Genomic DNA, 55,712 nt, shown 5'->3' with positions numbered 1-55,712 from the left:
GCCCGCCGCCGGGTCCGCCGCGGCCGCATGGCGCGCGCGTCCACCGGGACCACGGAGGACTCCGCGAGATCGCACGCCCACCACGCCTGGGACGAGCTGATCGACACCATGCTCGACTACCGGCTGCCCGTCCACGGCACCGAGACGCCGCGGGCGACCGTCGAGCGGCTCGTCGTCGAGGGGCGCCTGCACGATCGGGCCCGCGCCGGCGTCCGGCTGCTCAACGAGGTCGAGGAGCACGCCCGGTACGCCCGCCGGCCACTTGCCGCCCGGGAGCTGCGCAGTGCGCTGGGGGCGATCCGCAAGGACCTCGCCGGGCACGCGTCCACCGCCACCCGGATCAGGGCGGTCCTGCTGCCCCGGTCGGTGCTGCGCCGGTGGTGGGCCGGCCTGAACGGCGGACGGCCGCCGCGGGTTGCTCGGGCCCACGGCGGCCGTCATGGCGGACGCCCGCCGCAGGTTGCTCAGGCCCACGGCGGCCGTCCCGATCACCGGGCGGTCAGCTGAGGTACTTGGCCGCGTACTCCTGGGCGTCCTGGACGATCAGGGCGACCCGGTCGGGCGCCGCGGTGAGGGTGTCGTCGACGACGGTGAGCGTCGGGATGACACCCTCGCGGACCGGCAGCCGCCAGTGCGCGTTGTAGCCGGCCTCGTGCACGCCGGTCGAGCCGTGCGCGGGGTCGCCGAGGCAGACGTGGCCGAACGACCGGTTGGTGCCGGCGAACAGGGCCTGGTCCGGCTGGTCGTGATGGGTCGGCACGGTGTCGCGGTGGCCAGCCTGCACGAGCGGGATGATGCCGCCGATCCCGTCGAACCAGGCCTCACCGGCGATGAGCAGGTCGGGGTTGCCCTCGCGGAGCAGGTCGACGAGGGCCTGCAGGCCGGCCGTGGTGCTGCCGCGCGGGTCGTTGTTGTACATCGCGGAGATGTCCAGGAACGCCGCGTCGAAGCCGTACTCGTGGTGCAGCCGCACGATCTGCTCCGCGAGGTGCCGGCGCCACGGCTCGTACGACGGGTTGATCAGGGCGCCCCAGCTATGGTCGAAGTGGCGCGACGCGTCCCAGTCGACCGAGCCGATCGGGGTGTGCCCGCTGGGGTTGAGCAGCTGCCCGGGCGCCGCCCAGGTCTCGAAGCCGGGCAGGTCCCGGGCGGCCACGTTGGCGCCGAACATCGGCATGATGCGGGCGCCGAGCCGGTGCGCGCCGTCGATCAGCCGGCGGAAGCCCTCGGCGCCGGCGGGACGAGCGGCGGCAGGCCCGCGAGCAGGCGCTCCGGTGGGACCAGCCGGCCGCCGACCCGCTCGGCGCAGCCGTGGCAGCCCTGCAGGTGCCGGCCGATCCGCTTGCTCCACAACGGATCCGGCTGCCCGTCCCAGCTCGCCACCAGGGCCGGCAGCTCGTCGCAGACCGGTCGGCTGCGCAGCACACCGACCACCCGCCGAGCCGTGTCCAGCTGTTCGCGCATGCGCTGCACGCGGACCGCCACGTGCGGCACCGGCAGCGCGACCGCGGCGGCCACGTCGAACCGGCTCAGGTGCCCGCCGACCTCCAGCCACCACAGCGACAACAGGTCCCGGTACGACGGATCCAGCCACCGGGTCGCCTCCGCCACCTCCCGCTGCTCGCGGGTCAGCGCCTGCCGCAGCAGGACGAGCCCGGCGAAGGCGGCGGCCGGATCGGTGAGCCGGTCACCCGGGGTCAGCCGCTGCCGGCGGGCGTCGGCGAGGTGCCGCATGGCGATCGTGACCACCCAGGCGCGCAACCGCGTCGGCTCGCGCAGCGTCGACAGCCCGGCCACCAGTCCGGCCATGGTCTCCCGGACGATGCCGTCGACGTCCAGTCCAGGCTCCGCGGCCCGGCCCACCACCGTGTACACCAGCGGCAGATACCGCGTGGCCAGCACGCGCATCGCGCCCCGCTCGCCGGCGCGGACCGCCGCCACGAGCTCGTCATCCCGTCGTTCCGGTGCACTCACTGCCCGCTCCCGCGCTCGCACCTCGTCCCGGCCGCCCACCGGGCGGCCCCTACGGGTACTCCAGACCGGGAACCCACCAGCCGGATAACACTTTTCAGGGCGCTGCCGGGAGCACCGCCACGAGCAGGAACCGGCGGTGGTCGGCCGGGTCGTAATAGGCGGCGTACCGCTCACCCGGCCGGGGAGTCATGAGCCGCGACACGATCCGGGTCGCTTCCACGGTGACGGCGTCGCCACCGGCGGCGGGGTCGAGGCGGACCCGCAGCAGCACCTTCGGGTCGTCGTTGATGGTCGTGGTCCTGTTCCGCACCATCCACACCACCGGCCCAGGGTCCCGCCACCCCTGACGGCTGGCAATGCCGGGTGCGGCACGTTCAACCGTGCCGCCATCACAGGTTCACCGGTGACCGGCCGCCGGCAGATCGCCCGCCGGGTGCGGCATGATGCGTCAATGGCCGAGCAGACGTGGGACGGCACGACTCGCTTGACGTCGCCGACGTCGCCGCAGGTGCTGGTGCGGCAGCGGCTGGCCGACTGCGCGAAACGGTACGACTGGCCGGGAGTGTTCGCGGTCCTCGACGCCGAGCCCGGCCTGGTCAACGCGGTCCGGCCCGGCGGCGCGTCCTGGTTCGCACCGCTGCACCAGGCGGCGCACGCGGGCGCGGCCGTGGCGGTCGTGGAGCGGCTCGTCGGGCTCGGCGCCTGGCGCGGGCTGCGCACCGCCGCCGGCGAGCGCCCGGTCGACCTGGCCCGGCGCGGCAACCACGCGCACCTGCTCGGCGCCCTCGAACCGCCCCGGCGGGCCGACGTGCCGGCCGAGACACTGCGCCGCATCCAGGTGTATCTCCACGCCGTCATCCGGGCCCGGGCGGGACACCTGGTCGACGAGCACGCGCTGCGACTGCCCGAGCTCGACGTGCTGCTGGAGCTCGACGAGCCGCGGATGGTGTTCCCGGTGCCGGGGCTGCACGGCCGCTTCGAGTTCCGGCTCGAACCCGACGGGCCCGGCACCCGGCTGCTGGTCGACGTGTTCGCCGAGCGGCACGAGGTCACCGCGCAGGAGGTGCGGTTGCACGCGGTTGCCGGTGCGGCGTCGGTGCGCGTGCCCGACGAGCAGGCCGGCTTCCCGGAACTGGTGACGTTCGCGCACACGTACAACGGCTACGACCTGCATGGCGGGTCGGCGGGACTGGCCGAACTGGCGGTCCCGGTCCAGCGCCACTGGGAGCGCACCGGCGAGCTCCCCGGCGACGTCGACGTGCTGCGGGCGTGCCTGTTCTTCCAGCAGCGCTCCCACTACTGGGACGGCGGATCGTGGGACTTCCAGACGGCACCGCTGGTCGTCGCCCTGCTCACCCGGATCCGCGCGCTGTCCGCCGGCACCGTGCCGGTGCGATCCGTGAAGCCACGATGACGACGAAACCATGAGGGAGGAGCGGACATGGACGACACGGCCGCCGTGGTCGCAACGGTGACGGACTACTTCGAGGGCTGGTTCGACGGCGACGCCGGCCGGATGGAGCGCGCCCTGCACCCGGCGCTGGCGAAGACCGGGGTCAGGACCGACCCGGCCGGGCAGCTCGCCACGGAGTCGATGGGCGCCGCGGACATGATCGGCTGGACGCGGGAAGGCGAAGGGGTGGCGCGGAAACCGGCCGGCTTCACGTTCGACGTCACGGTCAACGAGATCTACCACGAGATCGCCACGGTCACCGTGCACAGCCCGGTCTACCGCGAGTACCTGCACCTCATCAGGACCGCGGACGGGTGGCGGATCCTGAACGCCGTCTACATGAACGTCCTGGAGACCTGACCGGCGGCCGCCAGCTCGGGCGGGAAGCCCTGCAGGGCGACCGGGCGCAGGAAACGGTCGACGGCGCGGGTGCCGACCGAGGTGTGCAGCGGGTTCGAGGTCGCCGGCCACGGCCCGCCGTGGTGCGTCGCGTCGCAGACGGCCACGCCGGTAGGGACGCCGTTGAGGACGATCCGGCCGGCGAGCGGCACAAGGTCGGCCAGCAGCCCGGGCAGCAGCTCGTCGTCGGGTGCGGCGAGGACGGTCGCGGTGAGCGAGCCGGGCAGGGCGGCGGCGATCTCGCCGTAGCGTTCGACGGGGGTGCGCACGACGACGGCGGCCGGACCGAAGTGCTCTTCGAGCAGTTCACCGGCGACCGCGCCGACCTCGACGGTGAACGCGTGCCGGGGTGACGCGCCGCCGGTCACGGCCCCGAGGCCGGCGGCGCGGGTCCGCCACCGCGCGTGGGCGTCGGCCATCGCGGGGGTCAGCATCCGGTCGAACGGGCTGGCCGCGGCAACCGCGGCGCCGAACGCCGCGACGAAGCCGTCGGCGGCCGGCGGCACGACGACGAGCCCGGGCTTGGTGCACAACTGCCCGGCCGAGCCGGTGACGGCGGCGGCGAGCGCGCCCGGCCATTTGGGGTTCGGCAGCGCCGACGGCAGGACGAAGACCGGGTTCAGCGAGCCCATCTCCGCGAACACGGGAATCGGGTCGGGACGGGCGGCGGCGGCGTCCATGAGCGCCCGCCCGCCGGTCGGGGATCCGGTGAAGGCGACCGCCCGGATCGCCGGGTCGCGCACCAGCGCGAGCGAGGCGTCGACGCCGCCGTGGACGAGCCGGAACACGCCCTCGGGCAGGACCGCGGCGGCGAGGCCGGCGAGCAGATCGGCGGTGCGCGGCTGGGCCGGGTGTGCCTTGACGACGACGGGGCAGCCGGCCGCGAGGGCGGCGGCGGTGTCGCCGCCGAGCACCCCGAAGGCGAGGGGGAAGTTCGACGCGGCGAACACCGCGACCGGCCCGATCGGCACCCGGACCAGCACGACGTCCGCGCCGCCGGCCGCGGCGGCGGGCGCGACGACCGCGGCGCCGGCGGTGGCGATGCGGTCTGCGAGCAGCCGTAGCTGGCCGGTGGTCCGCTCCAGTTCGGCGGTGAGCCGGGCCTCGGCGAGGCCGGTCTCGGCGGCGGTGACCGGCAGGATCCGGTCGCGGGCGCCGGTCAGGGCGTCGGCGAGGGCGTGCAGCGCGGCGCGGCGCCGGTCGGGGTCCCAGGTGTGGTTCACGGTTGCTCCAGCGTCTCGGCGGTGGCGTGCAGGGTCCGCCACGCGGTTTCGGAGGCGAGCCCGAGGTGATAGAGGTTGATGCCGGTCGCGCCGGCCGCGACCAGGGCCCGGACGTGTGCCGGCAGGTCGAGGTCGCTCAGCGCGGTCACGTAGGCATGGACCGTCGCGGTCGCCGCGGCCTCCGCGACCGTGGCGGGCAGGCCGGCCCAGGCGTTCAGCAGCAGCCGGCCCGTGGCGGCGTGGCCGGGGGAAGGACCGGTGGCCCACGGGTCCGGCGAGGCGTGCAGCAGCACCGGGATCCCGTCCGCGGCAGTGGTGCACTGCTCCCGCAGCGCGGCGGCGGCCCGCAGCCGGACGCCGAGGACGACCGCCGCGTCATCGGGCCGCAACGGCGCATGCCGGAGCTGGTCGGCGATCCGGTCAGGGTCGGCCCCCTCGGCCGCCCACGCGCGCCGGCACGCGGGGCAGCAGCAGACCGACAGCCGCCGCTGTTCATCCGGATCCCAGGCGCCGGCGGTCTTGTCGTGGTGCCCGGCATGCGCGACCCCCATCTGCCCGCACGACTCGAGCGACACCCCGTCGAGCGCCACGTCCCGGACCGCCTCGGCGGTGAGCAGCGCCGCGTAGTCGCGCACCTCCGTCCACGATGGACACAGCGCGTACGGGTACCGGTCGCCGAAGCAGTTGACGACCGTCACGTCCGGAAACGCGGTGCCGAGGCGGGTGTTGTGGGTCAGGACCACCCACGCCGTCACCCCGAGGCCACGGGAACGCAGGGCCGCGGCGGCGGTGCTCACCGGGTCCGGCGCCCCGACCCAGCCGGGCGCGACCGGTGTGAGTCGCCGGCCGCGCCAGACCGCGTCCCGCACCGGCCGGTACAGCGCCGAGTGCGACGCCTCGACGACCCGGTGCCGCGGGTGCAGCGGGGTGGCGGCGCGGACACTGTGATAGGCCGCGGCAAGGGCAACGGTGTCGAGGCCGAGTCCGGCGGCCCGGTCGGGAAACGCCGGGTCGCCGAGCACGTCCCAGCAGTAGGCGTGGCCGGTCAGGGTCACCATCGTGGCCGCAGTTTCCGGAACGACGGATCCACGGTGCGCATGTAGGCGGTGTCGTCGCGGACCCGGATCCCGCAGCGCTCGTAGTGCTCGTGCAGCCGGCCGAGCCGGTCCCGGTCGAGTTCCACCCCCAGACCCGGCGAGTCCGGCACCGCGACGGCGCCGTCCACGATGGACAGTGGGGCGGTGACCACGTCGACGCCGTCCTGCCACGGGGTGTGGGTGTCGGCGGCGTAGGTGAGCTCCGGCAGCGCCGCGCCGAGCTGGACCATGGCGGCGAGGCTGATGCCGAGGTGGCTGTTGGAGTGCATGGAGACGCCGACGCCCCAGGCCCGGCAGACCGCGGCCAGGTCGGCGCAGGCGCGCAGCCCGCCCCAGTAGTGGTGGTCGGCGAGGACCACGCCGACCGCGCCCTGCGTGAACGCCGGCCGCAGGTGCCCGGTCCGCACGACGCACATGTTGGTGGCAAGGGGCATCCGCGCGGCGCGGGCGACCTCGGCCATGCCCTCGATGCCCGGCGTCGGGTCCTCGAGGTACTCCAGGAGATCTGCGGTGGCCGCGGCGACCTTCGCCGACGTGCCGGTGGTCCAGGCGCAGTTCGGGTCGAGGCGCAGCGGGTGGTCGGGGAACGCGGCCCGCAGCGCCTGGATCGCCTCGACCTCGGCGGCGGGCTCGAACACGCCGCCCTTGAGCTTGATGGAGCCGAAGCCGTGCCGGTCCACGAACAGCCGCGCCTGCGCGACGAGACCGTCCGGGTCGAGCGCCGCCCCGAAGCCGTCCGGGTCACCGCCGGGATGCGCTGCCCACTTGTAGAACAGGTAGGCGCAGAACTCGACCCGGTCGCGGACCTTCCCGCCGAGCAGGGCGTGCACCGGCTGCCCGGCGGCGCGTGCCTGGATGTCCAGGCACGCGACCTCGAACGGCGCGAACACCCTCGCCACCGGATCCTGGCCGTCGGCGCGTGGGGCGCGGTCGCCGCCGACCGCGCGGCGCACCGCGGCGAGGTCGAACGGGTCGGCGCCGACCAGGGCGGCCGCGGCCCGGCGGACCTGGTCCAGGTGCGGCGCGTCGCCGAAGGTCTCCCCCAGGCCGACGAGTCCGTCGCCGCAGTCCAGCTCGACGATCGTGCGCAGCGCCCACGGTTCGTGCACGCCGGCGGAGTTGAGCAGCGGCGGATCCGGGAACGCGACCGGCGTCACCACCGCCGCGACGATCCTCACGCCGCCGCCCGCAGGTCCCGCAGCGCCGCCCGGCCCGCGGCGAGGATCGCGGCGAGCCGCTCCACGTGGGCCGCGCTGGCGTCCACCAGCGGCGGCCGGACCGGGCCCATGTCCAGGCCCTCGAGTCGCGCGCCGGCCTTGACCAGCGCGACGGCGTAGCCGGGCACCTGGTCGCGCAACGCCACGAACGGCAGGTAGAACGTGGCGAGCAGGGTCTGCACGGCGTTCGCGTCGCCGGCGCGGACCGCCTCGTAGAAAGCGGTGGCGATGTCCGGGGCGAAGCACAGCACGGCCGAGGAGTAACTCTCCACACCGATCGACCGGTACGCCTGCACGGACAACTCCGCGGTCGGCAGCCCGTTGAGGAACCCGAACGAGGCGGCCCGCGGGTGGCCGCTGGTCCGGATCGCGGTGACGAGGCCGAGCATCGCGCTGACGTCGCCCCGGCCGTCCTTGATCCCGGCGACCGTCGGCAGGTCGAGCAGCGCGACCGCGGCGGCCTGGTCGAGCACCGCGTTGGCCCGCTGGTAGACGGTGATCGGCAGCGGGGTGCTCTCGGCCACGAACCGGACGTGCTCCACCAGCCCCGCCGGCGTGGAGCTCACCAGGTACGGCGGCAGGAGCAGCAGCCCGTCGGCGCCGGACTCGGCGGCCGCGGCGGCGAAGTCGCGGGCCATCTGCGCGCCGCCGCCGGTGCCGGCGAACACCGGCACCCGGCCGGCGGTGACCTGCGCGGCGGTGGTCACGACGTCGCGGTACTCCTGCAGGGACAGGCTGGTGAACTCGCCGGTGCCGCAGGCGACGAACAGGGCGCTCGGACCGGCGGCCACCTGCTGCTCGACGTGCTCGGCGAACACGGCGAGGTTCACCTTGCCGTCCTCGGTGAACGGGGTCAGCGGGAACGACAGCAGGCCTTGGAGGCGCATGAGCGAGGGTCCTTTCATCCTTTGACAGCACCGGACGTGAGTCCGCGCATGAACTGGCGCTGGAACGCCAGGAACGCGAGCACCGACGGCAGCAGGGCCAGCAGCGACGCGGCGAGCAGGACCCCGACGCCGACCTGCTCGTCGCTGCGCAGGCTGCGCAGCGCGAGGGGCAGGGTGAACTGGGCGGCGTCCTGCGCGACGAGCAGCGGCAGCATGTACTGGTCCCAGATCATCGTGAAGCCGAAGATGCCGATGACGCCGAGCGCCGGCCGGCACAGCGGCAGCACCACGGACCAGAAGATGCGCAGGTCGCCGGCGCCGTCGAGGCGGGCGGCCTCCTCCAGTTCCATGGGGATCTCGCGCATGAACTCCGACATGACCAGGATCGAGAACGCCCAGGCGCCGACCGGGACGATCATGCCGACGAGGGAGCCGACGAGGTTGACGTGGACGACCGGGACGTCGGCCAGGACCAGCGACAGCGGGATCGCGAGGATCTCCTCGGGCAGCATCATCGTGGACAGGATCAACAGGAACACCAGCCGGGCGCCGGGGAACTGCTTGCGGGCCAGGGCGTAGGCGGCGGACACGCTGACCAGCACCTGCAGCAGCAGGCCACCGCCGACGACGATGAACGAGTTGAGCAGGTACGTGAGCACGTCGCGGCGGATCGCGGCGCGGAAGTTGTCCAGGGTCAGCCGGCTCGGCAGCAGGGTGAGGCTGGTCGGGTCGTGCACGGGGCTGAACGCGCTGACGAGCAGGGCGAGCAGCGGCCCGGCGAACACGAGGACGAGCGCGGTGTACACCACGAACCGCACGGTGCGCGCGAGCGGGCCTTTGAGTTCGGTGAACCCGAGGGCGGTGTCGTGTCTCATCGCTGCGCCCGGCGGGCCCGGGCGGTCTGCACCGCGAGGGTGAGGACCACGGTGGACAGCAGCAGCACCACGGAGCCGGCGGCGGCGACGCCGAGCTCGTTGCGCTCCAGGCCGAGCTTGTAGATGAGGGTCATGAGCACCTCGGTGGATCCGTTGGGGCCGCCGTTGGTGAGCAGGAAGATCTCGGTGAAGACCCGCATCCCGCGGATGGCGGCGAGGGTGAACAGGATCGCGAAGACGGCCCGCAGCGACGGCAGGGTGACGTGCCACAGCCGGCGCCAGGCACTCGCACCGTCCACCGAGGACGCCTCGTACAGGGTCCGGTCGACACCGGCCAGCCCCGCGATGAAGATCATCATGTCGTAGGGCGCGCCCCGCCAGATGCCGACGGCCATGACCGACCACAGCGACGTGTCCTGCGAGTTGAGGAACTGCGACGGGCCGACCCCCACCCAGCCCAGGACGCTGTTGATCGCGCCGTCCGGAGCCGGGTAGTACAGGATCCGCCACACCTCGGCGACGACGGCCATCGCGGCGACGGTCGGCAGGAACACCGCGGTCCGCACGAACCAGAGGCTCTTGGCCTGCCCCTCGACCAGCAGGGCGAGGATCAGGCCGAGGACGATCGAGCCGGCGGTCTGGCCGACGGCGAGCACGACGGTGTGCCCGATCGCGGACAGGAACGCGTCGTTGGTGACGACCTCGCGGTAGTTGTCGGCGCCGACCCACCGGTCGCCGAGATACGGCCGGACCTCGTGGAAGCTCATCCCGATCGCGCGGGCCATCGGCACGAACTTGAACAGGGTGAACAGGATCAGGGCCGGGGCGAGGAACGCCCACGCGACGAGGCCGGAGCGGCGCCGGCGCCGTTTGCTGGACGGCGCGGGGGTGGGTGCGCCGCGCGCACCCACCCGCGTCTGCGCGACGAGCGTCATCAGCCCGCCACGCCCTGCTTGGTCAGCTCCTGCTGGAACGTCGCGGCGAGCTTCGTCAGCTCCTGCTTGGGGTCGGAGCCGCAGTTGGCGACGACGGCGTTGATGGTCTCGGCGGACGCCTGGCGGAACGGGTTCCAGTCGGGCACGACCGGGGTGTAGCGGCCGGATTCCTTGTACACCTTGTCGAACACGTCCCAGCGGGTGTCCTTGCGCACCGAGGACAGCGTCACCTGCGAGTTGACGGGGAGCCGGACGATGTTGCCGTCGGTGTCGCCGGCCATGCCGATGGTCTGGCCGTCGACCGAGATGGCGAACTCGGCGAACTTCTCCTGCCCGGCCTGGTTCTTCGAGCCGGCCATCAGGTAGACGTTCTCCCCCTCGGCCAGGGACGCGGCCGTGCCGCCGGGCCCGGCGGGTGCGGGCACCACCTCGTACTTGTCGGCCCCGAGGTTCTTGTCGAAGCGGCCCATGTTGTAGGGCCCGGTGAAGTAGATGCCGGCCTTGCCCGTCTCGAACACGGGGTGCGCCTGGGTGGTCTCCATCGTCACCGCGCCGGGCGCCACGGTCTTCGCCGTGCAGAACTGGGCCTTGAACCACTCGACCGCGGCGACGGACCTGTCGTCGGCGATGGCAGGCTTGAACTTCCCGGCCTGCCCGGTGAAGTAGTCACCGCCGGCGGCCCACAGGAAGCTGGTGAAGTACCACGACATGTAGCCGCGCTTGGTCGAACCGGGCACGGTGTAGCCGTAGGTGTCGGCCTTGCCGTTGCCGTCGGGGTCCCTGGTGGTGAACGCGCCGGCCAGGGCGTCGAGCTCGGCCCAGGTCTTCGGCACGGGCAGGCCGACCTTCTCCCGCCAGTCCTTGCGGATGAACAGGGCGAAGGACTGCGCGCTGTTGGGCACGCCGTAGAACTTGCCGTCCGCGCCCTTCGCGGCGTCCCAGGACGCGGGGGTGAGCTTGTCCTGACCGTCGATGGCGGCGCGGTCGACCTCCCGCACGATGCCCTGCTTGACGAGCGTGCCGAGCTGGGCGCTGTCGTTGATGACGATGTCGGGGAGCTGCTTCTGAGCGGCGGCCTGCTGCAGCTTCGTCTCGAAGTCGTCGAAGAGTGCGGTGACGTGGGTGGGGACACCGGAGCGCTCGGTGAACTTGGCGGCGAGTTCCTTGGCGGTCTTCTCGGTGTTGGAGCCTGGCGGCTTGCGGATCCAGATCTCGAGCTGGGAGCCCGGATCCTGCTTGGCGGCCGGGGCCGCGTCGCCACCGCAGGCGGCGACCGAACCCATGAGCAGGCCGGTGAGCGCGAGTGTGGCAACACGTCTGACCGTGGGGTTCCGTCCAGACACTGCCTTGCCTCCTGTCTACATATGTGGACGCTGTCCGTTCATGTGAAGGCGTGCAGGGACAAGTTAACGTCCTGTATCATGACCGTCAACACGTCGGCTGAGGGAAACGGTGATCGTCATGGCGGGCAAGCGGCGCTCAGCGAGCGAGGAGCACGGCTCGGGCGAGACGGCGACGGTCAAGTCGGCCGAGCGCACCGTGCGGATCCTGGAGGTCCTGGCCGCCTCGCCGACCCGGCTCACCCTGGCCGAGCTGCAGGAGAAGATGGGCTACCCGCGCTCCAGCCTGCACGCGCTGATCCGCACGCTGCGCGAGATGAAATGGGTCGAGTCCGACGCGACCGGCTCCGCGTTCGGGGTCGGCCCGCACGCGCTGCTGTCCGGCACCGCCTACCTCGACCGCGACCCGGCCCTGCCCTTCGCCTACGAGACCCTGGAAGACCTGCGCGCCGAGCTCGGCTACACGATGCACTACGCCCGCCGTAACGACGCGCACGTGCTGTATCTCGCCAGCCGCGAGTCCCGTGGCGGTGCCAGCGTCGTGCCGCGGGTCGGCCGCCGCCTGCCGGCCCACGTGACCGCGCTCGGCCAGTGCCTGCTGTCCTGCCTGACCCGCGACGAGGTCGATGCGGTGCTACCGGCCCAGTTGGACGCACTGACCGGGCGCACGATCACCGACCGGGACGAGCTCTTCGCCGAACTGGACCGGACCCGGGCCCGTGGCTGGGCGGTCGAGCACGAGCAGGGCACCGAGGGCGTGGCCTGCGTGGCCGTGCCGCTGGACTACCGGATCCCGGCGACCGACGCGATCAGCTGCTCGATGCCGGCGAAGCTGGCCGACGACGACGAGGTGGAGCGGGTCGCGGCCGCCCTCCTGCGCCACACCGCCATCCTGGTGGCAACGTTGCGCCGCGAAGGTATCCGCTAGCGCTGCACCGAGGGCTGTCCGAGCGGGATGTCGCACCAGGCGCCGCCGATCCGGGTCAGGGACGGGTCCGGCGAGCCGTGGCGGGCGACGAGGTCGGCCAGGAACGCCTCCGCGTCGTCGCGCGGGTCGTAGCCGATCGCCTCGCCCTCGGCCAGGGACGCCCACCGCCGCGTGTTGCGGCTGATCCCCCACAGCAGCCGGAAACCCGGCGCCGGGGCGCTCAGGCACGCTTCGATCAGCCGTGCGCCGTCGTCCGGTGACAGCCACATCGACAGCCCGCGCAGGGACGGCGGCGCGGTGGTCCACATGCCGATCCGCGGGCACAGCACGTCCATGCCGAAGCGGTCGGCGTAGAGACGGCCGGCGGCCTCCCCGGCGACCTTGCTCCAGCCATACAGCGTGTCGGGCCGGCCCGGCAGGTCGGCGGGCACCTCGGCGCGGCCGGCCACCTCCTCGAATCCGACGGCGTGATTGGACGAGGCGAGCACGACCCGGCGCACGCCGGCGAGCCGGGCCGACTCCAGGACGTTGAGCGTGCCGGCGACGTTGACCCGCAGCACCTCCGTGGCGGTGTTCTCCTTCGCCAGCCCGCCGAGATGCACCACCGCGTCGACGTCCTTGCAGGCCACGGTCAGCGCGTCGAGATCCTCCACGCCGGCGACCACCGACTCCTCATCGCCCGGCATCCCGACCGGGTCGGGCGGGCGCAGGTCGAGCAGCCGCAGCGTCCGGCCGGGGCGGGCCAGCCGGGGTCGCAGCAGCGCCGCCACCTTGCCCGATCCACCCGTGATGAGTATGCGCCGCACCCGCGTCGCCTCCGTCTACATATGTGGACAGCTACCTAAATGACAGACATCTATTGACCTGCTGGACGGAGTTCAGTTTACTAGCGCATTGCCAAGCTGTTAAGCCCGGGAGGTAGCAATGTTCCGAAGATCCGTGGTGCTGCCCGCAGCAGCCGTCATGCTCGCGTCGGCGGGCGTCGTGTACCTCGCCCAAACCTCAAATGCCCAGGTCAACGCCGGCCTGGACCTGTCCGCCGCGAACCGCCGGGCGCCCGTCGCCGGGCTCTACGACTGGAGCCGGGCCGGATACCGCGGCGGCGCCGACCTGCCCGGCGCCGGCCAGGTCAACCCGGACCCGAACTGCCAGCTCACCCCCGCCGAACTCGACAGCCAGTACGGCGTGCGGCCCGGCGACGGCACCGACGACACCGCGGGCGTCCAGGCCGCGATCGACGCGCTGAAGGCGGCCTGCAGCCCGTCCGCGTCATACGCGAAGCTCAGCCTGCTGTCACTGCCGGCCGGCACGCTCAACGTCTCCCGCGAGATCCACGTCGACGCCGACTACCTCGTGCTGCGCGGCGCCGGCTCCGCCCCCGGCGGCACCCAGTTCGTCTACCGGCCGGACGCGAACACCGCGTACGACACCCTGACCGAGGACGGCTCGGACTGGGACGAGGACGGGATGACCTCGGGGCAGGGCAAGGGCGGGTGGCTGTGGCCCGGCCGCGGCCTGTTCCGGGTGCAGTCCCGCGGCGTGCACTCCGCCTACACCGCCGACCATGCCGCCGCGCCCGCCAACCGCAAGGACATCTTCGAGGGCACCGTCAACGTCCATTGGAAGGTCGGGGTCGCGCTGCGCGCCAAGCCCGGCGACGCGGGGTTCGCGGGCCGCACCGGCGACACCACCGTCTATCTGGCCAGTTCCGGCTCCCTCGCCAACCTGACGGTCGGCGGCCTGGTCAACGTCCGGGCCGCCAACACCGTCGCGTTCTACGCCCAGCAGAACATCACCCCGGCCGACGGCACCCTGCTGGACCAGCACATGCGGCAGCAGATCTTCACCGTCGCGGCCGTCGACTCCGCCAACCGGACGGTGACGCTCAACAAGCCCCTGGAGTTCGACGTGCCGGTCGACTCCACATCGGACGGTTCGGCACCGATCGGGTCGGCCACCTACGCCTCGAAGGTCTCCCCGATCGTCGACCCCGTCGTCGGCGTCGGCTTCGAGAACCTCGCCTTCACCCAGGACATCCCCGGGCTGGACCGGGCGGCCGCGGTGCACAACTACGGCAACATGGCGCCGGCCCAGGAGATGCACGGCATCGTGTTCAAGTGGGCGGCGGACTCGTGGGTCAGCGGCGTGCGCGCGGAGATGACCGGCTCCCACCCGATCGTCACCGAGGAGGCCTACCACCTGCAGATCGTCGGCAACACCCTGGACGGTGCCTGGAACAAGGGCAAGGGCGGCAACGGGTACTTCCGCGGCTCCCGCGTCTGGGATTCCCTGTACGCCGGCAACACCTCACGCAACCTGCGCCACTTCACCTTCCAGTGGTCCGCGTCCGGCAACGTCGTCATCGGCAACGACTTCGACTCCGACCTCAACCTGCACGGCGGCTGGGAGCGCAACAACCTCTTCGAGAACAACACCGTCACCGTGCCGTTCGAGCACCGCTCCGCGAACTGCACCACCAACTGCGGCGAGGAGGGCGGCGGCGGGGTCGACGCCTCGACGTGGTTCCCGATCTGGTGGGCCGCCGGCAAGAAGGCCGTCAAGTGGTCCGGCTCGTCCGGGCCGCGCAACGTCTTCTTCCACAACACGATGCGCAAGCAGGTCAGCACCGGCGCCGCGTTCACCCCGTTCTACGCCGACGCGCAGCGGGTGTACCAGTTCGGCTGGAACGGCAGCGGTTGGCAGCACCTCGACGCGGGCGGGGTACCGATCGCCGACTGGGCCGGCAACGAGCAGCGGGACTACACCGGCGGGCACGGCGTGGACGCGTCGCGCACGGATGCCGCCGCGTCGCTGTTCCTGCGCTCGCTGACCACCTCTCCCACTTCCCCGTCGGCGTCTCCGTCGGCGTCTCCGTCCCCGTCCCGGTCGCCGTCCGCGTCGGCATCCCCGTCCGCCAGTGGATGTCTGGCGGTCACGTTCGCGCAGACGTCGACCTGGTCGAGCGGCTACGGCGCCGAGTACACCCTCACCAACCGCTGCACGACCGCCACCACCGGCTGGAAGGTCGAGTTCGACCTGCCGTCCGGCACGACCGTGTCGAACTCGTGGAGCTCCGTGCGCGTCAGCAGCGGGCAGCACCACACCTTCACCAACGCCGGCTACAACGGCGCGATCAAACCCGGGAAGTCCGCCACGTTCGGCTTCAACGCGGCCGGTACGGGGCTGCCCACCAACTGCCGCGTCAACGGCTCGACCTGCTAGGAGGCCCCCATGCGAAGACTTGTCATCGCGGCCCTGAGCGCCGCCACGGTGGTGGCCGTCGGCGGTGTCGCCTACGCCGCCGCACCGCAGCTGACCGCCACGTTCGCCCAGACGTCCACCTGGAGTTCCGGGTACGGCGCCCAGTACGCCGTCCGCAACACCGGCGACGCCGCATCCACGGCGTGGACCGTCGAGTTCGACCTGCCCGCCGGCTCGACCGTGAGCAGCTCGTGGAGCTCGGTGCGCACCAGCACCGGGCAGCACCACAAGTTCACCAACGCCGGGTACAACGGCGACATCGCGCCGGGCGCCACGGAGACGTTCGGCTTCAACGTGTCCGGGCTCGGCGTCCCCTTGAACTGCACCATCGGCGGCCGGCCGTGCGGAGGCGGCACCCCACCGCCTTCCTCTCCGCCGCCGTCGTCGCCGCCGCCTTCCTCCCCACCGCCGTCGTCACCGCCGCCCACCGGGCCGGTCGTCGACGTCGCCACCGCCGCGCAACTGCAGCAGGCCCTCGCCGCTGCCCGGCCCGGGCAGACGATCCGGCTGGCGGCCGGGACCTACCACGGGTCGTTCGTCGCCACCGCCGACGGCACCGCAGCACAGCGCATCACGCTCACCGGCCCGGCCGGCGCCGTCCTCATCAACGACGGGCCGTCCGGGACCGCGCCGAGCTGCCCGGCACCGACCGCGGGCTGGGACTCCGGTTACGGCCTGTGGCTGGCCGACGCGCCGTACTGGAACCTCGTCGGGTTCACCGTCGCGGAGTCCAAGAAGGGCATCGTCGCCGACAACTCGCACCACACCACCATCGACGGCGTGTTCGTGCACGACGTCGAGGAGGAGGCGGTGCACTTCCGCCGGTCGTCGGCCGACAGCGTCATCCAGAACTCGCGCATCGAGCGGACCGGCCTCGTGCAGCCCGGATACGGCGAGGGCGTGTACATCGGCTCGGCCAACTCGAACTGGGGCTGCCACGGCAACAGCGGCGGCGCCGACCGGTCCGACCGGGTCCAGGTCCTGAACAACCGGATCGGCCCGAACATCGCCGCGGAGGCCATCGACGTCAAGGAGGGCACGTTCAACGGCGTGATCCGCGGCAACACCTTCGACGGGCAAGGCATCTCCGGGCAGAACTCCGCCGACTCGTGGATCGACGCGAAGGGTATCGGTTACGTCATCGAGAACAACACCGGCACGTTCCGCTCGCCGGGCACGTTCGCCAACGGGTACGAGACCCACAACCCGAGCACCACGCCGTCGTTCGCCAACGGCTGCGGCAACATCTGGCGCGGCAACCGCTCCGACCTCGGCGGCGCCGGCGACTACGCGATCAACGTGACGTCGACCTCGAAGTGCGCCGAGCTCCCGAACGTCGTCTACGCGTCCAACACGGTGAGCAACGCCGTGCGCGGCCTGACGAACATCGCCGTGACCCCGTAAGCACCGGTCAGGAGGTGCTGGCCGCGCCGGCCAGCACCTCCGCCTCCTTGAACACCGTTGACGAGGGAGCCCACATGATCGGCCTGTGTTCAGTGACGATGCGGCGGCACCCGGTCCCGGACGTCGTCGCGGTCGCCGCCGCGGCGGGCCTCACCGCGATCGAGTGGGCCGGCGACCACCACGTCCCGCCGTCCGACCCCGCCGCCGCCGCGGCCGCCGGCGCCCGGACCCGCGACGCCGGGCTGACGGTCGCCGCGTACGGCAGCTACTTCCGCTGCGACGACCCCCTCGCCGCGACCGGCACGGTCGCGGCCGCCGTGGCGCTCGGCGCGCCGCGCATCCGCGTCTGGGCCGGCGCCACCGGCTCCGCGAACGCGTCACCGCAGCAACGCGCCGCAGTCGCCGCCGCAGCCAGGCGGATCTGCGACGAGGCCGGCGGGCACGGCCTCACCGTCGCCTTCGAGTGCCACCGCGACACCCTCACCGACACCCCGGCTTCGGCCCTGGCGCTGCTGGCCGCCGTCGACCGGTCCAACGCCGCCATGTACTGGCAGCCCCCGAACGACCTACCCGACGCGGCGGCCGTCGGCACGCTCGAAGCGCTGCTGCCGCACGTGGTGGCGGTGCACGCGTTCTCGTGGTGGCCGGGCACGCGGCGCCTGCGGCTGGCCGAGCGGGAGGACCTCTGGCGCGCCGCGGCGGCGCTGCTGCCGAGCGGCATCGACGTGCTGCTCGAGTTCGTCCCCGGCGACGACCCGGCGCTCATCACGCCGGAGGCCACCGCGCTGCGACGGATCCTGGGACTCGCTCAGCCCGGGTTCAGAACGGATCGAGGCGCAGCCGGGCGAGTTCGGCCGCCATCATGAGGGCGCTCACCGCCACGTACTCGTTGGCCGGATCCGCCGCGTCGCCCTCGGGGCCGCACAGCCAGGCGTCGACCTGGTCGACGTCGACACCGTCGACCGCCTGGACGAGCCCGTCGAGCTCGAACGGTGAGGCGTCGTCGACCGCGTCCACCCGGAACACGTCGTCGGAGATGCCCCACCGCCGGGCCGGTGCCAGCAGGGACCGCAGCGGCGCCGGGACGCGCCCGGGATCGAGGGCGGCGAGCCAGACGCCGCACCACGCGCACGCCGGCTCGTCAGCGGCCGAGACCCGGTGGCACCGCCAGCAGTTCAGCGTCACGCGGTGATCCTGGCGCGACGCTCCGCGAACCGCAATGGCCCGTCAGGCGGCGGCCTGCCGCTTTCGCAGCGCCTCGACGGCCTTGTCGGCGTGCACGTCCATCCGGATCTCGCTCTTGACCACCGCGAGGATCCGGCGATCGGTGTCGATGACGAACGTGACCCGGGCCGTCGGGGTGAGCCCGAGCGGCCCCCGCTTGACCCCGAACTTCGCCTTCACGACACCGTCCGGGTCGGACAGCAGCGGGTAGCCGAGCCGGTGCTTGGTGGCGAACTCGGCCTGCCGCTCGACGGAGTCGCCGCTGATCCCGACCGGATGCCCGCCGACCGCCCGGAGCTCGGTGGTGACGTCGCGGAAGTGGCAGGCCTCGGCGGTGCAGCCGGCGGTGAGGGCCGCCGGGTAGAAGAACAGGACCACCGGCCCGTCCGCGAGCAGCCCGCTCAGCGACCGGGTCACGCCCTGGTCGTCCGCCAGCTCGAAGTCCTCGACGATGTCGCCGACGTCCATGCCAACCACCCTTTCCGTCGCCGCGCGCCAAGATCCGCGGCCGGCAGGTCCATCCTGTTCGCTGCGCGGGACGAGCGCAACTCGGACATCTGCCATCATAGGGGGCATGCCGAATGATGACGAGGTGCACGCGCTGAGCGTCGAACGGACCATCGACGCCGCGCCGGAGGCGATCTTCGACGCGTTCATCGCCCTGTACGACAGCGACCGGCCGGACTGGGTCGTCGACTCCTCGCTGGACCTGCGGGTCGGTGGCCGCTGGTCGGTGGCGTTCCAGGTGCCGGACGGCCCCGCGTTCCGCGAGGAGCGCACGATCACGGCACTGGACCGCCCGCACCGCCTCGAGTACGCCGTGACCGCGGTGTATGACGGCGTGCCCGCATTCGACACCACGGTGCAGGTCACGATCGACGGCGGACGCGTCCGCCTGGCCCAGCAGGGCTTCCCGGAGCGGGAGACCCGCGACGTGTTCGCCGGCGCCTGGCCGGACGTCCTCGCCGAGGTCGACCGCCGCGTCTCGGGGCGGCCGTCCTGAGCACCGTCGGGGATCATCGGGACATGTCGAGCGGCGTCGAGTTCGTCCGGGCGACGGCCACCGACGTCGGGGACGTCCTGTCCGTGCTCGACGACGCCGCGGCCTGGCTCGCCGCCGGCGGCGTCCGGCAGTGGCCGGAGCGCTTCGCCGCGGACTGGGTCACCCCGGCCGTCGAGCGCGGCGAGACCTGGCTGGTCCGCTCCGGCGGGCGGACGGCGGGCACCGTGACCCTGGACTGGTCCGATCCACTGTGGAGTGACCTGCCGGGCCGGGCGGGGTACGTGCACCGGATGGCGGTGCGGCCGGTGGGCCGCCGGCACCGGCCACGCCATCCTGGCCTGGGCCGCCGGACGGGCCCGCGCCCGGGACGCCGCGGCGCTCCGGCTTGACTGCGTGGCCGGCAACCCCCGGCTCCGGGCCTACTACGAGGCCGCCGGCTTCCACCACCGCGGTGACGTCGAGGTCGGCGGCGCGCCCGGCCAGCGCACCGGCGACACCCGGACCCTGGTCAGTCGCTACGAGCTACGGGTCTGACCGCCTCCCGGAATTGCGCCAGATGCCCGCCGCCGCAAGGAAAGGCGACCGGATCGCGCATACCGTCCCGGGCATGACCGCAACCCAGCTGCCGGCACCTCCGGCCGCGCCGATCTGGCCGTCGCAACCGGTGCCGCCGGGCCGGCGGCGGGTCGACCCCCGCCTCGGCGCCCTGGTGGTGCTGTCCCTGGCCGCCGTCACGGCCTTCGCCGTGCTCGTGTCACAGCTGGTCCTGCTCTCCACCCCGGCGTACGCCGCCAGTGACCTCGCGCTCACCGGGCCGCTCGTCCGGCCGGGCGACGACCCGCTCGACGCGATCCGGACCGTCCTCACCCAGCAGTCCGAGGCGCTGCTGCGCGGTGACCGCGCCGGCTACCTGCAGGCGATCCCCGCGGACCGGCAGGACCTGCGGGCGGAGGCCGGCCGGCGGTTCGACTCGCTCACCGCGCTGGACGTGCGGCGGTGGGACCTGACCGCGACCACCAGCCCCGAACGCGACGGCGACGGGTGGCGGCAGGTGGTCGGCATCGGCTACTGCTTCGCCGCGGACGACTGCCTGCCGGTGGAGTTGCGCATCGGCACGCAATGGTCGGTGGCCCGGGGTCGCCTGCAGCTCATCGGGTACGAGCAGACGACCCGACCCTGGGACACCGGGACGCTGACGGCCAAGCGGGGCGCCCGGGTCACCGTCGCCGGGCCGGCGGACGACGCGCAGGTCTCCCCCGCGACCCTGGACCTGGTGCTGGGTGCGGCGGAGGCGGCCGCCCCGACCGACGACCGGTTCGCCACCTCGTTCGACGGCCCGCCGCAGCGGTACTTCGTCTACGTCGCCGGCGACGCGCAGTGGCAGCGCTGGTACGACCACGCCGGCACCACCAACGCCGCCGCCTACGCCATGCCGCTGCAACCGGGCGCGACCGACGTGATCCTCGACGTCCACGACGTCCGGTCCGCCGCCGGCGCGACGCTGCTGCTCACCCACGAGTTCGCCCACGTGGTGACCCTCAACGGCGTCGCCCCGCCGGCCGGCACCTTCTGGCTGACGGAGGGCATCGCCGAGTACATCGCCGACGGCGACGGCGCGATCCTGCGCCAGGACCTGCCGTCGGTGCGCACCTACGTGGCGAGCGGCCGCTGGGACGGCACGGTCAACCAGGCCCGGCCGGCCAAGGACGGCACCCTCGACGACGCGATCGCCCGCTACGGCATCGCCCTGCTCGCCGTGCGGTACCTGGCCCAGCGCCACGGCGAGGCGAAGCTGCTCGCGTTCTTCACCGAGGTGGTCCGCCGGCACCAGACCCTGGACGCGGCCGCGCGGTCGGTGTTCGGCGCGGACTGGCCGGCAGTCTCGAAGGACGCCGCCGCCGCGGTCCGCGCCGCCGCGACCGGTCAGCCGGCGTAGAACCGGATCTCGCGCGGGCCGTCCATGTCCTCGATCGTGTCCGAGCCGGTCACCGTCCAGCCGGGGCCGGCGCCGAGCAGCCAGCCGCTGTTGTCGGCGATCCAGTCGATCCGGCCGGAGCTCAGGTCGATGACCCGCAGGACGTTGCGGGCCTTGCCGCCGATGCCGTCGGGGACGAAATAGTACTGGTACAGCAAGCGGTCGCCGGTCGCGGTGACCCGGTTCACGTCCACCCGGCTGTCGCCGACGACCTTGGGCACGGGCGACACCCAGCGGCGGTGCCCGTCGGCCGGGTCGAGACCGATGAGGTCGCCGCCGGCGTCGCGGGCCACGACGCACCGGTCCGTGAGGGTGAGCACGTGGGTGTCCGGCTCCCCGGTCCACCGCACGCTGCCGTCGGCGAGGTCCACCAGCTGAGGACGCCCGTCGGCTGTCGTCACCGCCATCGCGACGCCCGTCACCGGCGGCGCCCAGGCCGTCTGCCCGCACCGCAGCTTGCCGCCCCATGTACGTTCCGGGAGCTCCCACTGCCCGGCGGTAGCGGTCCAGGCGAGCTTGCCGGCGCGCACGTCGTACGCCGAAACGGTCAGCTCGCACCCGGCCGCGTCCAGGTCCCAGGCCAGCATCGTGCGGGCGGTGACCACCCTCGTCATGAGGTCCGGGATGGTGTAGCCGCCGACCGGCTCGCCGGTGGTGATGTCGCGGACCGTCACCTTCCAGGTGCCGTCCTGGGCGCGGCTCTCCCGGACCAGCACCACGTCCGCCGCCCGGGTCGCCATCGACTCGGCCCGCCGGTTGCCGCCCAGGTCCGTCGGGGAACCGAGCATCTCGACGGTGGCCATGGACGGGTCCCAGCCGGCCGGCCGGGGATACGTGCGCTGCCACCGCCGGCCACCGGTGGTCATGTCCCGGGCGGTGATCGTGCACTGGGTGGCCGCGTCGGGGCAGTCGTTCACCACCATCGTCGAGGTGCTGACGGCCACGTCGCCGTTGAACGCCTGCGCGAAGCGCTCCTCGCCGGTGGCGAGGTCGTACAGCTTGACCGACTCCCGCACGAACGCGGCGACGCCGCCGGCACCGGCGAGCACTGTCACCTGCCGCTGGGATAGCAGCGGCCGTTGCCAGCGCACCCGGCCGTCGACCTTGTCCAGCGCGACGAGCGTGTTCTCACCCTGGACCAGCGTCACGTCGCCGACCACCATCGCGTCCCGGACCGGTCCGGTCCCGGTCACCACCCGCGACCAGGTCGGCGCACGCTTCGCACCCTCGGGCTCGGACGGCGCGTGGCGCTCCGGCCGCGAGATCCACCAGACGAGGCCGAACCCGGCCAACGGGATGACGAAGGACAGGCACAGCAGGAAACGCGCGACACGAACCATGGTTCCCCCCAAACCGGATCGAACCATCGATCGTAGTCACCCCGTGCACGCTCAGCGGTCGGTGCGGAAGATGACGACGAGGACCCGCAGCGCGAGGATCGCCGCGACCGCGAGCAGGTTGTAGCCGAACAGCGCGAACAACGACAGGTTCGTGGTCACCTTCGGCCCGCCGTCGGTGCCGAGCAGCATCACGGCCATGATGCCGGCCACCCCGCCGAGCACCGTCAGCAGCACCTGATGCACCAGCCCGCTGACGTGCCGCCGGTCGCGTTCGTCGGCGAACAGCCGGACGTTGACGCCGAGCCGGCCCCGCTCCAGGGCAGAGGCGATCCGGTCGACCCGGCGCGGCAGCCGGCGCAGCACCGGCACCAGCGTGGTGAGCTCCGCGGTGAGCGCGTCGCGGACCGTCTCCGGCCGCCACAGCTCGGCGAAGTACCGGTTGGCGAACCCGCGCGCCTCGGTCATCACGTCGAAGCCCGGCGCCAGCTCGGCCAGGCCGCCCTCGATCGTGGTGAGCGCCCGGAACACCGCGGCGACCTCGGGCGGCACGGTCAGCTCGTAGTCGGCGATGAGGCGCAGTAGCGAGCGGAACAGCGCCGGGTCGGTGCCGCCGCCGGTGCTGAGGTGCCGCGCCATGAACTGCCCGAGCGAGCGCTCCAGGCGCTCCTCGTCGACCTCGTCGGGCCGGGCGACGACGCCGAGCAGCGCATCGGTGGCGCCGGCCGGGTCGCCGCGGTCCAGGGCCAGCAGCAGCCGTTGCAGCGCCTCGCGGACGCCGCCGTCGAGCCGGCCGACGGAGCCGAAGTCGAGCAGCCCGAGCCGGCCGTCGGTGAGCAGCAGGACGTTGCCAGGGTGCGGGTCGGCGTGGAAGACCCCGGCGACCAGGATCTGCCGCAGCACGCAGAACAGCAGGGTTCGGGCGAGGTCGGCGGCGTCCAGGCCGCGGGCCGCGACGACCGGCGCCGCGCCGCTGAGCGGCACGCCGTCGAGGCGGCTCATCACGAGGACCTTCTCCGTGCACAGGGCCGGGACCGGCACCGGGAACGTCACCGGGCCGTCCGGGTCGGCGGCGGCGACGGCCGCCAGGTTGCGTGCCTCGATCCGGAAGTCCAGCTCCTCGCGCACCGCCTGGGCGAAGCCGTCGGCGAGACCGACCGCGCCGGCGGTGCGCCCCCAGCGCGTCCGCGCCTCGAGCGTCTCCGCGAGCCGGCCGACGATGTCGAGGTCACGCTCCACAATGGAGCGGATGCCGGGGCGCTGCACCTTCACCACCACGGCGGCGCCGGAGCGCAGTGTGGCGGCGTGCACCTGGGCGACGGACGCCGCGGCGAGCGGCTCCGGCTCGATCGAGGCGAACAGCTCACCCGGCGGCATCCCGAACTCCGCTTCGAGGACCGCCTGCACGTCCGTCCAGGCGACGGGGGTGGCGCGGTCCCGCAGCGTGCTGAGCTCGTCGACGAACTCGCCGGGCACCAGGTCGCGGCGGGTGGACAGGACCTGGCCGAGCTTCACGAACGTCAGCCCGCCCTCTTCGAGCGCCAGCCGCAGGGACCGGGCCGCGGGCGCGGCGCTGCGGCGTCCGCGCAGGTACGGGCCGAGGCCGTGGCGCACCGCGATGGCGACGATCTGCGCGTACCGCCGGGTCCGCCGCGACCTGGCGCGCAGGCCGCGCAGCCACAGCAGCGGCGTGAACCGGCCGGTCGGCACCAGCGCCTCGGCGACGACGAGGAACACCATGGCGACGATGAGCGAGGCGATGACGGCCAGGATCAGCAGCCACAGCGGCGCCGTCGACGTGGTGTCGCGCGGCACCGAGCCGGCCACGCCGCGCGAGATGGGACCCGACACGACCAGCGCGAGCACACCGGCGAGCAGGAGCCGGGTCCGTCCGAAGCGCACGCCCAGCAGGCGGCGCGCGGCGGCGGCCATGACGGCCACCAGCCCCAGCACCGTGACGACGACCGCGACCCAGACCGACAGGCTCCCCATGGGCAACGACCGTAGTCGATCACCTACTCGGTCAGCAGCCCCAGCAGATACGCCAGGCCGTCCAGGGCCAGCCGGTCCTGGGACTCGGCCAGGGGCCGCCAGATCGACGCGGCCGTCGCGATCGTCGCGTTCTCCGCGGTGAACGACTCGATGCACAGCGCGCCCGTGTACCCGGCCTTGCCGATCGCCTCGAGGAACCGCGGCCAGTCCAGATGGTCGGCGCCCGGCGCGCCGCGATCGGTGCCGCTCACCTGGACGTGCTTGATGTGCGGGCCGGCCACCGCCACGGCCGCGTAGGGATCTTTTTCCTCGATGTTCATGTGGTACGTGTCGAGCATGATCCCCACGTTCGCGGGCAGGCCCTCGATGAGCTCGACGGTCTGCGCCATCGTGTTCACCACGCTGGTCTCATACCGGTTGAGCGCCTCGACGCCGATGCTGACGCCGCGCTCGCCCGCGTAGTCGGCCACCGGGGCGAGCCCGGCCCGGAAGTCCGCGTAGCAGGCCAGCCGCTCCGCGGGGGTCATCCGCCAGGTCCGCCCGACGGCGGCGTAGACCGGGCCGCCGACGCACGGCGCGCCGACGGCGGCCGCCGCGTCGACACAGGCCCGTAGATAGGCCTGGGTCGACGCGACGGTCGACGCGTCGGTGCACACCAGGTCGCGGCCCGGCGGGGTGACCGCACAGACCCCGGCCGCCTGGATGCCGTGCTCGGCCAGGAGGTCGGCCGTGCGCACCGGGTCCCAGTCACCGACCTGTTCGACCGGCAGCTCGACCGCGTCGAAGCCCCAGGCCGCGAGGCGCGGCACGAGCCCGGCGAGCACGGCGTCGTCGACCGGCGAGGACCAGATCCAGGGATTGGCACCCAGTGCGTGCACGTGTGACCTACTTCCAGCGCTGCGGGTAGCCGGGCAGATCCTTGCAGCCGCACATGGCGTAGTGCAACGGCGGCATGTTCGCGTCCACGTACGTGTCGAGGTTGTCCTGCGTGATCGTCGGCTGCGGCAGCTTCCACGGGCTGGAGACCTGCTCGCCGTTGAGGATCTTCAGGGCCGCGATGATCGGGGTGCGCCACTGGTAGGTCGGGTAGGTGGGCGCGATCGCGGTGAGCTTCTTGTCCTTCCACAGCTTCAGGAAGTCCAGCTGGTCCTCGCCGTTGATCGGCGGGACGGGCTTGCCCGCGTCCTGGAACGCCTCGACGGCGGCGACGGCGGTGGCACCGGCGTCCATCCAGATGCCGTCGATCGTGCCGTACCGCTGGATGTAGTCGTTGACGATCTTCTTGGTCTTGGCCGGGTCGCCGTCGGTGAACTCGACGCCGACGACGTTGACCTTCGCCTTGTCGAACTGGACCTTGGCGGCCGACCAGCGGGTCTCCAGCACGTCGACGCCGGGCAGGATACGCAGCGCGAGGACCTTGCCGCCGGGCTTGACCTTCTCCGACAGGAACGACGCGCCCACGTGGCCGAAGCCGTAGCCACCGATGGGGTTGATGAACGTGACCGGGCACTTGGTGTCCACGCCGCGGTCGAACACGATGACCGGCAGGCCCTTGGCGCAGGCGGCCTCGACGGCCGGGGTCAGCGTCGCGGTGGTGTTGGGCGAGACGATGAGCGCGTCACAGCCCTTGCCGAGCAGGTCGTTGATGTCCGCGATCTGCTTGCTGTCCTTGCCTTCGGCGTCGACGTGCACGAACTCCTTGATCTTGGCCTTCTGCGCCTCGACCTCGGCCTGCATGACCTTGTAACCGACCTGCCGCCACGGGTTGTTCAACGCCGCGTTGGAGAAGCAGATCTTGTACGGGCCGGCCTTCTTGTACTTGGCGGTGTCGACCAGCTTCGGGTTCAGCACCTGCTCCCACGGCTTGTCGGCGGGGCCGGTCGCGGTCGCCTGCAGCAGCGACAGTTCGTTGTCATAGTCAGCCTGCACGAAGAACTTCGACTGCTCACCGGTGCCGGAACCGGCCGCGGCGCTGGACGACGCGGCGCCGGAGGCGGACGTGGTGGGTTCGTCGGTGGAACAGCCGCTCAGGATCAGCAACGCGGCGCTCATGGCCGCGACGACGGACGTGGTTCGTCTCACGTGTTCTCCTAGGGATGGGGTGTTGGGGGTGCGTGCCTCAGCGACGGCGCAGTGATCCGACCGCGACGGCGATGAGGATGATCAGGCCCTGGACGGTCGACCGGAGGGCGCCGGAGACGCCGTAGAAGTTCAGGAGGGCGAAGAGCGTCTCGAGGGTCAGCGCGCCGAGCATGGCGCCGGCGACGGCGCCGCGGCCGCCGCCGAGGACGACCCCGCCGAGGACGACGGCGGTGATGGCGCCGAACTCGAGGCCGGCACCGGCCTGGAACGACACGCCGCTGTAGCCGCCGAGCAGGATCGCGGCGACGGTGGCGAGGACGCCGCTGAGCACGAACGCGATCGTCTTGGTGCGCCAGACCCGCACGCCGGTGAGCTCGGCGGTCCGCGGGTTGCCGCCGACGGCGACCAGGGTGCGGCCGAAGTCGGACCGGGTGACGGCGACCGCGATTGCGGCGACGCCGAGCAGGACGAGCAGCGCGTAGGGCACCCGGCCGAGCAGCGGCACGTCCTCGAACGCGCGCCGGCCGAAGCGGCGGAACTCCTCGGACAGGCCGCCCTTGGGCGCGCCGTCGGACCACAGGTAGACGGCGCCGACGAGGATCAGGTACATGCCGAGGGTCGTGATGAACGACGGGACCTTCAGCAGCGTGGTGACGAGGCCGTTGACGAGCCCGACCACGATGCCGAACGCGAGCACCACGGCGATGACCGGCCAGGTCTTGTCGGGGTCGCTGTCGATGAGCCGGGCCGCGACGACGACCTGCGCGGTGACGAGCGACCCGACGGACAGGTCGAACTCGCCGGAGACGATGACGAAGTACTGCCCGGCGGCGAGCAGGATGATGGGCGCGGACCGGCCGATGAACGACAGCAGCGACGCCGGGGCGAAGAAGTCGGGCTGCCGGATCGCGACCAGGACCAGCAGGATCGCGAGGATCCCGATGATGGGCGCGATCCCGCCGGGCTTCAGGAGGTTGACCCGGCGGCGGGCCGGCGTCTCTGCAACGGTGGTCGTCATGCCGCCGCCTTCCGGGTCGCAGTGCGGCGGCGGTGCATCCGCCGGGCGTAGACGGCCACCGCGGCGATGATGATGACGCCACGGATGACCTGCTTGAAGAACGCGTCGACCTCGAGCTGGTTGAAGATGCTGTCGATACTGGCCAGCAGCAGGACTCCACCGACGGTGCCGAGCACGCCGCCGCGCCCACCGGCCAGGGCCGTGCCGCCGAGCACCACGGCCGCGATCGACTCGAGGTCGTAGAGGCCCTCGACGCCGACCCGGGGCGCGCCGGAGCCGAGCCGGCTGGCGAGGTAGATGCCGGCGAGTCCGGAGCACAGGGCGCACAGCACGTGGGCGGCGATGAGGATGCGGTCGTTGCGGACGCCGGAGAGCCGGGCCACGTCGGGGTCGCCGCCGACGGCGATGAGGTGGTGGCCGAAGCGGGTGTTGCGCACCACGAACCAGGCCGCCGCGGCCACCGCGAGCAGCAGCAGGAACGCGACCGGGACGGGTCCGACCCGCTGGTAGCCGAGGCTCTGCACGAACGCGTGCGCGGTCTTGCCGGCCGGCCCGTCGTAGCCGTTGTCGAGGTACCCCTTGAGCAGCAGCCCGACGCCGACCGTGGCGATGAATGCGTTGATCCGCAGCTTGGTCACCAGCAGCCCGTTGACCAGCCCGATCGCCGCGGCGACGAGCAGCACCAGGCCGACGGCGGGCAGGATGAGCTCGTCCTTGCCGGCCATCGTCTCGGCCGCGACGAGGGTGCTGATGCTGATCACGTACGCGACGGACAGGTCGAGCGAGCCGGCGAGGATGACCAGGGTCTGCCCGACGGCGACGAGGCCGAGGCCGGTCGCCACGTGCAGCAGGCTGACCACGGTGGACTGGTTGAACAGCGAACCACCGTCGATGGCGACGACGATCCAGCCGATGGCGAGCGTCAGGGCGAGGGCGATGTAGACCCCGCGGGCGGGCCCGGCGGCCGAAGCCCTGAGCCGGATCGCGGTGGTCTTCGCCGGTGCTGGCGGGGCCATGGTCATGCCGCCACCTCCGTTGCGCTCCGGCGCCGGCCTGACCTGAAGCCTGCGCTCATGATGACCAGCTCCTTGCTCCGCTGCGGGCCGTTCATGCCTTCACCTCTTCGACGGTCACGGCGCCGGTGGCGAGACCGACGACGTCTTCCTCACTCGCGCCGGCGGGCAGTTCCCCGGCCACGGCCCCGTCCCGCATGACGACGATCCGGTCGCTCATGCCGAGCAGTTCGGGCAGCTCCGACGAGATCATCAGCACCGCCGCGCCGTCGCGGGCGAGCTTGCGGACCAGGTCGTGGATGGCGGACTTGGCGCCGACGTCAATGCCCCGGGTGGGCTCGTCGAACAGCAGGATCTTCGGCCCGAGCGCGAGCCAGCGGGCCAGGACGACCTTCTGCTGGTTGCCGCCGGACAGGAACCGGATCTCCTGATCCTCGCCGGCGGCGTGCACCTCGACGGCGGTGAGCAGCTCGCGGACGTTGGCGGTGCGGTCGGCCCGGCCGCCCATCGAGAAGAGCCCCGACGGGAACACGGCGCGACCGGCGAGCAGGGCGTTGTCCAGGACCGACTGGCCGCCGACGATGCCTTCGGCCTTGCGGTCCTCGGTGACGTAGGCGATGCCGGCCCGGATCGCGGCGCGGGGCGAGCGCAGCTGCACGGGCGCGCCGTCCAGCTCGACGGTGCCGCCGGTGAACGGGTCGGCGCCGAAGATCGCCCGGGCGAGCGCGGAGCGGCCCGAGCCCTGCAGGCCGCCGATGCCGAGGATCTCCCCGGCGCGCAGCCGCACGTCGACGCCCCGGAGCTTGTGGTTCGTTCCACTGTGGACGGCGAGGCGGACCGCGCCGAGGTCGCCGGGCGCCGCCCTGGGCGGGAAGTAGCCGGCCAGCTCCCGGCCGACCATGTGCTTGACGAGCTGGTCGCCGGTGGTGTCCTTGGTGGCGAGGGTGGTGACCCGGCGGCCGTCCTTGAGCACGGTGATCCGGTCGGACAGGTCGAACACCTCGGCGAGGCGGTGCGAGACGTAGAGCAGGCCGATGCCGCGCGCCTGCAGGCGGCGCACCAGCGCGTAGAGCAGCTCGACCTCGTGGTCGGCGAGGGCCGCGGTCGGCTCGTCCATGATGAGCAGCCGCGCGTCGAGGGCGAGGGCCTTGACGATCTCGACGACCTGCTGCTGGGCGACGCCGAGACGGCCGACCTTCACGCCGGGGTCGAAGGACGTCTCGCCGGCGGTGGCGAGCAGCGCCGCGGTGCGCACGTGCATGGCCTTGCGGTCGACGAGGCCGCGGCGGACCGGTTCGTGGCCGAGGAAGACGTTCTCCGCGACGGTGCGCTCGGGCAGCAGGTTGAACTCCTGGTGGATGATCCCGATGCCGGCGGCCTGCGCGTCGCGTGGCCCGCGGAAGTGCACGGCGCGCCCGTCGAGCTCGACGGTGCCGCCGTCGGGGGTGTACACGCCGGAGATTATCTTCATGAGGGTCGATTTCCCGGCGCCGTTCTCGCCGACGACCGCGTGCACCTCACCGGCGCGCACGTCGAGATCGACGTCGGCGAGGACGCGGACACCGAGGAAGGACTTGCCGATCCCGCGCAGTTGGAGCAGTGGCTGGGTCGGTGACTCTGCGGGTGTTTCAGGCATCGCAAACCCCTAACTGACCGTAACCATCGAAGACGGCCGTGATCGCGGTCGAGCATCGGTGGAGCACGTAGCGTGGGGACTTTCGCCGTTGAAGCCCAGAACTTTTGCTGGTTTCGACTAAAGGTGGCGGAGAGTAGACTAAATGTTTCGATGATCGGCCGCAATGGCGCAACGCCACCGAAACAAAGCCGTTGCCTGACGTCCACCGATCGACTGAGTTCGACCGACCGAACGGGCGAGGCCGGTGAGAGCGCTCTACCGCCCGGGCGGGCCGGAAAGCGCCGCCGACCTGCTCGTACCCGCCAAAATATTGACTTCCGGAGATGGCTCCAGCACTGTGGGCGGCGCAGACACGGCTCGGAAACCGTGAGTGTGACTGTCCGTCGCGGCGGGCGGCAGTCGATCCGTCCGGAATCTCATGCTTCGCGTAACCCTGTGCAGCCACAGGGCCGATGTGTCGTGCACTCATGACTGGAAACGTTCGAGACGTCGCTGAATCGCTCCCGTGAAAATTGTTATGCGCATTCGCGCAATGGACCGCCCTGCGGTGGGATCTTGACACCATCGCCTTCCGTCGCCACTGTGATGGGCCGATGCACGACCTGCGCATTCATGACAGCGATTGTGGGACCTGACATGCACGGCGGACCGGCACCCAGGCTGCGGAAGCCGTCCTCTGTACCGCCCCTGACGTTCCGGGGTGACTATGCGCCGCTGGTCATCGCCGCGCAGGCCGGCAGCAGAGACGCACGTGACGAGTTGATCTCGGCGTGCCTGCCGCTGCTGTACAACATCGTCGGCCGAGCCGTGGGCAGGCCCGCCGACGTGGACGATGTCGTGCAGGAGACATTGTTGCTGGTGCTGCGGGACCTGCCGGGCCTGCGCAATCCCGAGAGCTTCCGACCGTGGCTGGCCGCTGTGGCGATGCACCAGATCGGCAGACACAGGGACCGCTGGCAGTCCGCGGCAGCGCGGACCACCGTGATCGAGGAGGCGGCCGACGTCGCGGACAGCGCGGCGGACATCGAGCGCACGACAGTGCTGCACATGCAGCTCGCGGAGGAGCGACGCCAGTTGTCCGAGGCGAGCCGATGGCTGGAGCCGGACGACCGGACACTGCTCTCGTTGTGGTGGCAGGAAACGGCGGAACTCATGAGCCGCGCCGAGGTGGCCGAAGCCATGGGGGTGAACGTCGCTCACGCCGGTGTCCGGCTGCAGCGGATGCGCGAGCAGCTGGAGCGATGCCGTGGAATCGTCAGCGCCCTCGCCGCCGAGCCTCGCTGCGCCGGCCTGGACACCGTCGTGTCCGGATGGGACACGCAGCCGTCGACCGTCTGGCGCAAACGGATCGCCCGACACATCCGCGACTGCGCCGTCTGCACTGCGACCACGGCAGACCTGATCAGGATCGAAAAGATCATCACGGCCCTCGCCGTGCTGCCCGTTCCGGCCACGCTCATCGCTGCGCTCATGGCCAAAGGCCTGCTTCCGGCGGCCGCCACGGGCGCGGCGAGCTCGATCGCGCACGCCGCCTCCGGCGCCGCCGCGACCGGCACCGCGCACTTCTCGCTGGCCGGCAAACTCGCCGCCGCGGTAGCGGCACATCCCATCGTCTCCCTCATCGCGGGCACGGTCATCGTGGCCGGTGTCGTCCTCACGCCGATCGCGGTGTCCACGCCACCGGCGCAACCCACGCCCACCCGCGCCGCGGTCGCACCGCCGATACCGCCGCGACCACCGGTCACCACCGGATCCACGGCCAAAGGAGCGGCCCCGGTCACCCGCGGGCCCACCGCATCTTCGACACCGGAACCAAGCCCTTCAGCCACCGTGCCGATCACTGGGCGGACCTGGACGCTGACCGCGGAGCACAGCGGCAAGCTCATGGACGTCGAGGCGCATTCCGGCACCGATCGGACCCCGGTCATCCAATGGCCCGCGACCGGCGCCGACAACCAGCGGTGGCAGGTCATCGACGCCGGCGGCGGCACCGTCTATCTCAAAGCCGTGCACTCCGGCAAGTGCCTGGACGTCGCCGCCCGCTCCACCACCGCAGGGGCGGACCTGCAGCAGTACCGGTGCAACAACGACGACAACCAGCGATTCACCATCACACCGGTGCCTGTCGCGACGCCGGCACCGACCCCGACAGCGACCGGGGTCGTCTACGTCATCAAGAACGTCCTGAGTGGACTGTGCATCGACGTCTTCGGCAACGCGGTGGACGACGGTACCCGGCTGGTGCAATGGACCTGCCAGGGCACCACCAACCAGCAGTGGCGACTCACGCAGGTCTGACCTTACTTCCAGCGTTGGGGGTAGCCGGGCAGGTCTTTGCAGCCGCACATGGCGTAGTGCAGTGGTGGCATGTTGGCGTCGACGTAGGTGTCCAGGTTGTCCTGCGTCACTGTCGGCTGCGGCAGCTTCCACGGGCTGGAGACCTGCTCGCCGTTGAGGATCTTCAGGGCCGCGATGATCGGGGTGCGCCACTGGTAGGTCGGGTAGGTGGGCGCGATCGCGGTGAGCTTCTTGTCCTTCCACAGCTTCAGGAAGTCCAGCTGGTCCTCACCATTGATCGGCGGGACCGGCTTGCCCGCGTCCTGGAACGCCTCGACGGCGGCGACGGCGGTCGCACCGGCGTCCATCCAGATCCCGTCGATCGTGCCGTACCGCTGGATGTAGTCGTTGACGATCTTCTTCGTCTTGGCCGGGTCGCCGTCGGTGAACTCGACACCGACGACGTTGACCTTCGCCTTGTCGAACTGGACCTTGGCGGCCGACCAGCGGGTCTCCAGCACGTCGACGCCGGGCAGGATGCGCAGCGCCAGGACCTTGCCGCCGGGCTTGACCTTCTCGGACAGGAACGACGCGCCCACGTGGCCGAAGCCGTAGCCACCGATGGGGTTGATGAACGTGACCGGGCACTTGGTGTCCACGCCGCGGTCGAACACGATGACCGGCAGGCCCTTGGCGCACGCGGCCTCGACGGCCGGGGTCAGCGTCGCGGTGGTGTTCGGCGAGACGATCAACGCGTCACAGCCCTTGCCGAGCAGGTCGTTGATGTCCGCGATCTGCTTGCTGTCCTTGCCTTCGGCGTCGACGTGCACGAACTCCTTGATCTTGGCCTTCTGCGCCTCGACCTCGGCCTGCATGACCTTGTAACCGACCTGCCGCCACGGGTTGTTCAACGCCGCGTTCGAGAAACAGATCTTGTACGGACCGGCCTTCTTGTACTTCGCCGTGTCCACCAGCTTCGGGTTCAGCACCTGCTCCCACGGCTTGTCCGCCGGACCCGTCGCAGTCGCGTTCAACAACGACAACTCGTTGTCATAGTCAGCCTGGACGAAGAACTTCGACTGCTCCCCGGTACCAGAGCCGGCGGCAGCGCTGGCAGAAGCACCCCCGGACGCGGTGGCGGTCGGCTCATCGGTCGAACAACCGGACAGGATCAGCAACGCGGCACTCAAGGCCGCAACGACGGACGTGGATCGTCTCACGTGTGCTCCAATGGGATGGGGCGCCTCGGCAACACTTCGGAGCGTGAGCAGCGAGTTCGATGCCAGGGCGATTTCTCTTAACGGTGTGTCACCTCCGGGCGTGACCGCGCCGACGATCGCAACCCGAGCGGCACTCAAGGTAAGCGGCAGACTTCACATCGCTAGATCTTCCGGTGACACATGCAGCACTTCTGCTGGATGAGACAAAAGATCGTGTCCGTCACGTTAAAGCTCTGGGCGCCGCCTGGCAATGACGTAACCCGATCAAGACGAAACAGCTACGAAATCGTGCTCTCCGCGCACAGAAATTGGCTCCAAAAAGCGTTATGAGCTGCCCGTTTGTTGTCCGTATTGACTTCAAAAGGTTCGCCGGAGCAGGCTTGGCGCCGCGAGCCATGACAGAAGAGCCCATCGATGTGACTCTTCGTCACGGCAGCTGACGCGTCTTCATCCGGTCGATGTCACTGTCCGTCGCGGCGGACGACAGCGACTCGACCGGATCACCCACACGTCACTCAACCCTGTCCACGGGTGGCGCTGCCGTGCGCCCATGGCCCGCATCGCGTTGTCCCGCCGAGAGGAAACGGCATGCGAAGAAGTACGTTGATCCTGGGCACGATCGTGGGGATGCTCCTCGCGATGGCGCTCGTCAAGCCCGCGGCGGCGGCGCCCGCCTTCCGCGCGCTGCTGTTCACCGGAACCCTCGGATATCGACATGATTCAATTCCTGCCGGTATCACCATGTTCCAGCAGCAGGCCGCCGCCAACAACTTCGAGGTCGTGCAGACCGAGGACCCGGCCGTCTTCACGACCGCGAACCTCGCCACCTACGACGTCCTCATCATGTTCCAGACCTCGGGCCTGGTGTTCACCACCGCCGCGCAGCGTTCCGCCGTCGAGGGCTTCCTGGCCAGCGGCCGGGGGATCGTCGCGATCCACAACGCCACCGACATGGGCATCGACACCGAGTACCCGTGGTGGGACCAGACGGTCAACGCGGGCGCGCACATGCCGGCCCACTCCCCCGGCGTCCTGGCCGGCCAGGCCATCGTCGCCGACAAGTTCCACCCGTCCACGGCCGGCCTGCCGGACCGGTGGAACCGCAGCGAGGAGTGGTACAACTTCGACAAGAACCCGCGCGGCGACGTCCACGTGCTCGTGACCGCCGACGAACGCACCTACAACCCCGGCGGCTCCGCCATGGGCAGCGACCACCCGATCTCCTGGTGCCGCAACACCGGCGGCGGGCGGGTCTGGACCACCGCCATGGGCCACGCGATCGAGTCCTACAGCGAGACCAACTTCCGCAACCACGTGCTCGGCGGTGTGCGCTGGGCAGCCGGCAACGTCGCCGGCGACTGCGGCGGCACCGTCTGGGGCAACTTCGAGAAGCGCACCCTCGACGACAACACCGCCGACCCGATGGCCCTCGCCGTCGCGCCGGACGGGCGGGTCCTCTACGTGCAGCGGGCCGGGCAGGTGAAGATCTTCAAGCCCAGCACCAACACCACCGTCACCGCCGGCACCCTGAGCGTCTACACCGGCGGCGAGGACGGCCTCACCGGACTGGCCCTGGACCCGAACTTCGCCAGCAACGGCTACGTGTACGTGTACCACTCGCCGGCCAGCAGCACGACCGACATCAACCGGGTGTCGCGGTACACGCTGAGCGGTGACACGCTCAACATGTCCAGCGGGGTCACCATCATCGACATCCCCGCGACCCGGGACCGCACGTCCCCGGAGCCCGGCCACACCGGCGGCTACATCGCCTTCGGGCCGGACGGCAACCTGTACATCGGCACCGGCGACGACGTCGCGCCGAACCTCGACAGCAACTGGCAGGGCTACGCCCCGCTGGACTGGCGGGCCGGCAAGTCCCACCTCGACGCGGCGAAGACCGCGGGCAACACGAACGACCTGCGGGGCAAGCTGCTGCGCATCCGCCCGGCCGCCGCCGGCGGATACACCATCCCCTCCGGAAACCTCTATCCACAAGGGACCGCGCAGACGCGGGCCGAGGTCTACGCGATGGGCTTCCGCAACCCGTTCCGCTTCTCCATCGACCCCACCACCGGCTGGGTCCACCTCGCCGACTACGGCCCGGACCGAGGCCTGCCGACGACGAACCGCGGGCCCGAGGGTCTCGTGGAGCTCAACGTCATCAAGGCCGCCGGCAACTACGGCTGGCCGTTCTGCCACGGTGACAACCAGCCCTACGCGCCCTACAACCCGGACACCGGCGTCGTCGGCGCGAAGTTCAACTGCGCCGCGCCGGTCAACAACTCGCCCAACAACACCGGCCTGGTCAACCTGAAGCCGGTCGTCGCGCCGAACCTCTGGTACGGCTACGGCGCCTCGCCGAACTTCCCCGAGCTCGGCTCCGGCGGCTCCGCCCCGATGGGCGGCCCCGTCTACCGGTACAACGCGTCGAACCCGTCCACGACGAAGTTCCCGCAGTACTACGACGGCGTGAGCTTCTTCTACGAGTGGTCGCGCAACTTCGTCAAGGAGGTCCACTTCGACAGCAGCACCGCCGTCACCCGGACCAACACGTTCCTGCCCGCCGGCAACTTCAACAAGCCGATGGACATGGAGTTCGGCACCGACGGATCGCTGTACCTGCTCGAATGGGGCTCCAGCTTCGGCGGCGGCAACAACGACTCCGGCCTCTACCGCATCGACTACGTCCAAGGTGGACGGTCGCCGATCGCCAAGGCCAACGGCACGCCAACCAACGGCAACGCCCCGCTCAACGTCCAGTTCTCCAGCGCCGGCTCGCTCGACCCGGACCCCGGGAACACGATCAGCTACCTGTGGACGTTCGGCGACGGCACCACGTCGACGGCGGCGAACCCCGCCAAGACGTACACCACCAACGGCAACTACACCGCCCAGCTGAAGGTCACCGACAACACCGGCAAGACCGGCTTCGCCAACGTGCAGATCACCGTCGGCAACACCGCGCCGACCGTCACGGTCAGCACCCCGGTCAACGGCGGCATGCTCAACTTCGGCGACCAGGTCTCCTACACGGTGACCGTCACCGACCCGGGCGGCGCCGCGATCGACTGCTCCAAGGTCTACGTCAACCCGGCCCTCGGCCACGACGACCACCTGCACGAGACGACCGAGTACCCCGGCTGCTCCGGCACCATCTCCACCGACCTGCTCGGCGGGCACCCGGACGGGGCGAACCTGTTCTACGCCCTCATCGCCCACTACACCGACAACGGCGGCGCGGGCGGCGCGGCCCCGCTGACCGGCTACGGCCAGGCCATCCTGCAGCCGAAGCACAAGCAGGCGGAGTACTTCACCGCCCAGTCCGGCATCCGGGTCATCGACCAGGCCGGGGCGGAGAGCACGAAACGCATCGGGGACATCTCCAACAACGACTGGATCTCGTTCAACCCGATGAGCCTGCAGGGCATCACCAACGTCACCTACCGGGTGTCCACGCCGACCGGCGGCGGCTCCATCGAGCTGCACGCCGACTCGCCGACCGGCACCCTGCTGGCGACGACGCCCATCGCCAGCACCGGCGGCTGGGACAACTACGCCAACACGGCGACGGTCAACACGGCCGCGCTGTCCGGCACCCACACGCTGTACATGGTGTTCAAGAACAGTGCGAACAACGGCTTCGACCTGGACTCGTTCACCTTCGGCGGGGCCGGCGTCGGCACCCCGAACACCGGCGGCGTGGCCGGCAAGACGTGGACGCTGACCGCCCAGCACAGCGGCAAGAACGTCGACGTCAACGGCGTGTCGACCGCGGACGAGGCCCAGATCATCCAGTGGGCCCCGACCGGCGGCAACAACCAGAAGTGGCAGGCCGTCGACGCCGGTGGCGGCGCGGTCTACCTGAAGGCGGTGCACAGCGGCAAGTGCCTCGACATCATCGGCTCCTCGACCGTCAACGGCGCCTTCCTGCAGCAGCTCACCTGCAACAACGGCAACAACCAGAAGTTCACCGTCACCCCGACCGGCACGTCCGGCGTGTACACGGTGAAGAACGTCAACAGCGGACTGTGCGTGGACGTCAACGGCAACTCCACCGCCGACGGCGCCCGCCTGCTGCAGTGGACCTGCCACGGCGGCACCAACCAGCAGTGGCGCTTCACTCTGGCCTGACCCGCTGGCCTAGATGAACGGTTCTGAACCTTTCTGAACCCGCTCCGAACCAGGTGCCGGTCCCCGCAGCGACGCGGGGGCCGGCACCTGCCTTAACGGGCCATGAAAGAAGATGCAATTCATTGCCATCGATTGACTTCCTGCGTAGCGTGCTGGGTCGGTGCACGACGGAAGGAGATCAATCGTGTCGATACGTTGGTGCGCGGGCAGACGCGCACTGTTGGTGGGCGCCGGCGCGGCCGGACTGCTCACGGCCTGCGGAGACGACCCCGAACCACCCGCCGCCGCAGCGGCCAACCCGAAGGGCGCGCCGGCCGCCACTTCCACGTCCGCCACGCCGGCCCCGGCAGCCAGCCTCGCCAACACCGCGGACGTCCCGGTCGGCGGCGGGACCATCGTCGGTGACGTCCTGGTCGTCCAGCCGGTCGCCGGCACCTTCAAGGCGTACGACGCCGCCTGCCCACACAAGGGCGTCAAGGTCAGCCCACCCAAGGACGGGGTCGCGACGTGCCCCGCGCACAACTCGACCTTCGCCATCACCGACGGCGCGCGGATGAGCGGACCGGCGACGAGCGGTCTCAAGGAGATCGCGATCACCGTCGACGGCAGCCGGATCAAGCAGGCCTGAACCACGCGGCCTCCGCACAGCGTGGTGCGGGCCGTCAGCCGAGCGGAAGTTTCATGCCCTCGTGGCTGGCGACGAAACCCAGCCGCTCGTAGAACCGGTGCGCATCCGGCCGCCGCTTGTCGGTGGTGAGCTGCACGAGCGCGCAGCCGCGCTCCCTCGCCCGGTCCACGACCCAGGTCATGAGCCGCGCGCCGAGCCCCTGGCCCCGCCGGTCGGCGCGGACTCTGACCGACTCGACGAGCGCCCGCTCGGCGCCGTGCCGGCCCAGCCCCGGGATGTACGTCACCTGCAGGACCGCGACCACCTCACCACCGTCGTCGGCGACGATGAGCAGGTTGCGCGGATCCTCGGTGACCGCCGCGAACGCCCGCTCGTACGCCTCGTCGACCACCGCGTGGTCCCGGGCCTTGCCGAGGATGTCGTCCGCCAGCAGCGCGACGATGGCGGGCAGGTCGTCGTGGACGGCTTCGCGGAACTGCACAACGTGATCGTAGTGCCGTGCCCACCGACGTTCGCCGCCCTGGGGTGCGTCGCCGGCAGCAAAGGAACCGAACAAATCGTCTGAATAAGGGAATCGGCGCCGCGCATCGCACGGTCAGCGCGGCGGCGGGCGGTGCAGGAGAATCGGCGGGATCAGCCCGTCTTCCCCTGGAGTGCAGCCGTGCCGGAAGCGCCGCAACGCAGTGTTCTCGTGCGGGCGCGGGTCGCGACCGCGCTGCTGTTCCTGCTCTTCGGGATCACGCTCGGGGTGTGGACCGTGCGGATCCCGGCGATCAAGCGGAACCTGTCACTGGACGACGGCGCGCTGAGCATCGCGCTGCTCGCGTTCGCCGCCGGGGCGATCGCCGGGATGCAGATGACCGGGCGGCTGGTGGACCGGTTCGGCAGCCGGCGCGTGATGCTGCCGGTCGCGTTCGCCGAAGGTCTGGTGCTGATCCCGCCCGCGTACGCGCCGAACCTCGCGGCCCTCGCCGTCGCGCTGTTCGCGTTCGGGGCGGTCCACGGCACGCTGAACATCGCGATGAACGCGCATGCGATCGACGTGCAGCGGGCCTGGCAGCGGCCGATCATGTCGTCGTTCCACGCGGTGTACAGCATCGGCGGCTTCATCGGCGCGAGCGCCGGCGGCCTGTTCGCCCACGCCGGCGTCGGGCCACGCACCACGTTCACGGCCGTCGGCGGCACGATGGTGGCCTTCGCCGCCTGGTCCGCGTGGTGGGCGCTGCCCCGGACCGCACCGGCCCCGCGGGGCACCGGACCGGCCGCGCAGGACGGGCCGGTGCGGGGCGTGCTGTTCCTCGGGGTGCTGGTCTGCTGCGCGCTCGTGGGCGAGGGCGCCGCCGCCGACTGGAGCGCCGTGTACCTCCGCGACAACCTGCACAGCTCGGCCGGCTTCGCGGCGGCCGCGTTCGCCGCGTTCTCCGTGGCGATGACGGTCACCCGGCTCGTCGGTGACCGGCTCACCACCAGGTTCGGCCCGGTCCTGCTGGTCCGGGCCAGCGGCCTGCTCGCCGCCGGCGGGCTCGGTGCGGCGTTGCTCGTCGGTGCGTCCCCGGCCGGCGTCGCCGGCTTCGCGTGCCTGGGCGCGGGCATGGCGCTCATCGCCCCGCAGGTGTACTCGGCCGCCGGCGACCGCAACCCGGACGCGGCGGGGCGCGCCCTGGCCCGGGTCGTCGGCCTCGGCTACCTCGGGTTCCTGCTCGGCCCGGTCCTCATCGGCGGCGCCAGCAAGGTCGTCGGGTTGCCCGGCGCGCTGGCGATCCCGGTCGTGCTGTCGCTCTTCGTCGCCGCCACCGCCCCCGCGCTGCGCCCCCGCCGCCCGTCGCCCGTCGCCGACCCGGCCGATCCCGACGCGCCACCACCCGGCCCCGCAACGCCGAAAGCCGACGTGCCGGCACCCGGCCCGGCAACGCCGTAGCCCACCCGACCAACGCCGTAGCCCACCCGACAACACAAAGGCCAGCCCGGCGGCGCAACCCCCGGCCCGCGAAACTTTCCTCCGGGAGGCATTGCGGCGCGGCTGCGCGGTGTCTGTACGGGTGACCATTGCCGCGACGGAGGGATGCCGGATGAGCCCGGAGGACGAGCGGGAGTTCCGCGAGTTCGTCACCACGCGGTCGGCGGCGCTGCTGCGGGTCGCGTACCTGCTGACCGGCGACGTCCACCACGCGCAGGACCTGTTGCAGACCGCGCTGCTCGGCGCCGTCCGCCGGTGGGCCGCGATCCGCCATCGCGAGCACCCCGAGGCGTACGTGCGCACCGCCATGTACCGCCACCAGATCAACCGGTGGCGGCTGCGGTCCCGCCGCCCGGAGACCCTGGTGCCGTCCACCCCGGACCGCGCCGGCGGCGACGACCACGCCACGGACACGGTCGTGCGGCACGGCGTCTTCGAGGCACTGAGGGTGCTTCCGGCGCGGCAGCGGGCCGTGGTCGTGCTGCGGTACTACGAGGACCGCTCCGAGGCCGAGGTGGCGCAACTGCTGGACATCTCGCTCGGCACCGTCCGCAGCCAGGCCTCGAAGGCCCTGGCGAAGCTGCGGGCCGCATACCCCGACCTGGCAGGCATCCCTACCTCGATGAGGAGCGCGCCGTGAACCTGGACGATCAGCTGCACGGCGACCTGCGTGCGGTCGCCTTCCCGGCGGACCTGGTGCCGCCCGCGCGGCTCGCCGACACGGTGCTGCGCATGGCCCGTCGGCGCCGGCGGACCAGGGTCGTGGTGCTCGGCGCCGCCGTCGCGGTGACGGCCGCGCTGGTGGTGCCGGCCGTCCTCAACGGCGAGCGGGCCGCTGCCCCGGCCGGCACGGGCGCGACCCCTACCGTCACGCCGACCGCCGTCCAGCAAACCGCGCAGGACCCGCCCGTGCCCGCGTCGGCGGGCGGGGCGCCCCTCGCGACGCCGGGCGGCGGCCCGCAGGCCATCCACGTCTACACCGAGGGCGAGCGCTCGTTCCTGCTCGACCCCGGCACCGGGCGGTACGTGTCGATGCCGTTCGCCGTGGTGCTGTCCCCGGACCTGACCCGCGCCGCGGTCAACGACAACGGCCGGGTCGGCATCGCCGACCGTGCCGCGCTCACCCGGGACGCGACCGCGGTCCAATGGCTCGACGTGCCGCCCGGCAACGGCCCGTCGTGGTCGCCGGACGGCACCGCGCTGCTGTGGACCTCCATCACCAAGGACCCCAAACTGCAGTTCACCGCGCACCGCATCGACGTAGCCACCCGGCACGTCACCAACACCACGATCCCGATGCCGATCCTGGGCGCCACCGTCGGCTGGGCCGCCGACTCACGGCGCTACCTGGCGCTGCTGATCGGGCCCGAGGCCAACGACTCGACCGAGCCGGGCGCGCTGCAGTACCTCGACCCGGACGGCACCCTCGGCGCCCGGATCGCCGAGCGGGGCGGGATGGTCGACGGCGCCGCCGCCTACTCACCGTCGCGCCGGTACGTGTTCGCGGACGCGTCGGGCATCACGTCGGCGCAGCCCCTGCCTTCGCCCGTGCTCGACACCGCCAGCGGGCAGGTCGTCGCGCTCGTGCCGGCCCGGACGAAACCCGTCGGCTGGTACGACGACACCACGCTGGTCAGGCTCACCCCCGGAAACGCGGCGCTGGAGCTCGTCGCCGTCGGGAGCGCGGCGGTGTCGCGCGGCATACCGCTGACGAACGCGGGACAGGTGACGAGCCTGCAGCTCGGCTCGTCATCCGGCCTCACCGGCACGGCAGCCAGGCTCGGCTTCTGAAGCCTTCACCAAGGCGCGGGCCAACGGTTGCGGCGCCCGACGGTCAGTGAGCGACACCTATACGTTCTAGAGTTGCGGTGTGCAGCGGCTTGCGATCGACTTCGGCACGTCCAACACCGTCGGCATGATGACCGGCCCGAACGGTACCGCGCGGCCGCTGCTCTTCGACGCATCGCCGCTGCTGCCGTCGGCCGTCTTCGCCACGTCTGACGGGTCGCTCCTGGTCGGCGCCGACGCCGAGCGGGCCGCGATCGGCGACCCGGCCCGGTTCGAGGGCCACCCGAAGCGGCGCATCGACGACGGCGTGGTCTGGCTCGGCGACCGCGAGCACCCCGTCGCCGGCCTGATCGGCGCCGTGCTCGCCCGGATCGCCGGTGAGGCGGTGCGGGTCGCCGGCCGGCCGCCGGACGAGGTGGTGCTCACGCATCCGGCGGCGTGGAGCCGGACCAGGCTCGGCATCCTCGCCGATGCCGCCGGCCGGGCCAGGCTCGGGCCGGTCTCGTTCGTCCCTGAACCGGTGGCGGCGGCCGCGTATTTCGCCGCGCCGGCGGACCGGTCCGCGCCGCGCGGCTGCGTCGCCGTGTACGACCTCGGCGCCGGCACCTTCGACATCACGGTGATCCGGCCGACGGGCGCCGGGTACGAGGTCCTTGCCACCGACGGCCTCGCCGACGTCGGCGGGCTTGACCTCGACGCCGCCGTGGTCCGCCACGCCCGGGGGATCACCACCGACGCCGGCGACGCCTGGCACCGGCTCGACCAGCCGGCGACGGCGTCCGAACAGCAGTCCAGGCAGCTGTTGTGGCAGGGTGCCCGGGCGGTCAAGGAGCAGCTGTCCCGGCACGCCACGGGCGAACTGCACCTCCCGATCGTCGACCGCCGGCTGCACCTGACCCGCGAGGAGTTCGACGCGGCGGCCCTGCCCCACCTCGAACGGACCGTCGCGTTGACCACGCAGGTGCTGCGGGCGGCCGGCCTCGCACCGGCGCAGCTCGCCGGGGTGTTCCTGGTGGGCGGTTCGTCGCGGGTGCCGCTCGCGGCGACGCTGCTGCACCGGGCGCTGGGGATCGCGCCGACGGTCCTGGACCAGCCCGAACTGGTCGTCGCGGAGGGCGCGCTGCTGACGCTGCCGCAACAAGGAAACGCCAGTGGCAGCCGAACAGCGCCACCACCGGCCGCGAGCCCGGCAGCGCCGCCCACACCACCGCAAGCACCGCCGCCGCACGTCCCGTTCCCACCACCATCGCCGGCGCCCTCGAAGCGGCCGGTCCGGGCGCTGACCATCGCAGCCTTGGCGATCGTCGCGGCCGTTGCCGCCGGCGCCTTCGCCATCAAGACCTGGTCCGGCAACGGCGGCAACAGCGGCAGCGACGGGACGACCGACAGCCCGAGCGTGGTCCTCGAGAAATACATCAACGCCAAGCTGAACACGTACGACGACAACGCCGCCCTCAAGCTGCAGTGCGCGTCCCCGGACCTCGGCGCGGTGGACCTGCTGCGCGACCAGGTCAAGGACCTGGAGACCCGGTCAGCCGTCGAGGCCACCGTCAGCCTCGCCGACCTGCAACCGAGCACCACGGGCGACACCGCCACGATCGCCGCCGCCTTGAACATTCGCGTACCCGAAAGCGGCGGCTTGATGTCCAACACCCGGCAGAGCTGGCAGTTCGGCTTGACCCGGACCGACGGCTGGCACGTCTGCAGCGCACGCAAGAACTCCTGAAACGCGCGTCAGCCGCTTCCGGGTGCTGACCGTGGACGGCGGGTCAGGAGGTGCCCCGACGTCGCCAGGACGAACGCGGCAAGGGTCAGGAAGCTGGTGAACCGGATCGTCCACAGTGGCCCGTGTGCGTTGCCGGCGACGGGGAAGGCCGCGCCGGTGACCAGAAGCGCCGCGGCGACCCAGCCCAGGACCGCGACGGTGCGGGGGCCGGCGGCGTGGCGGACCAGGGTCGCGGCGGAGGCGGCGAACACGGCCGCCGGCAGGCCGATGAGGGCGATGCCGGCACTGTTGGCGTACAGCAGCGCCGCCACCGTCGAGTCGTCGAGCCGGGTGTCGCCGCGGGCCATCGCGACGGCGTCGAGGAAGGACGTGGCGACGCCGCCGACCGTCACCAGCCCCACCACGCCGGCCGCGGTCAGCGGCGACCACCACGGCGCCGGGCGGTCCACAGTGGACAGGGCGCGGGGCAGCAGGACGCCGAACGGCAGGAGCAGCAACATGAACGCGCAGCCGGCGACGAGGTCACCGACCAGGTACTGCCGCCCGGCGGTGTGGAAGAAGTCGCGCACCTGCGCGACCGGGCCGCCGGCCGGCGGCGGCTCGCCCTGCAGGACAGCGGCACCGACGATGAACAGCACGAACCAGCCGATGCCGAGCAGGCCGACCCAGCGGCCGTCGGAGAGTCTTCGCATGAGCTCCATGCTGGCCGTCACCCGCCGCCGGCGCGTCGTGCCACGGTCCACACGGGACGCTCATCCTCCCGTGGTACACCCGGGGTCGCCGGCTCAGCCGCGCGGTGGAGCCGGCTGGCCGGGAGTGCGACGGCCGCGGTACCGGCGGACCGGTCCCCCGGCCTGACGACCCGCGGCGGGATCCGGGCCACGATGCGAGGCATGACAACTGCCATCAGTACCCGGGGGCTGACGAAACGGTACGGCGCGCGAACGGTCGTGGACCACCTCGACCTGGACGTGCCGGCAGGCGTGGTCGCCGGGTTCATCGGCCCGAACGGCGCGGGCAAGACCACGACGCTGCGGATGCTGCTGGGCCTGGTGCGGCCCGACGCCGGCACCGGCAGCGTGAACGGCGTCCCGCTCACCCAGCCGGCCAGGTACCTGCCGCGGGTGGGTGCGCTGATCGAGAGCCCGGCGTTCTACCCGGGCCTGTCCGGCGCGCGGAACCTCGCCGTCCAGGCGACCCTCGGCGGTCTCGACCCGGCCGGCATCCCGGCGCTGCTGGAGCGGGTCGGGCTCGCGGCGCGGGGAGCCAGCCCGTTCCAGAGCTACTCCCTCGGTATGCGGCAACGCCTCGGCATCGCGTCGGCCCTGCTCGGCGACCCCGCGCTGGTCGTCCTCGACGAGCCGACCAACGGGCTCGACCCCGCCGGCATCCGCGAGATGCGCGGGATCCTGCGGTCCATCAACCAGGAGGGCCGGACCGTCCTGGTCTCCTCGCACCTGCTCGCCGAGGTCGAACAGGTCTGCGACTGGCTGATCGTCATCGGCGAGGGCCGGCGACTGTTCCAGGGCCCGACCCGGGACCTGCTCGCCGGTGGCGGCGACCTCGAGGACCACTACCTCGCCATGTTCACCGAGACCGCGTCGACGAAGACCACGTCCACGAAGACCACGTCCACGAAGACCACGTCCACGGAGGGAACGTCATGACCCGAACGTTCACGGCCGAACTGATGAAGCTGCGGCGCCCCCGCGTGCTGTACGGCGCGCTCGGCGCCCTGATCGGCTGCACGATCCTGGTGACGGTGCTGACGTTCGCCACCGCTCCGACCCCGCCGGAGCGGCTCACCGCCGGGTTCACCAACGCGTCCCGGCTCGTCGGCGTCGTCGTCCTGGTCGTGTTCCTCACCGGCGTCACCACCGAGTACGGGCTGGGCACCATGCGCACGTTGCTGCTGCGCCAGCCGCTGCGGGACCGGCTCCTCGCCGGCAAGGCCCTGGCCCTGGTCGGGTGCACCGCCGGCGCGCTGCTCGTCGCGCTCGCCGTGAGCGTGGCCTCCGCCGCGGTCGTCACCGCCGCCCGCGACACGCCGACCGGGCCGTGGCTGGCCGACGCCGCGACCGGCTACGCCAACGCGCTCCTCGCCGCCGTGTGCTACGGCGCGATCGGGCTCGCGCTCGGGGTGCTGCTGCGCTCGACGGCCGTCGCCGTCGGGGCCGCGCTGTTCTGGTTCATCATGGTCGAGAACATCGCGGACCACACCTGGCCGGCCGCCGGGCACGTGCTGCCGGGCCTGCTCGCGGGCGCGGTCACCGGCATCCCCGGCAGCGTCCCCTACAGCCACGGGCTCGCCGGCGTGCTGGTGTACAGCGCGCTCGCGATCACGGCCGGCTTCATCGTGTTCTCCCGCCGCGACGTGAGCGGCTGAGAAGCTGCGGGCTGAGCCGCTCAGGTCATCCAGCCCGGCCGGATCAGGCCCGTCTCATACGCCATGATGACCAGCTGCGCGCGATCCCTGACGTGCAGCTTGGTCATCGCCCGGCTGATGTGGGTCTTCGCCGTCGCGAGGCTCACGAACAGCCGCGCCGCGATCTCGTCGTTGGTCAGCCCCTGCGCGGCCAGCAGCATGACCTGCCGCTCCCGGTCGGTGAGCGCGGTGAGCGCCTCGGCCGGCCGGGCGACCTTGGCCCGCGACGCGAACTCCTCGACCAGCCGCCGGGTGACGCTGGGCGCGAGCATCGAGTCACCGGCGGCGACCACCTGGATCGCGCGGATCAGGTCGTCGGGCTCGTTGTCCTTGAGCACGAACCCGCTCGCGCCGGCCCGCAGCGCGTCGAACACGTACTCGTCGATCTCGAACGTGGTGAGGATGAGGACCTTCACCGCGTCCAGCCGCGGGTCGGCGGCGATGCGCCGGGTCGCCTCGAGGCCGTCCATCACCGGCATCCGCACGTCCATGAGCACCACGTGCGGCCGCAGCTCGGCCGCCGTGCGCACCGCCGCCTCGCCGTCGCCGACCTCGGCGACCACGTCGATCCCGCCGCCGTCCTGCAGCAGCGCCCGCAGCCCGGCGCGCATCAGCGCCTGGTCGTCGGCGAGCACGACCCGGATCACGCCGGACCCCGGAGCGCCGGACCCTCGAGCGCTGGACCCCCGAGCGCCGGGCTCCGGTACGGCAGCCGCGCATGCACCCTGAACCCGCCGCCGGGCCGGCGGCCGGCCTCGAACGACCCGTGCAGCCCCGTGGCGCGTTCCCGCATCCCGGCGATGCCGTCTCCGTCGCCGGCCGGTCCGTTGGCCGGTCCCTCGTCGAGCACGGTGACGGCGACCGCCTCGTCGTCGTACGCGATCCGCAGCGTGGCGGCCCCGGCGGCGGAGTGGCGGCGCACGTTGGTGACGGCCTCCTGGACGATCCGGTACGCCGCGAGGTCCACCGCGGTCGGCAGCTGCCGCGGCGGGCCGTCGACGGTCTTCGTCACCCGCAGGCCGGCCTCGCCCGAGCGGGCCAGCAGCTCGTCGAGCTGGCCCAGCCCGGCGCTCGGCCGCCGCGGCACCTCGGTGTCCTGGCGCAGCACGGCGAGGGCGGCCCGCAGGTCGTCCAGGGTCTCCCGGCTGACCTCCTTGATCGCCGCGACCGACGCGCGGGCCTGCTCCGGGTCCCGGTCGAACAGCCGCAGCGCCACGTTCGCCTGCACGTTCACCAGTGACACGTGGTGCGCGAGGACGTCGTGCAGGTCGCGGGCCACCCGGAGCCGCTCCTCGCTGACCCGCCGCCGCGCCTCGGCGACCCCGGCCCGCCGTGCCTCGGCCCGGCGCTCCTCGGTGACCCGCACCGCCTCACCGGCGGCGAGCAGCAGGCACAGCACCGCGGCGATCGCCACGACCGCGACAAACCCCGGCTGCTCCTGCCGGCCGACCACGGCGCTGACGAGCAGGTAGACCGGCAGGCCGAGCGCCGTCACCAGCCACGCCGTGCGCCGCCGGCCGGCCGCGACGGTGACCACCGTCGCGACGGCGAGGCTCAGCGCGGCCGGCCCGAACCGGTAGTTCAGCGTGTAGTACGCGGCCGCCGCGGCGAAGTTGCCGGCCAGCACCGCCCCGGGCGCGCGGTGCCAGGCATACAGCAGCAGCGGCCCGGCGCCGAGCAGCGCGATCGCGACGAGGTCGACGGGCCGCCGCTCGGTGACCCGCTGCGCGGCGGCGACGGTCGTGGCGATCTGCACGGCACCGATGAGTGCCGGCAGCCATGGCCGCCGGCACCACCGGTCCCACCGCCCCCCGATGACCACCCGGCTCCGGTCCACCCGCCCAGCCTAGGGACACCGCGCCCGCTGGTCGTCATCCTCAGGACCGGTCGGCCGCTACCACGGTGGGCGTACCCGGACGCCGCCGGCTACGCCACAGGTTGAGCCGGTTCATCCGACAACGGCCGGGCGCATCACCTGCCAGGGGGTCGCGTCGAAGATGAGCGTGATCGACGTGATCAGCCCGCCGGTGAGGCGGAAGTGCTCGGCGGTGCGCTGCGTGCCGACCGGCGTCGCGGTGTGCACGTCGTAGACGAGCGTCGCTTCATCGGCGCCGTACAGCTCACTGCGCAGCTCGACGCCGGTGACGACGCGCAGGAAGTCGGGCAGGCCGGCGAGGTGCACGGCCGCGTCGTCGAACCGCAGCATCGGGCTTTCGAACCGGAACGGCGTCCCGGTCAACGCGACCGCCGCCGCGACGTCGCCACGGAACCGCGCGTCGTGATAGGCCCGCACCACATCAATGGTCTTCATCGTTCTCGTACTCCTCGCACACCTAGGACGAGCCGGAGGCACAGGTCACGCAACTGATCCGCCTCGGCGGGGCCGAACCCGGCGAACACGGCCGTCATCGCCGCCCGCGTCGGCGCCCGGAACGCGTCCAGCCAGGCCAGCCCCTCCGCGGTCGCGACGGCCCGCACGGACCGCCGGTCCGCCGGGTCCGGCACGCGCCGCACGAGACCCTCCCGCTCGAGGGTGTCGACGAGGCCGGTGACGTTGCGGGGCGTGACACCGAGCGCCTGCGCCAACTCCCCGAGCGGCAGCCCGTCGTCCCCGCCGGCCCGCAACCGCAGGAGCAGGTCGAACCCACCGGCGCTGAGCCCGCGACCACCGGTGCCGGCGGACCGCAGGTGCTCGATCGCCGCCGCCGCGGACCGCACCGCCGCAGCCGCCTCGAGCAACGGCAGGACGTCGTCGCCGCCGCCGACCTCCTCCAGCGCCGCCCGCGTCCCGGGGTCGAACAACCGCCCGTCGTCATCAGTTACGTACTGCATATTGAAGTACTACAGCAATTCCGGCCGGGACGCAATGCGCCTGCACTAACCTGTCCCGGTGGGATACGACTTCGCCGCCGAAGACGCCGGCACCAACTACCGCCTCAACGACTGGCAGATGGGTCACGTCCGGCTCGTCATGCTGGAGGCGGGCGCCATCGCCGGCGGCGGCCTCGAGCGACTGTTCGGCAACGAACGGTTCGCGCCCTCCGCCGACACCGTCCCGGTGGGCCATTTCAGCTCCAACGACGGCTGGCAGGTGACCGCGGCGCAGAGCGCCTTCATCGCCGCCCGGCTGCGCGCCGCCCTCGACGCCGACCTGATCGGCGACATGGCCCTGTTCTACTACGACCAGCCGACGCAACTGCGCGACTGGGTCGAGGAGTTCGCCACCTTCAACGAGCAGGCCACCGCGCACGGCGGCTACCGCGTCTCCTGAGACTTCAGGGCATGACTCCGGTCCGTCGTGGGCGCGGCCGTCGCTCCCGTCAGCGACCGGTCGGCCGTGAACGGCCTCCCTGCCAGGTCCGCTTCCAGTTGCGCGGACACGACCTGCGGTCGTGACCAAACCCGCGGCCGTGGCCGGCCGCGACGCGACCTCCGGCCGCGACCGCCCCGGCCCCGGTCAAAGCCCCGCGCGGCCGCCCGCGACCAGGGACTCCATGGTGCGCACGACGGTCTCCGCGTCGGTGCGGGACAGGAACGCCGTGTCCACGTCGACGGTGAGGACCAAGGCGCCCGGCTCGTCGTCGATGTGCAGGAACAGCGGCTCCGTCGGCCCGGTCGACGCACCCACCCACTCGAACACGCCGTCGCCGGACGGCGCGCCGGGAGCCGCCGCTCGGCGGGTGCGGCGGTCGTTGTAGCAGACGGTGCGGGTGACGTCGGTGGCCGAGCCGGCGAGCAGCTCCGCGAGCCGCAGCGGGTTGTAGTACGCGTGCTTCTGCGCGGCCAGGGACGCCCGGGCGACCCGGCCGAGCGCCTCGTCCAGCGGGCCGGACACGTCGGCGACGCACAGGCCGAGCTGGGCCAGGGGGCTGACCACCTCGGCGAGGCCGGCGCGGAACCGGTTGCTCACCAGTTGCCGGACCGCGACCTCGCCGGCGCCGGTCACCTGCCCGACGGCCATCATGAACGCGGTCGACAGGATCGTCGCCGGGTCGACGCCGGTCCGGGCGGCGACGGTGCCGACCGCTACCGCCATCGCCGGGGAGGTGAACCGCGCCTTCGGGAACCGCTGCCGTTCCGGCTCCAGCGCCGGGGACAGCATCGCCACCGACGGCAGGTGCCGCTCCCAGTGCCGCACGGCGGCGGCGCTGCAGCGGTCGCCGGACGGGGAGCGCTGCCAGGCGGCCAGTTCGAGCGGCTGCGGGCCCGTGACCGGGGTCGCGACGCGGGCGGTGGCCTCGGCGACCATGACCCCGGCGCCGATCGCGTCGGTCACCAGGTGCGGCATGATCGCGACGAGCCGCTCGGGGCGGCCGTCGCGGCAGACGACGGCGGCGCGCAGCGGCCAGTCCTCGACGAGGTCGGGCTGGGCGATCCGGTATCCGTGCTCGACCTCGGCGGCGAAGGACATCGGGTCGTCGGACTCGTACACCTCGACGGCCAGCGTCCCGGCGGCGTGCACCTCCTGCAGCGGCCCGTCGTGGCGCAGCCTGGTCCGGAAGGACTGGTAGCGCTCCAGCGAATACCGCAGCTCGGCGACGACGTCGGCGACGGTGGCGCCCGGCGCGACCGGCTGGTGCCCGCCCATCGGCAGCCACGACCGCTCGCGCGCCATGGTCATCAGCATGGACTGCTGTCCCCAGGTCAGCTCCGCAACGCCGCTGCCCTCGCCGCGGAACGCGACGTCGATCCGATCCACCACGTCAACCATCGACGAACCACTCTCGTGAGGAGGGGGCGCGACCCAGGACAGCGTAGCGCCCCTACGGCACCAGATGGATGCGGATCTTTCTGGCCGTGACCGCCGCGTCCTCGAGGACGTTGAGCCGCGGCTCGGGCACCTCGAGCAGGTGCGGGTGCCGCAGCGCCGCGATCCGCTCCAGTCGCGGGTCCTCCAGCACCAGATCGATCATGGCGCGGTCTCCACCGCACACGAGCGCGGCGAGGTCGGTGTGGCCGGCCAGGACCCGGGCGGCGATGTCGGCCGTCTCGTCGACGGCGGCGTCGGTCTGATTGCCGCGGCGGCGGGCGTACCGCTGCTGCGACCACCCACCGGCGGCGGTGCGCCCCTGCACGTAGAACCGTTCGACCTTGGACGTCTCGAGCGTGGTGCCGTCGGCGACCCCGACCGCCGCCGCCCCCCGCCGCACGAGCAGCAGCCCGATCCTCGGCGGCTTCGCGATGCCCTGCAGCAGCCCGTCGATGTCGGCGACCCCGTCCAGCCCCGGCGACGGGTGCAGGGTCGCGGTGTCGCCGTTGCTGGCGCCGGTGAGGGTCAGGGCGTCCTCGGTCGCGCCGTCATGCCGGCCGTAGAACCCGTCGAGCCACCCCTTGAGCCGCTCCGGGGAGATCTCGACCCATCGTCCCCCGCCGGCCGCGGGTCGCGCCTTCACCATGCCGCTCAGTCTGCCCCTTCCGCCCGGCCAACGCCTTTCCCGCCCGACGAAACGCCCGGCCAACGCCCCGGCCCGCCCGCCCGCCGAACGCCAAGCCGGCATACGGATCACGCGTGGTGTGGGGCTTGCAAATGCGGAGCTCCAGTGCCCGCCGATCGCTTCCAGAGCACCGTACCAATGCGAGAAAAATTCACGTACTGCCCCGCTACCGCCCGTAGTCTACGCAGCGTACCGGTCACGCGTGGCAGGCCGGAGGCAGCGGTCAGGTGTGGACGAACAGCAGCGGCACGAGGACCACGACGCCGACGATCGCGACCGAGGACAGGACGCCGCGCCAGGTGCGCAGGAACCGCCGGATCCGGCGACGCCACCCGCCGCGGCGGGGGCGCGGGCCCGACTCGTCCCGGGTGACGGCGAAGATCTCCAGCCAGAGCCCGCCGAGCAGCGCGACCGGCGACGCGACCGCCACGACGACCAGCCGGGCCCCGGTCAGCGGTGGCATGCTGTTGACGACGATCGCGGTCACCGCGGCCACCAGCACGGCGACGGCAAGCTGCGCGACGGCACGCAACCGTCCCTGCACGCCACCTCCCTGTGTCGCCCCAAAGCGTAGGTGGCCACGGGTGAAGCGGGCACCCGCTTCACCCTCCCGCGTGAACGCCTCCCCCGTGAACGCCCCCCGCGTGAACGCCCCCCGCGTTCACGCAGGGAACACCTCCCGCGTGAACGCCTCACGCAGGGAACACCTCACGCGGGAACACCTCACGCGGGGAAAACCGGCCCGTCATCCGGGTGCGGCCGGTGCTCGAACGTCGCCACCACCTGCCAGCCGCCGTCCCGGGGCCCGTAGCGCAGCGTCCCGCCCGCGGCGAGGACGTCGGCTTCGAGGCTGCGCAGCCCGTACCCCCCGCCGGCGGCCGAACCGATCGCGCCTACGGCAGGCGGGCGGCGGCTGGAAAGGCGCACGGTCCAGCGGTCACCGTCGCGGTCGACGGCGGCGTCGAGGCGGGCCCCGGGACCGTCGTGCCGCAGCGCGTTGGTGGCCACCTCCCCCACCAGCCGGAACGCCACGTCGTGCAGGCCCGCCGGCAGGACGCCGAGGTCCTCGGGCAGGGCCGGCGGCACCGTCAGCCCGGCGTCCCGCAGCGCGTCGAGCCGCTCGGCGAGGGTGGCCGCGGTGTCCCGCTGGGCCTCCTCCGCCAGGGCGAGGCGGACCTCGGCGAGGGCGTCCCGGCCGGCCCGCAGCACCGTGTCGAGGCGGTGCTCGTCGGCCGGTGCGAGCCGGGCGGTCGCCCGCAGCGCCTCACCCTGCACCAGCATGACCGTCATCGTGTGGGCGAGGCTGTCGTGCAGCCGCCGGGCCAGCCGCTCGCGGGAGCGGGCCGTGGCCGCCGCCTGCTCGGCGAGGCGCCGCTCCAGGCGCAGCCCGGCGATCGAGGCGCGCTCCCGGAGGTGCTCGCCGCGTTCGACGCCGGCCAGCCAGGTGACGGTCAGCGCCACGGCCGCCAGCAGGCCACCCTCGACCGGGCCGCGCCGGATCGCGCCGGCCACCGTGACCAGCACCGTGGCGGCGCCGCACACACCCCACCGCACCGCGGGTGAGCGTTGCGTCGCCGCGCCGTACACGGCCAGGGACACCGGCAGGTACCCCACGGCGCGGCCCATGCCGAGCAGCGAGTGCGCCGCGGTCGCCACGCTGATCACGGCGAGCACGGTGCCGGGGGCGCGGCGGCGCCACACCAGCGGCACCAGCTGCGCCACCGCGAGCGGCACGCTGATCACCGTGCCGGACAGGACGTACAGCGTGACCAGGGTCGCGTAGAGCGCCAGGTCGATCGCGATCCGCCAGTGCGCGCGAAGCACCGCCGGCATCACGTTCCCCCTGACTATCATCGGCCGGGTGATCCGGCTCGCCATCGTCGACGACCAGGCCCTCGTCCGCGAAGGTCTCGCCCTGATCCTCGGCGCCGAGCCCGACATCGAGGTGGTCGCCGGGTTCGCCGACGGCGCCGAGCTCCTGCGCGACCCGGTGCGGGCCGATCTCATCCTGCTGGATCTGTACCTGCCCGGCGCCGACGGGGTCGCGACGATGCGCGAACTGCGGGCCAGGCAGCCCGGGGTCAAGGTGCTGATGCTGACGACCGTCGGCAGCGCCGCCGACGTTCAGCGGGCCCTGACCGCCGGCGCCGATGGGTTCGTGCTCAAGGACGCCACGGGCGCCGAGCTCGCGGCGGCGGTGCGGGGCGCGCACGCCGGGGTGCGGCCGCTGAGCGCGTCCGCCGCCGAGCTGCTGTGGCCGCGGCGGCCGGCCCAACCGCGGCGCGGCCCCGACCTGAGCGCGCTCACGCCCCGCGAGCGGGAGGTCCTGGACCTGCTCGGGCAGGGCCTGGGCAATCGGGAGATCGCCGCCGAGCTCGACCTGGCGGAGCGGACCGTCAAGACCCACGTCAGCAACGTCCTGACCAAACTCGACGTAACCAGCCGCACCCAGGCCGCACTCCTGGCCCGCAACCACTTCCAGTGATCCGGAAGACCTTGTGCACCCCTGACTACACAAGGTCTTCCGGATCATCAGGACGGCGCGACCGGGACCAAAGGGCCGGTCGGGCTACGTCCTTCGCCGCTTCCCGCCGTCCGCGCCGGCCTGGCAGGCTGCCCTGATGATCACTCCACGAGCGAGGGGCCGCCGGTGGCCGCGGCGCGTCGCCGTCGCTCTGGCTGTCGTGCTCGTCGTCGGCGGCGGCCTGTACCTGCGCAACAGCTCGACGATCGCCGGACCTGAGCAGGGGCAGCGGCCGTTCCTGCTCGCGCACCGTGGGATCGCGCAGACGTTCGACCTGGCCGGGGTCACCGCCGACACCTGCACCGCCAGGATCATCCATCCGCCGCAGGTGCCGCACCTGGAGAACACGCTGCCGTCGCTGCGGGCGGCGTTCGACGCGGGCGCGGACCAGGCCGAGATCGACGTGCAGCTGACCCGCGACGGCCAGCTCGCCGTCTTCCACGACGCCACGCTCGACTGCCGCACCGACGGCACCGGCACCGTCGGCGAGCACACCATGGACGAGTTGCGCCGGCTCGACGTCGGATACGGGTACACCAGCGACAACGGAACCACGTTCCCGCTGCGCGGATCCGGGGTCGGGCTGCTGCCGACCGTGCCGGAGGTGTTCGCCGCGCTGCCCGGCCGGGCGTTCAAGGTGGACCTCAAACGCGACCAGCAGGCCGACGGCGACGCCCTCGCCGACTTCCTCGGCACGCTGCCCGCGGACCGGCTCGCCACGGTCACGGTCACCGGCGGCGACACCGCCGTCGCGGCCGTGCAGCGGCGCCTGCCGCAGGTCCGGGCCGCGTCGCGGGCAACCATCAAAGCCTGCCTCATCGATTACGCAGGAATCGGCTGGACCGGGCACGTCCCGGACAGCTGCCGGCACCTGGAGCTGCCGCTGCCGGCCCGCTACGGCCGGTGGCTGTGGGGCTGGCCGAACCTGTTCGTGGCCCGGATGCGCGGCGTCGACACGCGGGTCGTGCTGGTCCGCGGCGAGGGCGAGTGGTCGGCGGGCTTCGACACGCCCGCCGACCTCGCCGAGCTGCCCGACGGCTGGGCCGGCGGGATCTGGACCAACCGCGTCGACGTCATCGCCCCGGATCTATGAGGATCTTCGCGTGCACCTCCGGGTCGGACAGCGCCGTGAACGCGTCCGCGACCCCGGCCAGCCCGACGTGGCCGGTGACGACGTGCGACACCGCGAGCCTGCCGGCGGCCAGCGCGTGGAGGGTGTCGCGGAACTCCAGCGGCGTGTACCCGACGACGAACCGCACGTCGAGCTCCTTGTTCACCGCCAGGGCGGGCCGGAACGCGTCGGCGCCCATGCAGACCCCGACGAC

55 protein-coding genes (2 of these 55 cut by a window edge) are annotated in these 55,712 nt (G+C 72.4%); 23 read left to right on the top strand and 32 right to left on the bottom strand.

All coding sequences use genetic code 11. The features are described 5' to 3' along the window. Nucleotides 1–507: the end of a transglutaminase TgpA family protein gene (locus ACFPIJ_RS08055; RefSeq protein ID WP_380114016.1), read on the top strand. The gene continues 1,869 nt to the left of window position 1, outside the view; 507 of the gene's 2,376 nt are visible here — the last part of the coding sequence; the start codon falls outside the window, past its left edge; it ends in the stop codon at nt 505–507. Here ACFPIJ_RS08055 and ACFPIJ_RS08050 read toward each other — a convergent pair. From ACFPIJ_RS08050 to ACFPIJ_RS08040, 3 genes are all read right to left on the bottom strand, one after another. Then, a complete protein-coding gene (locus ACFPIJ_RS08050; RefSeq protein ID WP_380114015.1) occupies nt 500–1,171 on the bottom strand; it encodes an alpha-amylase family protein in 672 nt (223 codons plus the stop codon). The genes ACFPIJ_RS08055 and ACFPIJ_RS08050 overlap by 8 nt on opposite strands. 38 nt (nt 1,172–1,209) lie before the next feature. Next, nucleotides 1,210–1,974 carry an RNA polymerase sigma factor gene (locus tag ACFPIJ_RS08045; RefSeq protein WP_380114014.1) on the bottom strand — a complete coding sequence of 255 codons (765 nt, stop codon included), beginning with the start codon at nt 1,972–1,974 and terminating at the stop codon, nt 1,210–1,212. A gap of 94 nt (nt 1,975–2,068) precedes the next feature. Next, nucleotides 2,069–2,287, bottom strand: a complete 219-nt coding sequence (locus ACFPIJ_RS08040; protein ID WP_380114013.1) for a hypothetical protein — start codon at nt 2,285–2,287, stop codon at nt 2,069–2,071. A gap of 138 nt (nt 2,288–2,425) precedes the next feature. Here ACFPIJ_RS08040 and ACFPIJ_RS08035 point away from each other — a divergent pair, with 138 nt between their 5' ends. Together ACFPIJ_RS08035 and ACFPIJ_RS08030 are read left to right on the top strand one after the other, a co-directional pair. Continuing rightward, nucleotides 2,426–3,388, top strand: a complete 963-nt coding sequence (locus ACFPIJ_RS08035) for a hypothetical protein (RefSeq protein WP_380114011.1) — start codon at nt 2,426–2,428, stop codon at nt 3,386–3,388. A 27-nt stretch (nt 3,389–3,415) separates the two neighbouring features. Then, nucleotides 3,416–3,787, top strand: a complete 372-nt coding sequence (locus tag ACFPIJ_RS08030) for a nuclear transport factor 2 family protein (RefSeq protein WP_380114010.1) — start codon at nt 3,416–3,418, stop codon at nt 3,785–3,787. On the opposite strand, the gene ACFPIJ_RS08025 is transcribed toward ACFPIJ_RS08030, so the two are convergent. Genes ACFPIJ_RS08025 through ACFPIJ_RS07995 form a run of 7 tightly spaced genes read right to left on the bottom strand, consistent with a single transcriptional unit; the run spans nt 3,763 to nt 11,403 of the window. Beyond that, nucleotides 3,763–5,049, bottom strand: coding sequence for an aldehyde dehydrogenase family protein (locus ACFPIJ_RS08025; RefSeq protein WP_380114009.1), 1,287 nt, complete (start codon nt 5,047–5,049; stop codon nt 3,763–3,765). The genes ACFPIJ_RS08030 and ACFPIJ_RS08025 overlap by 25 nt on opposite strands. Next, nucleotides 5,046–6,107, bottom strand: coding sequence for a hypothetical protein (locus ACFPIJ_RS08020; RefSeq protein ID WP_380114008.1), 1,062 nt, complete (start codon nt 6,105–6,107; stop codon nt 5,046–5,048). The genes ACFPIJ_RS08025 and ACFPIJ_RS08020 overlap by 4 nt, the downstream gene beginning before the upstream one ends. Then, entirely contained in the window at nt 6,101–7,324 is a 1,224-nt protein-coding gene (locus ACFPIJ_RS08015; RefSeq protein ID WP_380114006.1) for an enolase C-terminal domain-like protein, read from the bottom strand. Before ACFPIJ_RS08015 ends, ACFPIJ_RS08020 begins: the two co-directional genes overlap by 7 nt. Further along, entirely contained in the window at nt 7,321–8,250 is a 930-nt protein-coding gene (locus ACFPIJ_RS08010) for a 5-dehydro-4-deoxyglucarate dehydratase (protein ID WP_380114005.1), read from the bottom strand. Before ACFPIJ_RS08010 ends, ACFPIJ_RS08015 begins: the two co-directional genes overlap by 4 nt. A gap of 14 nt (nt 8,251–8,264) precedes the next feature. Then, nucleotides 8,265–9,125, bottom strand: a complete 861-nt coding sequence (locus tag ACFPIJ_RS08005; protein ID WP_203850084.1) for a carbohydrate ABC transporter permease — start codon at nt 9,123–9,125, stop codon at nt 8,265–8,267. Next, nucleotides 9,122–10,060, bottom strand: coding sequence for a carbohydrate ABC transporter permease (locus ACFPIJ_RS08000; RefSeq protein ID WP_380114004.1), 939 nt, complete (start codon nt 10,058–10,060; stop codon nt 9,122–9,124). Before ACFPIJ_RS08000 ends, ACFPIJ_RS08005 begins: the two co-directional genes overlap by 4 nt. Next, complete coding sequence (locus ACFPIJ_RS07995; protein ID WP_380114003.1) at nt 10,060–11,403, bottom strand: sugar ABC transporter substrate-binding protein; 1,344 nt, start codon at nt 11,401–11,403, stop codon at nt 10,060–10,062. The genes ACFPIJ_RS08000 and ACFPIJ_RS07995 overlap by 1 nt, the downstream gene beginning before the upstream one ends. A gap of 118 nt (nt 11,404–11,521) precedes the next feature. On the opposite strand from ACFPIJ_RS07995, the gene ACFPIJ_RS07990 reads away from it, so the two are divergent. After that, nucleotides 11,522–12,328 (top strand): IclR family transcriptional regulator, encoded by an 807-nt coding sequence (locus ACFPIJ_RS07990; RefSeq protein ID WP_380114001.1) that lies wholly within the window; start codon nt 11,522–11,524, stop codon nt 12,326–12,328. Here ACFPIJ_RS07990 and ACFPIJ_RS07985 read toward each other — a convergent pair. Further along, nucleotides 12,325–13,134 (bottom strand): NAD-dependent epimerase/dehydratase family protein, encoded by an 810-nt coding sequence (locus ACFPIJ_RS07985; protein WP_380113999.1) that lies wholly within the window; start codon nt 13,132–13,134, stop codon nt 12,325–12,327. The two genes, ACFPIJ_RS07990 and ACFPIJ_RS07985, sit on opposite strands and share 4 nt — an antisense overlap. Nucleotides 13,135–13,252: 118 nt before the next feature. On the opposite strand from ACFPIJ_RS07985, the gene ACFPIJ_RS07980 reads away from it, so the two are divergent. From ACFPIJ_RS07980 to ACFPIJ_RS07970, 3 genes are all read left to right on the top strand, one after another. Beyond that, entirely contained in the window at nt 13,253–15,550 is a 2,298-nt protein-coding gene (locus ACFPIJ_RS07980) for a cellulose binding domain-containing protein (RefSeq protein WP_380113997.1), read from the top strand. Between the two features lie 9 nt (nt 15,551–15,559). Next, a complete protein-coding gene (locus ACFPIJ_RS07975; RefSeq protein WP_380113995.1) occupies nt 15,560–16,993 on the top strand; it encodes a cellulose binding domain-containing protein in 1,434 nt (477 codons plus the stop codon). A gap of 74 nt (nt 16,994–17,067) precedes the next feature. Next, on the top strand, nt 17,068–17,859 hold the full coding sequence (locus ACFPIJ_RS07970; RefSeq protein WP_380113993.1) for a sugar phosphate isomerase/epimerase family protein: 792 nt from the start codon (nt 17,068–17,070) through the stop codon (nt 17,857–17,859). On the opposite strand, the gene ACFPIJ_RS07965 is transcribed toward ACFPIJ_RS07970, so the two are convergent. Further along, the gene (locus ACFPIJ_RS07965) at nt 17,813–18,178 is read right to left on the bottom strand and encodes a hypothetical protein (protein ID WP_380113992.1); all 366 of its coding nucleotides are present in this window, start codon (nt 18,176–18,178) and stop codon (nt 17,813–17,815) included. The genes ACFPIJ_RS07970 and ACFPIJ_RS07965 overlap by 47 nt on opposite strands. 42 nt (nt 18,179–18,220) lie before the next feature. Continuing rightward, nucleotides 18,221–18,685 (bottom strand): peroxiredoxin, encoded by a 465-nt coding sequence (locus tag ACFPIJ_RS07960; protein ID WP_380113991.1) that lies wholly within the window; start codon nt 18,683–18,685, stop codon nt 18,221–18,223. A 106-nt stretch (nt 18,686–18,791) separates the two neighbouring features. On the opposite strand from ACFPIJ_RS07960, the gene ACFPIJ_RS07955 reads away from it, so the two are divergent. From ACFPIJ_RS07955 to ACFPIJ_RS07940, 4 genes are all read left to right on the top strand, one after another. Continuing rightward, the gene (locus ACFPIJ_RS07955; protein ID WP_380113990.1) at nt 18,792–19,220 is read left to right on the top strand and encodes an SRPBCC family protein; all 429 of its coding nucleotides are present in this window, start codon (nt 18,792–18,794) and stop codon (nt 19,218–19,220) included. A gap of 23 nt (nt 19,221–19,243) precedes the next feature. After that, nucleotides 19,244–19,609 (top strand): hypothetical protein, encoded by a 366-nt coding sequence (locus ACFPIJ_RS07950; protein ID WP_380113989.1) that lies wholly within the window; start codon nt 19,244–19,246, stop codon nt 19,607–19,609. 4 nt (nt 19,610–19,613) lie between these two features. Then, nucleotides 19,614–19,754, top strand: coding sequence for a hypothetical protein (locus tag ACFPIJ_RS07945; RefSeq protein WP_380113988.1), 141 nt, complete (start codon nt 19,614–19,616; stop codon nt 19,752–19,754). A gap of 73 nt (nt 19,755–19,827) precedes the next feature. Beyond that, nucleotides 19,828–21,156, top strand: coding sequence for a hypothetical protein (locus ACFPIJ_RS07940; RefSeq protein ID WP_380113987.1), 1,329 nt, complete (start codon nt 19,828–19,830; stop codon nt 21,154–21,156). Here the strand turns inward: ACFPIJ_RS07940 and ACFPIJ_RS07935 are convergent. The 7 genes from ACFPIJ_RS07935 to ACFPIJ_RS07905 form a co-directional block, all read right to left on the bottom strand. Further along, on the bottom strand, nt 21,144–22,535 hold the full coding sequence (locus ACFPIJ_RS07935; RefSeq protein ID WP_380113986.1) for an outer membrane protein assembly factor BamB family protein: 1,392 nt from the start codon (nt 22,533–22,535) through the stop codon (nt 21,144–21,146). The two genes, ACFPIJ_RS07940 and ACFPIJ_RS07935, sit on opposite strands and share 13 nt — an antisense overlap. Before the next feature lie 51 nt (nt 22,536–22,586). Continuing rightward, nucleotides 22,587–24,524: an ABC1 kinase family protein gene (locus tag ACFPIJ_RS07930; protein ID WP_380113985.1), complete on the bottom strand. Its 1,938-nt coding sequence runs from the start codon at nt 24,522–24,524 to the stop codon at nt 22,587–22,589. A gap of 23 nt (nt 24,525–24,547) precedes the next feature. Continuing rightward, nucleotides 24,548–25,402, bottom strand: a complete 855-nt coding sequence (locus ACFPIJ_RS07925; protein ID WP_380113984.1) for a sugar phosphate isomerase/epimerase family protein — start codon at nt 25,400–25,402, stop codon at nt 24,548–24,550. 7 nt (nt 25,403–25,409) lie between these two features. Further along, on the bottom strand, nt 25,410–26,606 hold the full coding sequence (locus ACFPIJ_RS07920) for an ABC transporter substrate-binding protein (RefSeq protein WP_380113983.1): 1,197 nt from the start codon (nt 26,604–26,606) through the stop codon (nt 25,410–25,412). Between the two features lie 37 nt (nt 26,607–26,643). Further along, nucleotides 26,644–27,624 (bottom strand): ABC transporter permease, encoded by a 981-nt coding sequence (locus ACFPIJ_RS07915; RefSeq protein WP_380113982.1) that lies wholly within the window; start codon nt 27,622–27,624, stop codon nt 26,644–26,646. Further along, nucleotides 27,621–28,646 (bottom strand): ABC transporter permease, encoded by a 1,026-nt coding sequence (locus tag ACFPIJ_RS07910; RefSeq protein WP_380113981.1) that lies wholly within the window; start codon nt 28,644–28,646, stop codon nt 27,621–27,623. Before ACFPIJ_RS07910 ends, ACFPIJ_RS07915 begins: the two co-directional genes overlap by 4 nt. 85 nt (nt 28,647–28,731) lie before the next feature. Beyond that, nucleotides 28,732–30,273: a sugar ABC transporter ATP-binding protein gene (locus tag ACFPIJ_RS07905; protein WP_380113980.1), complete on the bottom strand. Its 1,542-nt coding sequence runs from the start codon at nt 30,271–30,273 to the stop codon at nt 28,732–28,734. 636 nt (nt 30,274–30,909) lie between these two features. On the opposite strand from ACFPIJ_RS07905, the gene ACFPIJ_RS07900 reads away from it, so the two are divergent. After that, complete coding sequence (locus tag ACFPIJ_RS07900; protein WP_380113979.1) at nt 30,910–32,571, top strand: sigma-70 family RNA polymerase sigma factor; 1,662 nt, start codon at nt 30,910–30,912, stop codon at nt 32,569–32,571. Between the two features lie 2 nt (nt 32,572–32,573). Here ACFPIJ_RS07900 and ACFPIJ_RS07895 read toward each other — a convergent pair whose 3' ends face one another. Then, nucleotides 32,574–33,770 (bottom strand): ABC transporter substrate-binding protein, encoded by a 1,197-nt coding sequence (locus ACFPIJ_RS07895; RefSeq protein ID WP_380113978.1) that lies wholly within the window; start codon nt 33,768–33,770, stop codon nt 32,574–32,576. Between the two features lie 588 nt (nt 33,771–34,358). Here ACFPIJ_RS07895 and ACFPIJ_RS07890 point away from each other — a divergent pair. Continuing rightward, the gene (locus ACFPIJ_RS07890) at nt 34,359–37,904 is read left to right on the top strand and encodes a ThuA domain-containing protein (RefSeq protein ID WP_380113977.1); all 3,546 of its coding nucleotides are present in this window, start codon (nt 34,359–34,361) and stop codon (nt 37,902–37,904) included. Between the two features lie 184 nt (nt 37,905–38,088). Beyond that, nucleotides 38,089–38,532, top strand: a complete 444-nt coding sequence (locus tag ACFPIJ_RS07885) for a Rieske (2Fe-2S) protein (protein WP_380113976.1) — start codon at nt 38,089–38,091, stop codon at nt 38,530–38,532. Between the two features lie 34 nt (nt 38,533–38,566). On the opposite strand, the gene ACFPIJ_RS07880 is transcribed toward ACFPIJ_RS07885, so the two are convergent. Beyond that, complete coding sequence (locus tag ACFPIJ_RS07880) at nt 38,567–39,013, bottom strand: GNAT family N-acetyltransferase (RefSeq protein WP_380113975.1); 447 nt, start codon at nt 39,011–39,013, stop codon at nt 38,567–38,569. 180 nt (nt 39,014–39,193) lie between these two features. On the opposite strand from ACFPIJ_RS07880, the gene ACFPIJ_RS07875 reads away from it, so the two are divergent. The 4 genes from ACFPIJ_RS07875 to ACFPIJ_RS07860 all read left to right on the top strand — a co-directional run bounded on the left by ACFPIJ_RS07875 (nt 39,194) and on the right by ACFPIJ_RS07860 (nt 44,003). Next, the gene (locus ACFPIJ_RS07875) at nt 39,194–40,450 is read left to right on the top strand and encodes an MFS transporter (protein WP_380113974.1); all 1,257 of its coding nucleotides are present in this window, start codon (nt 39,194–39,196) and stop codon (nt 40,448–40,450) included. A 151-nt stretch (nt 40,451–40,601) separates the two neighbouring features. Beyond that, on the top strand, nt 40,602–41,129 hold the full coding sequence (locus ACFPIJ_RS07870; protein WP_380113973.1) for a SigE family RNA polymerase sigma factor: 528 nt from the start codon (nt 40,602–40,604) through the stop codon (nt 41,127–41,129). After that, the gene (locus ACFPIJ_RS07865) at nt 41,126–42,280 is read left to right on the top strand and encodes a hypothetical protein (RefSeq protein WP_380113972.1); all 1,155 of its coding nucleotides are present in this window, start codon (nt 41,126–41,128) and stop codon (nt 42,278–42,280) included. Before ACFPIJ_RS07870 ends, ACFPIJ_RS07865 begins: the two co-directional genes overlap by 4 nt. 79 nt (nt 42,281–42,359) lie before the next feature. Beyond that, nucleotides 42,360–44,003, top strand: coding sequence for an Hsp70 family protein (locus ACFPIJ_RS07860; protein WP_380113971.1), 1,644 nt, complete (start codon nt 42,360–42,362; stop codon nt 44,001–44,003). Nucleotides 44,004–44,011: 8 nt separating this feature from the next. Here the strand turns inward: ACFPIJ_RS07860 and ACFPIJ_RS07855 are convergent, their stop codons facing one another. Beyond that, nucleotides 44,012–44,695 (bottom strand): hypothetical protein, encoded by a 684-nt coding sequence (locus tag ACFPIJ_RS07855; RefSeq protein ID WP_380113970.1) that lies wholly within the window; start codon nt 44,693–44,695, stop codon nt 44,012–44,014. Nucleotides 44,696–44,896: 201 nt separating this feature from the next. Here ACFPIJ_RS07855 and ACFPIJ_RS07850 point away from each other — a divergent pair, with 201 nt between their 5' ends. Further along, nucleotides 44,897–45,670 carry an ABC transporter ATP-binding protein gene (locus tag ACFPIJ_RS07850; RefSeq protein ID WP_380113969.1) on the top strand — a complete coding sequence of 258 codons (774 nt, stop codon included), beginning with the start codon at nt 44,897–44,899 and terminating at the stop codon, nt 45,668–45,670. Continuing rightward, nucleotides 45,667–46,389, top strand: coding sequence for an ABC transporter permease subunit (locus ACFPIJ_RS07845; protein ID WP_380113968.1), 723 nt, complete (start codon nt 45,667–45,669; stop codon nt 46,387–46,389). Before ACFPIJ_RS07850 ends, ACFPIJ_RS07845 begins: the two co-directional genes overlap by 4 nt. A 20-nt stretch (nt 46,390–46,409) precedes the next feature. On the opposite strand, the gene ACFPIJ_RS07840 is transcribed toward ACFPIJ_RS07845, so the two are convergent. The 4 genes from ACFPIJ_RS07840 to ACFPIJ_RS07825 form a co-directional block, all read right to left on the bottom strand. Next, the gene (locus ACFPIJ_RS07840) at nt 46,410–47,075 is read right to left on the bottom strand and encodes a response regulator transcription factor (RefSeq protein WP_380113967.1); all 666 of its coding nucleotides are present in this window, start codon (nt 47,073–47,075) and stop codon (nt 46,410–46,412) included. Beyond that, nucleotides 47,072–48,265: a sensor histidine kinase gene (locus ACFPIJ_RS07835; RefSeq protein ID WP_380113965.1), complete on the bottom strand. Its 1,194-nt coding sequence runs from the start codon at nt 48,263–48,265 to the stop codon at nt 47,072–47,074. Before ACFPIJ_RS07835 ends, ACFPIJ_RS07840 begins: the two co-directional genes overlap by 4 nt. Before the next feature lie 111 nt (nt 48,266–48,376). Then, nucleotides 48,377–48,739: a hypothetical protein gene (locus tag ACFPIJ_RS07830; protein WP_380113963.1), complete on the bottom strand. Its 363-nt coding sequence runs from the start codon at nt 48,737–48,739 to the stop codon at nt 48,377–48,379. Beyond that, nucleotides 48,736–49,260: a MarR family winged helix-turn-helix transcriptional regulator gene (locus tag ACFPIJ_RS07825; protein ID WP_380113962.1), complete on the bottom strand. Its 525-nt coding sequence runs from the start codon at nt 49,258–49,260 to the stop codon at nt 48,736–48,738. Before ACFPIJ_RS07825 ends, ACFPIJ_RS07830 begins: the two co-directional genes overlap by 4 nt. Before the next feature lie 58 nt (nt 49,261–49,318). On the opposite strand from ACFPIJ_RS07825, the gene ACFPIJ_RS07820 reads away from it, so the two are divergent. Next, nucleotides 49,319–49,699 (top strand): hypothetical protein, encoded by a 381-nt coding sequence (locus tag ACFPIJ_RS07820; RefSeq protein WP_380113961.1) that lies wholly within the window; start codon nt 49,319–49,321, stop codon nt 49,697–49,699. 186 nt (nt 49,700–49,885) lie between these two features. Here the strand turns inward: ACFPIJ_RS07820 and ACFPIJ_RS07815 are convergent, their stop codons facing one another. The 4 genes from ACFPIJ_RS07815 to ACFPIJ_RS07800 all read right to left on the bottom strand — a co-directional run bounded on the left by ACFPIJ_RS07815 (nt 49,886) and on the right by ACFPIJ_RS07800 (nt 53,696). After that, a complete protein-coding gene (locus tag ACFPIJ_RS07815; RefSeq protein ID WP_380113960.1) occupies nt 49,886–51,139 on the bottom strand; it encodes a hypothetical protein in 1,254 nt (417 codons plus the stop codon). Between the two features lie 52 nt (nt 51,140–51,191). Continuing rightward, complete coding sequence (locus ACFPIJ_RS07810; protein ID WP_380113959.1) at nt 51,192–51,824, bottom strand: acVLRF1 family peptidyl-tRNA hydrolase; 633 nt, start codon at nt 51,822–51,824, stop codon at nt 51,192–51,194. Nucleotides 51,825–52,086: 262 nt separating this feature from the next. Further along, nucleotides 52,087–52,407, bottom strand: coding sequence for a hypothetical protein (locus ACFPIJ_RS07805; RefSeq protein ID WP_380113957.1), 321 nt, complete (start codon nt 52,405–52,407; stop codon nt 52,087–52,089). A gap of 179 nt (nt 52,408–52,586) precedes the next feature. Further along, complete coding sequence (locus ACFPIJ_RS07800) at nt 52,587–53,696, bottom strand: sensor histidine kinase (RefSeq protein WP_380113956.1); 1,110 nt, start codon at nt 53,694–53,696, stop codon at nt 52,587–52,589. Between the two features lie 28 nt (nt 53,697–53,724). Here ACFPIJ_RS07800 and ACFPIJ_RS07795 point away from each other — a divergent pair, with 28 nt between their 5' ends. Together ACFPIJ_RS07795 and ACFPIJ_RS07790 are read left to right on the top strand one after the other, a co-directional pair. Continuing rightward, the gene (locus ACFPIJ_RS07795) at nt 53,725–54,348 is read left to right on the top strand and encodes a response regulator (RefSeq protein ID WP_380113955.1); all 624 of its coding nucleotides are present in this window, start codon (nt 53,725–53,727) and stop codon (nt 54,346–54,348) included. 136 nt (nt 54,349–54,484) lie between these two features. Then, a complete protein-coding gene (locus ACFPIJ_RS07790) occupies nt 54,485–55,480 on the top strand; it encodes a glycerophosphodiester phosphodiesterase family protein (RefSeq protein ID WP_380113954.1) in 996 nt (331 codons plus the stop codon). On the opposite strand, the gene ACFPIJ_RS07785 is transcribed toward ACFPIJ_RS07790, so the two are convergent. After that, nucleotides 55,461–55,712, bottom strand: partial view of a zinc-binding dehydrogenase gene (locus ACFPIJ_RS07785; protein ID WP_380113953.1) — the final stretch only. It continues 894 nt past the right edge of the window; only the last 252 of its 1,146 coding nucleotides appear in the window; its start codon lies beyond the right edge, outside the window; the stop codon is at nt 55,461–55,463. The two genes, ACFPIJ_RS07790 and ACFPIJ_RS07785, sit on opposite strands and share 20 nt — an antisense overlap.

It is taken from the genome of Dactylosporangium cerinum, assembly GCF_042653625.1.
In the GTDB taxonomy this organism is placed as follows: domain Bacteria; phylum Actinomycetota; class Actinomycetes; order Mycobacteriales; family Micromonosporaceae; genus Dactylosporangium; species Dactylosporangium cerinum.
This window is presented reverse-complemented; position numbering and strand designations above follow the sequence as displayed.

Coding starts and splice junctions, on each gene's coding strand:
- ACFPIJ_RS07900 (WP_380113979.1), top strand. CDS start 30,910: ATGCACGGCGGACCGGCACCCAGGCTGCGGAAGCCGTCCTCTGTACCG.
- ACFPIJ_RS07940 (WP_380113987.1), top strand. CDS start 19,828: ATGACCGCAACCCAGCTGCCGGCACCTCCGGCCGCGCCGATCTGGCCG.
- ACFPIJ_RS07855 (WP_380113970.1), bottom strand. CDS start 44,695: ATGCGAAGACTCTCCGACGGCCGCTGGGTCGGCCTGCTCGGCATCGGC.
- ACFPIJ_RS07790 (WP_380113954.1), top strand. CDS start 54,485: ATGATCACTCCACGAGCGAGGGGCCGCCGGTGGCCGCGGCGCGTCGCC.
- ACFPIJ_RS08020 (WP_380114008.1), bottom strand. CDS start 6,107: ATGGTGACCCTGACCGGCCACGCCTACTGCTGGGACGTGCTCGGCGAC.
- ACFPIJ_RS07975 (WP_380113995.1), top strand. CDS start 15,560: ATGCGAAGACTTGTCATCGCGGCCCTGAGCGCCGCCACGGTGGTGGCC.
- ACFPIJ_RS08005 (WP_203850084.1), bottom strand. CDS start 9,125: ATGAGACACGACACCGCCCTCGGGTTCACCGAACTCAAAGGCCCGCTC.
- ACFPIJ_RS07825 (WP_380113962.1), bottom strand. CDS start 49,260: ATGCAGTACGTAACTGATGACGACGGGCGGTTGTTCGACCCCGGGACG.
- ACFPIJ_RS07980 (WP_380113997.1), top strand. CDS start 13,253: ATGTTCCGAAGATCCGTGGTGCTGCCCGCAGCAGCCGTCATGCTCGCG.
- ACFPIJ_RS07890 (WP_380113977.1), top strand. CDS start 34,359: ATGCGAAGAAGTACGTTGATCCTGGGCACGATCGTGGGGATGCTCCTC.
- ACFPIJ_RS07905 (WP_380113980.1), bottom strand. CDS start 30,273: ATGCCTGAAACACCCGCAGAGTCACCGACCCAGCCACTGCTCCAACTG.
- ACFPIJ_RS07850 (WP_380113969.1), top strand. CDS start 44,897: ATGACAACTGCCATCAGTACCCGGGGGCTGACGAAACGGTACGGCGCG.
- ACFPIJ_RS07930 (WP_380113985.1), bottom strand. CDS start 24,524: ATGGGGAGCCTGTCGGTCTGGGTCGCGGTCGTCGTCACGGTGCTGGGG.
- ACFPIJ_RS07990 (WP_380114001.1), top strand. CDS start 11,522: ATGGCGGGCAAGCGGCGCTCAGCGAGCGAGGAGCACGGCTCGGGCGAG.
- ACFPIJ_RS07845 (WP_380113968.1), top strand. CDS start 45,667: ATGACCCGAACGTTCACGGCCGAACTGATGAAGCTGCGGCGCCCCCGC.
- ACFPIJ_RS07830 (WP_380113963.1), bottom strand. CDS start 48,739: ATGAAGACCATTGATGTGGTGCGGGCCTATCACGACGCGCGGTTCCGT.
- ACFPIJ_RS07915 (WP_380113982.1), bottom strand. CDS start 27,624: ATGACGACCACCGTTGCAGAGACGCCGGCCCGCCGCCGGGTCAACCTC.
- ACFPIJ_RS07815 (WP_380113960.1), bottom strand. CDS start 51,139: ATGGTTGACGTGGTGGATCGGATCGACGTCGCGTTCCGCGGCGAGGGC.
- ACFPIJ_RS08050 (WP_380114015.1), bottom strand. CDS start 1,171: ATGTTCGGCGCCAACGTGGCCGCCCGGGACCTGCCCGGCTTCGAGACC.
- ACFPIJ_RS07800 (WP_380113956.1), bottom strand. CDS start 53,696: ATGCCGGCGGTGCTTCGCGCGCACTGGCGGATCGCGATCGACCTGGCG.
- ACFPIJ_RS07935 (WP_380113986.1), bottom strand. CDS start 22,535: ATGGTTCGTGTCGCGCGTTTCCTGCTGTGCCTGTCCTTCGTCATCCCG.
- ACFPIJ_RS07960 (WP_380113991.1), bottom strand. CDS start 18,685: ATGGACGTCGGCGACATCGTCGAGGACTTCGAGCTGGCGGACGACCAG.
- ACFPIJ_RS07910 (WP_380113981.1), bottom strand. CDS start 28,646: ATGACCATGGCCCCGCCAGCACCGGCGAAGACCACCGCGATCCGGCTC.
- ACFPIJ_RS08010 (WP_380114005.1), bottom strand. CDS start 8,250: ATGCGCCTCCAAGGCCTGCTGTCGTTCCCGCTGACCCCGTTCACCGAG.
- ACFPIJ_RS07955 (WP_380113990.1), top strand. CDS start 18,792: ATGCCGAATGATGACGAGGTGCACGCGCTGAGCGTCGAACGGACCATC.
- ACFPIJ_RS07970 (WP_380113993.1), top strand. CDS start 17,068: ATGATCGGCCTGTGTTCAGTGACGATGCGGCGGCACCCGGTCCCGGAC.
- ACFPIJ_RS08000 (WP_380114004.1), bottom strand. CDS start 10,060: ATGACGCTCGTCGCGCAGACGCGGGTGGGTGCGCGCGGCGCACCCACC.
- ACFPIJ_RS07870 (WP_380113973.1), top strand. CDS start 40,602: ATGAGCCCGGAGGACGAGCGGGAGTTCCGCGAGTTCGTCACCACGCGG.
- ACFPIJ_RS07950 (WP_380113989.1), top strand. CDS start 19,244: ATGTCGAGCGGCGTCGAGTTCGTCCGGGCGACGGCCACCGACGTCGGG.
- ACFPIJ_RS08035 (WP_380114011.1), top strand. CDS start 2,426: ATGGCCGAGCAGACGTGGGACGGCACGACTCGCTTGACGTCGCCGACG.
- ACFPIJ_RS08040 (WP_380114013.1), bottom strand. CDS start 2,287: ATGGTGCGGAACAGGACCACGACCATCAACGACGACCCGAAGGTGCTG.
- ACFPIJ_RS08030 (WP_380114010.1), top strand. CDS start 3,416: ATGGACGACACGGCCGCCGTGGTCGCAACGGTGACGGACTACTTCGAG.
- ACFPIJ_RS07810 (WP_380113959.1), bottom strand. CDS start 51,824: ATGGTGAAGGCGCGACCCGCGGCCGGCGGGGGACGATGGGTCGAGATC.